Source organism: Savagea faecisuis (assembly GCF_042675605.1).
GTDB lineage: Bacteria > Bacillota > Bacilli > Bacillales_A > Planococcaceae > Savagea > Savagea faecisuis.
The window spans coordinates 57,672-115,342 of sequence record NZ_JBHTJF010000035.1 but is presented as its reverse complement, the minus strand read 5'-3'; the positions used below and the strand labels follow the sequence as shown (position 1 = coordinate 115,342).

Annotated in this window: 53 protein-coding genes (2 of these 53 cut by a window edge); 47 read left to right on the top strand and 6 right to left on the bottom strand. The window is 41.2% G+C overall.

Annotated elements, in window-relative coordinates; genetic code table 11:
* Both ACFQ0V_RS11220 and ACFQ0V_RS11215 read left to right on the top strand, forming a co-directional pair.
* Positions 1-212, top strand: partial view of an RDD family protein gene (locus tag ACFQ0V_RS11220; protein ID WP_381013498.1) — the end only. 322 nt of this gene lie to the left of the window's left edge; the window shows 212 of its 534 coding nt (coding positions 323-534); its start codon lies beyond the left edge, outside the window; it ends in the stop codon at positions 210-212.
* Between the two features lie 55 nt (positions 213-267).
* Positions 268-1,155 carry a class I SAM-dependent methyltransferase gene (locus ACFQ0V_RS11215; RefSeq protein WP_381013495.1) on the top strand — a complete coding sequence of 296 codons (888 nt, stop codon included), beginning with the start codon at positions 268-270 and terminating at the stop codon, positions 1,153-1,155.
* Between the two features lie 57 nt (positions 1,156-1,212).
* On the opposite strand, the gene ACFQ0V_RS11210 is transcribed toward ACFQ0V_RS11215, so the two are convergent.
* Entirely contained in the window at positions 1,213-1,656 is a 444-nt protein-coding gene (locus ACFQ0V_RS11210; RefSeq protein WP_381013492.1) for a universal stress protein, read from the bottom strand.
* Positions 1,657-1,876: 220 nt separating this feature from the next.
* Between ACFQ0V_RS11210 and ald the strand changes: the two genes are divergently transcribed.
* The 3 genes from ald (at position 1,877) to ACFQ0V_RS11195 (ending at position 5,262) form a co-directional block, all read left to right on the top strand.
* Positions 1,877-2,992, top strand: a complete 1,116-nt coding sequence (ald, locus tag ACFQ0V_RS11205) for an alanine dehydrogenase (protein WP_381013489.1) — start codon at positions 1,877-1,879, stop codon at positions 2,990-2,992.
* Between the two features lie 220 nt (positions 2,993-3,212).
* Complete coding sequence (locus ACFQ0V_RS11200; protein ID WP_381013488.1) at positions 3,213-3,893, top strand: metal-dependent hydrolase; 681 nt, start codon at positions 3,213-3,215, stop codon at positions 3,891-3,893.
* Between the two features lie 61 nt (positions 3,894-3,954).
* Positions 3,955-5,262 (top strand): DRTGG domain-containing protein, encoded by a 1,308-nt coding sequence (locus ACFQ0V_RS11195; protein ID WP_381013485.1) that lies wholly within the window; start codon positions 3,955-3,957, stop codon positions 5,260-5,262.
* A 53-nt stretch (positions 5,263-5,315) separates the two neighbouring features.
* On the opposite strand, the gene ACFQ0V_RS11190 is transcribed toward ACFQ0V_RS11195, so the two are convergent.
* Complete coding sequence (locus ACFQ0V_RS11190) at positions 5,316-5,636, bottom strand: YtpI family protein (RefSeq protein ID WP_381013482.1); 321 nt, start codon at positions 5,634-5,636, stop codon at positions 5,316-5,318.
* Between the two features lie 102 nt (positions 5,637-5,738).
* Here ACFQ0V_RS11190 and ACFQ0V_RS11185 point away from each other — a divergent pair, with 102 nt between their 5' ends.
* The 31 genes from ACFQ0V_RS11185 (at position 5,739) to ACFQ0V_RS11035 (ending at position 40,202) form a co-directional block, all read left to right on the top strand.
* A complete protein-coding gene (locus tag ACFQ0V_RS11185; RefSeq protein ID WP_381013480.1) occupies positions 5,739-6,677 on the top strand; it encodes a DHH family phosphoesterase in 939 nt (312 codons plus the stop codon).
* 18 nt (positions 6,678-6,695) lie between these two features.
* A complete protein-coding gene (locus ACFQ0V_RS11180; RefSeq protein ID WP_381013477.1) occupies positions 6,696-9,671 on the top strand; it encodes a DNA polymerase III subunit alpha in 2,976 nt (991 codons plus the stop codon).
* A gap of 129 nt (positions 9,672-9,800) precedes the next feature.
* Positions 9,801-10,451, top strand: coding sequence for a FadR/GntR family transcriptional regulator (locus tag ACFQ0V_RS11175; RefSeq protein ID WP_381013474.1), 651 nt, complete (start codon positions 9,801-9,803; stop codon positions 10,449-10,451).
* Entirely contained in the window at positions 10,451-11,311 is an 861-nt protein-coding gene (accD, locus tag ACFQ0V_RS11170; protein WP_381013686.1) for an acetyl-CoA carboxylase, carboxyltransferase subunit beta, read from the top strand. Before ACFQ0V_RS11175 ends, accD begins: the two co-directional genes overlap by 1 nt.
* A complete protein-coding gene (accA, locus tag ACFQ0V_RS11165; RefSeq protein ID WP_381013471.1) occupies positions 11,308-12,258 on the top strand; it encodes an acetyl-CoA carboxylase carboxyl transferase subunit alpha in 951 nt (316 codons plus the stop codon). Before accD ends, accA begins: the two co-directional genes overlap by 4 nt.
* 18 nt (positions 12,259-12,276) lie before the next feature.
* Entirely contained in the window at positions 12,277-13,236 is a 960-nt protein-coding gene (gene pfkA / locus ACFQ0V_RS11160; protein ID WP_381013469.1) for a 6-phosphofructokinase, read from the top strand.
* Between the two features lie 76 nt (positions 13,237-13,312).
* A complete protein-coding gene (pyk, locus tag ACFQ0V_RS11155) occupies positions 13,313-15,073 on the top strand; it encodes a pyruvate kinase (RefSeq protein ID WP_381013466.1) in 1,761 nt (586 codons plus the stop codon).
* Between the two features lie 67 nt (positions 15,074-15,140).
* Positions 15,141-15,545: an FxsA family protein gene (locus tag ACFQ0V_RS11150; protein ID WP_381013464.1), complete on the top strand. Its 405-nt coding sequence runs from the start codon at positions 15,141-15,143 to the stop codon at positions 15,543-15,545.
* 252 nt (positions 15,546-15,797) lie between these two features.
* A complete protein-coding gene (gene citZ, locus ACFQ0V_RS11145; RefSeq protein WP_381013461.1) occupies positions 15,798-16,913 on the top strand; it encodes a citrate synthase in 1,116 nt (371 codons plus the stop codon).
* Between the two features lie 66 nt (positions 16,914-16,979).
* Positions 16,980-18,248, top strand: a complete 1,269-nt coding sequence (icd, locus tag ACFQ0V_RS11140) for an NADP-dependent isocitrate dehydrogenase (protein ID WP_381013459.1) — start codon at positions 16,980-16,982, stop codon at positions 18,246-18,248.
* 165 nt (positions 18,249-18,413) lie between these two features.
* Positions 18,414-19,352 (top strand): malate dehydrogenase, encoded by a 939-nt coding sequence (gene mdh, locus ACFQ0V_RS11135; RefSeq protein ID WP_381013456.1) that lies wholly within the window; start codon positions 18,414-18,416, stop codon positions 19,350-19,352.
* Positions 19,353-19,552: 200 nt separating this feature from the next.
* Entirely contained in the window at positions 19,553-20,257 is a 705-nt protein-coding gene (locus tag ACFQ0V_RS11130; RefSeq protein ID WP_381013453.1) for a response regulator transcription factor, read from the top strand.
* Positions 20,257-21,693, top strand: coding sequence for a two-component system histidine kinase PnpS (gene pnpS, locus ACFQ0V_RS11125; RefSeq protein WP_381013450.1), 1,437 nt, complete (start codon positions 20,257-20,259; stop codon positions 21,691-21,693). The genes ACFQ0V_RS11130 and pnpS overlap by 1 nt, the downstream gene beginning before the upstream one ends.
* A 90-nt stretch (positions 21,694-21,783) precedes the next feature.
* The gene (polA, locus tag ACFQ0V_RS11120) at positions 21,784-24,420 is read left to right on the top strand and encodes a DNA polymerase I (protein WP_381013447.1); all 2,637 of its coding nucleotides are present in this window, start codon (positions 21,784-21,786) and stop codon (positions 24,418-24,420) included.
* 3 nt (positions 24,421-24,423) lie between these two features.
* Entirely contained in the window at positions 24,424-25,296 is an 873-nt protein-coding gene (mutM, locus tag ACFQ0V_RS11115) for a bifunctional DNA-formamidopyrimidine glycosylase/DNA-(apurinic or apyrimidinic site) lyase (RefSeq protein WP_381013445.1), read from the top strand.
* 8 nt (positions 25,297-25,304) lie between these two features.
* Positions 25,305-25,907: a dephospho-CoA kinase gene (gene coaE / locus ACFQ0V_RS11110; RefSeq protein ID WP_381013442.1), complete on the top strand. Its 603-nt coding sequence runs from the start codon at positions 25,305-25,307 to the stop codon at positions 25,905-25,907.
* A gap of 141 nt (positions 25,908-26,048) precedes the next feature.
* Positions 26,049-27,071 (top strand): glyceraldehyde-3-phosphate dehydrogenase, encoded by a 1,023-nt coding sequence (locus tag ACFQ0V_RS11105; protein ID WP_381013440.1) that lies wholly within the window; start codon positions 26,049-26,051, stop codon positions 27,069-27,071.
* 163 nt (positions 27,072-27,234) lie between these two features.
* On the top strand, positions 27,235-27,693 hold the full coding sequence (gene nrdR, locus ACFQ0V_RS11100; protein ID WP_381013437.1) for a transcriptional regulator NrdR: 459 nt from the start codon (positions 27,235-27,237) through the stop codon (positions 27,691-27,693).
* Positions 27,694-27,700: 7 nt separating this feature from the next.
* Positions 27,701-29,089, top strand: a complete 1,389-nt coding sequence (locus ACFQ0V_RS11095) for a replication initiation and membrane attachment family protein (RefSeq protein WP_381013434.1) — start codon at positions 27,701-27,703, stop codon at positions 29,087-29,089.
* On the top strand, positions 29,070-30,020 hold the full coding sequence (gene dnaI, locus ACFQ0V_RS11090; protein WP_381013432.1) for a primosomal protein DnaI: 951 nt from the start codon (positions 29,070-29,072) through the stop codon (positions 30,018-30,020). Before ACFQ0V_RS11095 ends, dnaI begins: the two co-directional genes overlap by 20 nt.
* Before the next feature lie 329 nt (positions 30,021-30,349).
* The gene (gene thrS / locus ACFQ0V_RS11085) at positions 30,350-32,314 is read left to right on the top strand and encodes a threonine--tRNA ligase (RefSeq protein WP_381013430.1); all 1,965 of its coding nucleotides are present in this window, start codon (positions 30,350-30,352) and stop codon (positions 32,312-32,314) included.
* Positions 32,315-32,633: 319 nt separating this feature from the next.
* A complete protein-coding gene (gene infC / locus ACFQ0V_RS11080) occupies positions 32,634-33,140 on the top strand; it encodes a translation initiation factor IF-3 (RefSeq protein WP_194563178.1) in 507 nt (168 codons plus the stop codon).
* A 33-nt stretch (positions 33,141-33,173) separates the two neighbouring features.
* Positions 33,174-33,371, top strand: a complete 198-nt coding sequence (rpmI, locus tag ACFQ0V_RS11075; protein WP_194563177.1) for a 50S ribosomal protein L35 — start codon at positions 33,174-33,176, stop codon at positions 33,369-33,371.
* A 59-nt stretch (positions 33,372-33,430) separates the two neighbouring features.
* Positions 33,431-33,790 carry a 50S ribosomal protein L20 gene (gene rplT / locus ACFQ0V_RS11070; protein ID WP_381013426.1) on the top strand — a complete coding sequence of 120 codons (360 nt, stop codon included), beginning with the start codon at positions 33,431-33,433 and terminating at the stop codon, positions 33,788-33,790.
* A 57-nt stretch (positions 33,791-33,847) separates the two neighbouring features.
* Positions 33,848-34,123 (top strand): DUF1294 domain-containing protein, encoded by a 276-nt coding sequence (locus ACFQ0V_RS11065; protein WP_381013423.1) that lies wholly within the window; start codon positions 33,848-33,850, stop codon positions 34,121-34,123.
* A gap of 1 nt (position 34,124) precedes the next feature.
* Complete coding sequence (locus tag ACFQ0V_RS11060; protein WP_381013420.1) at positions 34,125-34,619, top strand: dUTP diphosphatase; 495 nt, start codon at positions 34,125-34,127, stop codon at positions 34,617-34,619.
* Between the two features lie 16 nt (positions 34,620-34,635).
* Positions 34,636-35,118 (top strand): helix-turn-helix domain-containing protein, encoded by a 483-nt coding sequence (locus ACFQ0V_RS11055; protein WP_381013417.1) that lies wholly within the window; start codon positions 34,636-34,638, stop codon positions 35,116-35,118.
* A gap of 91 nt (positions 35,119-35,209) precedes the next feature.
* On the top strand, positions 35,210-36,190 hold the full coding sequence (locus ACFQ0V_RS11050; protein ID WP_381013414.1) for a zinc-binding dehydrogenase: 981 nt from the start codon (positions 35,210-35,212) through the stop codon (positions 36,188-36,190).
* Positions 36,191-36,274: 84 nt separating this feature from the next.
* On the top strand, positions 36,275-38,818 hold the full coding sequence (locus tag ACFQ0V_RS11045) for a cation-translocating P-type ATPase (protein ID WP_381013411.1): 2,544 nt from the start codon (positions 36,275-36,277) through the stop codon (positions 38,816-38,818).
* Positions 38,819-38,848: 30 nt separating this feature from the next.
* The gene (locus ACFQ0V_RS11040) at positions 38,849-39,124 is read left to right on the top strand and encodes a DUF6509 family protein (protein ID WP_381013409.1); all 276 of its coding nucleotides are present in this window, start codon (positions 38,849-38,851) and stop codon (positions 39,122-39,124) included.
* 82 nt (positions 39,125-39,206) lie between these two features.
* Positions 39,207-40,202 (top strand): NAD(P)/FAD-dependent oxidoreductase, encoded by a 996-nt coding sequence (locus tag ACFQ0V_RS11035; RefSeq protein ID WP_381013406.1) that lies wholly within the window; start codon positions 39,207-39,209, stop codon positions 40,200-40,202.
* Positions 40,203-40,252: 50 nt separating this feature from the next.
* Here the strand turns inward: ACFQ0V_RS11035 and ACFQ0V_RS11030 are convergent, their stop codons facing one another.
* Complete coding sequence (locus ACFQ0V_RS11030; protein WP_381013403.1) at positions 40,253-41,695, bottom strand: polysaccharide deacetylase family protein; 1,443 nt, start codon at positions 41,693-41,695, stop codon at positions 40,253-40,255.
* Positions 41,696-41,954: 259 nt separating this feature from the next.
* On the opposite strand from ACFQ0V_RS11030, the gene trhO reads away from it, so the two are divergent.
* The 3 genes from trhO to ACFQ0V_RS11015 all read left to right on the top strand — a co-directional run bounded on the left by trhO (position 41,955) and on the right by ACFQ0V_RS11015 (position 45,207).
* Positions 41,955-42,923 carry an oxygen-dependent tRNA uridine(34) hydroxylase TrhO gene (gene trhO / locus ACFQ0V_RS11025; protein WP_381013402.1) on the top strand — a complete coding sequence of 323 codons (969 nt, stop codon included), beginning with the start codon at positions 41,955-41,957 and terminating at the stop codon, positions 42,921-42,923.
* 144 nt (positions 42,924-43,067) lie between these two features.
* Positions 43,068-43,898, top strand: coding sequence for a DUF368 domain-containing protein (locus ACFQ0V_RS11020; RefSeq protein WP_381013399.1), 831 nt, complete (start codon positions 43,068-43,070; stop codon positions 43,896-43,898).
* A 10-nt stretch (positions 43,899-43,908) separates the two neighbouring features.
* Positions 43,909-45,207: a protoglobin domain-containing protein gene (locus ACFQ0V_RS11015; protein ID WP_381013683.1), complete on the top strand. Its 1,299-nt coding sequence runs from the start codon at positions 43,909-43,911 to the stop codon at positions 45,205-45,207.
* Positions 45,208-45,250: 43 nt separating this feature from the next.
* Here the strand turns inward: ACFQ0V_RS11015 and ACFQ0V_RS11010 are convergent, their stop codons facing one another.
* Positions 45,251-46,738, bottom strand: coding sequence for a catalase (locus ACFQ0V_RS11010; RefSeq protein WP_381013397.1), 1,488 nt, complete (start codon positions 46,736-46,738; stop codon positions 45,251-45,253).
* A gap of 403 nt (positions 46,739-47,141) precedes the next feature.
* On the opposite strand from ACFQ0V_RS11010, the gene ACFQ0V_RS11005 reads away from it, so the two are divergent.
* The 8 genes from ACFQ0V_RS11005 (at position 47,142) to ACFQ0V_RS10970 (ending at position 56,359) form a co-directional block, all read left to right on the top strand.
* Entirely contained in the window at positions 47,142-48,545 is a 1,404-nt protein-coding gene (locus tag ACFQ0V_RS11005; RefSeq protein ID WP_381013681.1) for a cytochrome ubiquinol oxidase subunit I, read from the top strand.
* Entirely contained in the window at positions 48,532-49,557 is a 1,026-nt protein-coding gene (cydB, locus tag ACFQ0V_RS11000) for a cytochrome d ubiquinol oxidase subunit II (protein ID WP_381013394.1), read from the top strand. The genes ACFQ0V_RS11005 and cydB overlap by 14 nt, the downstream gene beginning before the upstream one ends.
* Positions 49,557-51,272 carry a thiol reductant ABC exporter subunit CydD gene (gene cydD / locus ACFQ0V_RS10995; RefSeq protein ID WP_381013391.1) on the top strand — a complete coding sequence of 572 codons (1,716 nt, stop codon included), beginning with the start codon at positions 49,557-49,559 and terminating at the stop codon, positions 51,270-51,272. Before cydB ends, cydD begins: the two co-directional genes overlap by 1 nt.
* Positions 51,269-52,996, top strand: coding sequence for a thiol reductant ABC exporter subunit CydC (gene cydC, locus ACFQ0V_RS10990; RefSeq protein WP_381013388.1), 1,728 nt, complete (start codon positions 51,269-51,271; stop codon positions 52,994-52,996). The genes cydD and cydC overlap by 4 nt, the downstream gene beginning before the upstream one ends.
* 177 nt (positions 52,997-53,173) lie before the next feature.
* Positions 53,174-54,370, top strand: a complete 1,197-nt coding sequence (locus ACFQ0V_RS10985; RefSeq protein ID WP_381013385.1) for a right-handed parallel beta-helix repeat-containing protein — start codon at positions 53,174-53,176, stop codon at positions 54,368-54,370.
* The gene (locus ACFQ0V_RS10980) at positions 54,370-54,840 is read left to right on the top strand and encodes a nitrous oxide reductase accessory protein NosL (protein ID WP_381013382.1); all 471 of its coding nucleotides are present in this window, start codon (positions 54,370-54,372) and stop codon (positions 54,838-54,840) included. Before ACFQ0V_RS10985 ends, ACFQ0V_RS10980 begins: the two co-directional genes overlap by 1 nt.
* Positions 54,837-55,661 carry an ABC transporter permease gene (locus ACFQ0V_RS10975; protein WP_381013380.1) on the top strand — a complete coding sequence of 275 codons (825 nt, stop codon included), beginning with the start codon at positions 54,837-54,839 and terminating at the stop codon, positions 55,659-55,661. Before ACFQ0V_RS10980 ends, ACFQ0V_RS10975 begins: the two co-directional genes overlap by 4 nt.
* Positions 55,658-56,359 carry an ABC transporter ATP-binding protein gene (locus tag ACFQ0V_RS10970; RefSeq protein ID WP_381013377.1) on the top strand — a complete coding sequence of 234 codons (702 nt, stop codon included), beginning with the start codon at positions 55,658-55,660 and terminating at the stop codon, positions 56,357-56,359. The genes ACFQ0V_RS10975 and ACFQ0V_RS10970 overlap by 4 nt, the downstream gene beginning before the upstream one ends.
* A 33-nt stretch (positions 56,360-56,392) precedes the next feature.
* Here the strand turns inward: ACFQ0V_RS10970 and ACFQ0V_RS10965 are convergent, their stop codons facing one another.
* Both ACFQ0V_RS10965 and ACFQ0V_RS10960 read right to left on the bottom strand, forming a co-directional pair.
* The gene (locus ACFQ0V_RS10965; RefSeq protein WP_381013375.1) at positions 56,393-57,025 is read right to left on the bottom strand and encodes a membrane lipoprotein lipid attachment site-containing protein; all 633 of its coding nucleotides are present in this window, start codon (positions 57,023-57,025) and stop codon (positions 56,393-56,395) included.
* Between the two features lie 94 nt (positions 57,026-57,119).
* A protein-coding gene (locus ACFQ0V_RS10960; RefSeq protein ID WP_381013373.1) for a TatD family hydrolase crosses the window boundary here: on the bottom strand, positions 57,120-57,671 show its 3' portion. The gene runs 210 nt beyond the window's last position; the window shows 552 of its 762 coding nt (coding positions 211-762); its start codon lies off the right edge, out of view; it ends in the stop codon at positions 57,120-57,122.

Here is a 57,671-nt window from a genome sequence, read left to right as displayed (position 1 = left end):
TGTTTTTCCGTGAAGTGATCGGTCGTTTCATTTCGCGATTACTCATCCTTCCTTATTTATCGATTCCATTTTTACCGAAGAAGGAAGCGGTGCATGATTTAATTGCCGATACCGTCGTCGTCTATGAAGATACGTATGCGTTAAAGCATCAGCCGATCTTCCGCGAACCGACGATTCCGACAAAAATAGTCGAACAACCAGAAGTACAATAATGACAGATGACAAGGTGTCTCCATGCCTTGTCATTTTTCAACAGGAGGAATAACGATGTCAACAGTAGAAACACTATTTCATCAATTGGACGAGGAATCTAACGAAAAAGAAGGCGTCGCTTATTTAGAACATTTACTCACCCGTTTAGAACAGCTGAACGACGCAGAGAAAGTAGGAACGAAAGAAGAGCGTCGGAAAGCTGTACAACTTGCACTTATTAAAGGGATGAAACAATCAACACAATCGAATCATCAAATGACACCCGATGCGCTCGGAATGTTGATGAGTTACTTTATCGAAAAATGGACAGAACGTAAAAAAGAACTCGTCATCGCGGATTTAGCTGTAGGGACGAGCAATTTATTGTTAACTGTGATGAATCATTTAGATCATAAGACGATACAAGGGTATGGGGTGGAAATTGACGATTTACTTCTCCGTATCGGAGCGGCTGCTAGCGACTTTGTTGAACAGCCGATTACGTATTACTGTCAAGATAGTTTACGTCCGCTTTATATGGACCCGGTCGACGTCATCGTAAGTGATTTACCTGTCGGGTATTATCCCGATGATGAAAACGGATTGAACTATCGCTTAATGCCAACGGAAGGACATGCCTATGCACATCATCTATTTATCGAACAAACGCTAAACTATTTGAAAGAAGATGGAGTAGCTGTGTTACTTGTACCGAATCACTTATTTGATTCTGAACAGTCGGATTTACTTTATCCATTTTTCAAAAGTGAAGGGACGATTAGTGCGCTCTTCCAATTGCCACCCACTTTATTTAAAGATGCGAATCAAGGAAAAAGCATCCTCGTCATCGAAAAAGAAAAACGTAAAAAAGACGTCTTACTTGCAACAGTGCCGGATTTATCGGATGCGAATGCGATGGCTCGATTTTTTGCGAAAGTACATGAATCAACGAAAAATAAATAATAAAAAAACGTGCTGCTTTTCACTCAAAGTGAAGAACAGCACGTTTTTTATTTGAAATTAAGAGTCAGCACGAACAACTAAAACGTCACAATGTGCAGAACGAACGATATTTTCTGAAACGCTACCAATTAAGAAACGTTCTACTTTGTTAAGTCCTGTCGCACCACAGACGATTAAGTCCGCTTCCACTTTTTTCGATAAGTCGCGTGGAATTAATGTTTTTGGATTTCCATACTCGACGTGGATTTCGACCGCTTCCACACCTGATTCTTTCGCTTGTGTTGAGTAATCGCCGAGTAAATCTTCAGCGAACTCTTGCGCGCGCTCCGCGATTGTACGGTCATATGCTTCAACTGCAGCGTATGAACGAGTGTCGATTACGTTTGCAAGGTGTAAAGTTGAACCGTTACGCTTTGCGATTTCAATCGCTTTTTCAAATGCGTGCTTCGCTTCTGGTGAACCATCAACTGCTACGAGAATGTGTGAGTATTTCATTGTCATTTTCAATCAACTCCATTTTTTATTATTTAACCTAATGCTATTGTACTCCTTTTTTATTGGAAATACAAAAGTTGTTTAAATATATTTTACCGATTGTGAAGATTTAGATAACTTATTATAGAACAATGGTTGAAATAATGATTTCGATGCCATAAAATATGGTGAATAGTCGTCTTTTTTTAGAAAGGTGAACGGCTACGTTTAAGGAGGAAGGATAGAGATGAGAATAGGTGTGCCAAAAGAGTTACTGAATAGTGAAAACCGTGTGGCAATGACACCAGCAGGCACTCACAACCTCGTGACGAACGGTCATACAGTGATCGTCGAGACGAATGCAGGCGAAGGGTCAGGCTTCACAGATGAGGAGTACCATGAAGCGGGAGCGACAATCGCCACTCATGCGAAAGATGCATGGGACGTTGACATGGTATTGAAAGTAAAAGAACCGACTGAAGACGAATATCAATATTTCCGTGAAGGCTTAATTATTTTTGCTTACTTACATTTAGCTCCGGAATTAAAATTAACGAAAAAATTGCTAGAAACAGGCGTGACAGGTGTTGCGTATGAAACGGTCCAAATGCCGAACCGTTCACTTCCACTTCTCGCACCGATGAGTGAAGTAGCAGGACGTATGGCGACGCAAATTGGTTCACAATATTTAGAGAAAACAAAAGGTGGAAAAGGGATTTTACTCGCAGGTGTAACAGGTGTTGACCGTGGTCGAGTAACGATTATTGGAGGAGGACAAGCGGGTGCGAACGCAGCGCGTGTGGCGATTGGTCTCGGGGCGCATGTGAACGTGCTCGATTTATCTGTCGACCGCCTTCGTCAATTAGACGAAATTTTCGGAAACAGCATTCAAACACTCGTATCGAACCCGTACAATATCGAAGCTGCTGTAGCAGAATCAGACCTCGTCATCGGAGCTGTTTTAATTCCAGGGGCACGTGCACCGAAGTTAGTAACGGAAGAAATGGTTAAGAAAATGCAACCAGGTTCAGTGCTCGTCGATATCGCGATTGACCAAGGGGGAATTTTCGAAACGTCTGACCGCATTACGACACATGACAATCCAATTCATGTGAAGCATGACGTTATTCACTATGCTGTTGCGAATATGCCAGGAGCGGTGCCACGTACGTCGACGATGGCTTTGACGAACGTGACGATTCCTTATGCGCTTCAAATCGCGAATAAAGGGTTAGAACGAGCATGTTTAGAAGATGAATCTTTACGTCTCGGACTCAATACGTATAAAGGTGAAGTGACATATCGTGCGATTGCGGAAGCGCAAGATTTACAATATGTCGACCCGTTAACTTTGTTACAATAAATATAGATACAGACTGTGGAACGAATTTGTTTCACAGTTTTTTCTGTGCAATGATTTAAATATGACAGATTGAAAGACGATAAAAAAGAATGGAAGCATGAAAAAGGAAACGTCATACAAGGAGAAAGAAAAGGTGCAATTTTGTCCAATCTGTTATACAGTAGAAGTATGAGCTGTGTGAATATTTACAACGATTACGCATGAGGGAGGCAAATGGGAAATGAAACTATCTTATCATGGACATTCGATTGTCAAAATTGAAACGAACGGATTAACATTACTCATCGATCCATTCATTAATGGGAATGAGCTAACGGATTTGAAAGTGGAAGATCAAAAACCAGATTACATTTTGTTAACGCATGGGCATAACGATCATGTTGGAGATACCGTTGAAATTGCAAAAGCGAGTGGAGCGAAAGTGATCGCACCAAATGAACTTGCGATTTATCTCGGCCAACAAGGTCTCGATACACACGGGATGAATATCGGAGGCGCTTATGAATTCGAATTCGGAAAATTAAAATATACGCAAGCATTCCATAGTTCATCTTATACGACAGAAGATGGAGAGATTATTTATACCGGAATGCCTGCTGGTATTTTACTTTATGCTGAAGGAAAAACAGTGTATCACGCAGGAGACACTTCCGTATTTGGCGATATGGAAATTATCGGTCGAACGAATGATATCGATGTTGCTTTTTTACCGATCGGTGACAACTTCACGATGGGTCCTGAAGACGCGGCATTAGCAGTGAGCATGTTAAAGCCGAAAGTCGTCGTTCCTGTACATTACGATACATTCCCACCCATTCGTCAAAATCCAGAAGATTTCAAAGCGTTAGTAAAAGATGCAGAAGTAAATATTATGCAAGTGGGCGCAACGCTCGAAATATAAGAGTGAGAACACCTCGTCAAACGGGGTGTTCTTCTTCAGTCGAAAGAGGAAGGATGAAGCGATGGCTACGAAACATGAACAGATCCTCAGATATATCGAAGGGTTGGAAGTCGGAGAAAAAATATCCGTTCGACAAGTAGCTCGAGCACTTTCTGTCAGTGAAGGTACAGCTTACCGAGCCATTAAAGAGGCGGAAAATCAAAAGCTCGTTAACACGATTGAACGAGTCGGGACGATTCGAATCGAAAAAAAGAAAAAAGAAAATATTGAAAAATTAACATTTGCAGAAGTTGTGAATATTGTAGATGGTCAAGTGTTAGGGGGACGCAACGGTCTTCATAAAACGTTGACGAAATTCGTCATCGGAGCGATGCAATTGCCCGATATGGAGAAGTATATCGATGCGGGTAGTTTGCTCATCGTCGGTAACCGGGAGCGCGCTCATGAAAGTGCACTGAACGCAGGAGCAGCTATTTTAATTACAGGGGGATTCGACACGGCAGAAAGTGCGAAGCGAATCGCTGATGAATTAGATATGCCGATCATTTCAACGAGTTATGACACGTTTACTGTAGCGACTATGTTGAACCGTGCAATTTATGACCAATTGATTGAAAAAGAAATTTTGCTCGTAGAAGATATTATTACACCTTTAGAAAAAACGATTTATTTCGAGCCGTCCGATACGATTGAATATTTCAATCAAGTGAATCGTAAGTCTGCACACTCAGGTTATCCTGTCATCGATGAAAATAAAAAACTCGTCGGGATTGTGACGAGTCGTGATGCCGTTGGGAAAGAAGAGCATTTACTCATTCGAGATGTGATGTCTACTCATCCGGTCACGGTTAACGATAAAATGACCGTTGCAGCAGCAGGCCATAATATGATTTGGGAAGGTGTCGACTTAACACCTGTCGTCGACCGAGATGATTATTTAGAAGGAATCATCAGTCGTCGGGATGTGCTGAAGGCATTTCAAATGGCGCAACGACAACCACAACAAGGTGAAACGATCGATGACATCGTGCGCAATCAAATGACAGATGTCCCGGAAGATCCGACGTCACTCGCATTTACAGTAACACCACAATTGACCAATCATTTCGGTGCGTTATCTTACGGTGCGCTGACGACTATTTTAACAGAATTTGGTAGTCAACTGTTGAAGCAAAATAAGCGAAGTGAAGGAGTCCCCGAAAGTTTGACTGTTTACTTTGTTAAACAAGTTCCACTCGGAGGGAGAGTTTTAGTAAAGTCTCGAATTTTACATTTAAGTCGTCGCTCTGTTAAATTCAGCTTTGATTTTGTTCACAATCAAGAAGTGATTGCGAGTGCGATGGTAATGTATCAACTGTTTGAAAAATAAAAATGAGACGAGACCATTGTAGCAACTTTATTTGCTATCGGTCCCGTCTCGTTTTATTTTTGATTTAAGCGTGTTTCTTCCTCGATGAACTGCTCATAATGCTGATATTTTTTATAGTTCACGACAGCCATATAGAGTCCGTAAATGATGAAGACAATGCCGACGACGTATGTGATCCAGCCATCGAACAGTACGAACTGATTCAAAGCGAAAAAGATTAAAAGAAAACCGAGAGGAATTCCAGCGAGACTAGCATACATTTTTTTGCGAATCGGGTATACTTGAGGTGTGTGGAATTGTTTCGTTTTCAAATAGAAATAAAAAATGAAAGACGCCGAGAGTCCGAAAAGAAAAACTGAATTCAAAACTTTCATGCTAAAAAGAACCTCCGTTTATTCATACATATTTCTATTGTAACGATAAATCATTGAAATTGCGACTATTCTTTAAAAAAAGAACTTGAAGGAGTGACTGTATTGAAACAGCAAATTATTGAAAAAATTGAACAGTACGATCGAATTATTATTTTACGACATATGCGACCAGACCCAGATGCGTATGGTTCGCAAGTAGGTTTGAAAGAATTAATTCAAGCGAATTATCCGAATAAAGAAGTGTATGCGGCAGGGCAACACGATGAATTGCTTACATATTTGGCGACGCAAGATGAAGTGGAGGAAGAGCAATATAAAGGTGCTCTCGTCATCATTACTGATACTGGAAATACAGGGCGAATCGATAGTCCGTATTATAAACAAGGCGACTACATCATTAAAATTGACCACCATCCAGATGTCGATCACTACGGAGATATGCGTTGGGTAGATACGAAATCGAGTTCTTCGAGCGAGCTCATTTTCCGTCTTTTTAAATACGGTGAGAAAAATTATAACTGGACATTACCGAATGAAGCAGCTCGCTTAATTTTTGCTGGAATTGTTGGCGATACAGGTCGATTCGTCTTCCCGAGTGCGACGCAATTTACTTTCCAAGTAGCATCAGAGCTCGTATCTTATGATTTTGACCGTACGGCATTATTCGATGCGATGTATGAAGTGAATCGTGACGTATTACATTTACAAGGATATATTTTCCAAAACTTTACGATGTTTGAAAATGGAGCGGCATATATTAAAATTACGAAAGAGTTGTTACGTGAGTACGATGTGACGACGGAACAAACTTCTCAGCTCGTCGGTTCTTTAGGAAATGTAAAAGGGATTAAATCATGGGTGATTTTCGTAGAAGAGGATAAATTAATTCGCGTTCGTTTACGTTCAAAAGGGCCAGTCATTAATACCTTAGCAGCTGAATATCGTGGGGGTGGACATCCGTTAGCATCCGGTGCGTCTGTCTACTCATGGGAAGAAGCGGATGAAGTGATTGAACGATTAAAACAACTATGTGATGAATAATAAAAGGAGGGACTTTTCATGATTTACGGACAAATTGTGACGAGTGACGACGTATTGCGAAGTATTGTAACGACAGAACAAGTAGCTGAGCGTTTGGCGACGAGTCGCAAAGTAGCGATTGTCAATCACTATTTGTACGGGGTCCCCTCCTTTGTGCGCCATGCGAAAGAACGAGGCATCGAACCGATCATCGGTTTGACTGCCTCTATTCGTGTTGATGATGAAACGATTCCGCTCTACGTATATGCGAAAAATCGTCAAGGGTACCAAATGTTAATGAAATTATCGAGTGCGATTGCACAGACGGAAAATGCTGTCATTCCTTATCGGTGGTTGTCAGCTTACAGTGCAAATTGTTTAATCATTGCTCCAGTGAATGATCAACAAGGATATCGTTCACCAGAACGATATGATGCTTTTACAGAACATTTGGCACAAAGCACATCGTTCGCTTTCGCGATCAGTCGACAGTTCGGAAGTTCGTTGGCAGAAGAAATGGATTGGATAACATTTGCAGAGAAGCAAGGAATCCCTCTTACGTTCTATCATGAAGTGCGTTATTTAGATGAGCAAGATGCTGTAACGTATGCAGTAGCAACAGCTATTCGTGAAACGATGACATTGGAGGAAATAACATTTCCAAATGGCGGATATGCATTGCGTTCGGAACGCCAATTAAAAAAAATGTACGAAGACCGACCCGACTGGTTCACAGTTCAAGAACAACTTTTCGCTCAATGTGAATCGTATTCGTTACCGACAGAATTGCATATGCCTCGCTATTTACAAGCAGAAAATGCGATGCAGACATTGAAAGATCGCGCATATGCTCAACTTGTTGAAAAAGGACTAGACGACGAACGTTATCACAGTCGTTTACAATATGAATTAGATGTGATTGAACGTTTAAATTTCGCTGATTACTTTTTAGTCGTCGCCCATATTATCGAATTGGCTCGAGAACGAGACATCATTGTCGGTCCAGGTCGTGGTTCTTCTGCAAGTTCACTCGTCGCGTACTGTTTAAATATTACAGCGATAGACCCGCTTCGTTACGGTCTCGTATTTGAACGTTTTTTAAACGAAGAACGCGTGACAATCCCTGATATTGACGTCGATATTCAAGATACGGAGAGGCTTACGTTGTTGCAAGCTGTACAAGAGCAGTACGGTGAGCATCACGTCGCACAAATTGCGACATACGGAACGTTGTCGATGCGTGCCGTCGTACGAGCGGTCGGTCGTGTTCTCGGAATCTCACGCGAGCAACTCGACCAAATTGTTTCTATTTTGGGCGCAACGAAAGAAAGAGAGTTGCAACGAGCTTTACAAAAAGCGCCTGAACTGACTCGAAACCTTGCTTTTCAAGATTTATGGAAACATAGTTTGAAATTAGAACATTTACCTCGTTCGATTTCAACGCATGCGGCAGGGATTGTCATTTCCCCTAAACGACTCGTCGAAATCGTACCGTTGCAAAAAAGTAATGACGACTTATTTATGACGCAATGGACGATGCACGATATTGAACGGAGCGGATTAGTAAAAATTGACTTGTTAAGTTTGCGTAATTTAACGATTCTCCAACGCATTCTCGAAATGATTCGCTACAATACGAAAAAGCAATTTACATTGCAACAAATTCCTTTGCACGATGAGAAGACGTATAAGCTATTTCAAGCGGGGGAAACGGATGGGATATTCCAATTTGAATCGAGTGGGATGAAACAAGCGTTGCGCCAAATCCATCCTGAGCGATTTGAGCATATTGTTGTGACGAACGCGCTGTATCGACCAGGTCCGATGGCGCAAATTCCGTTGTTTGCCGAGCGGAAAAATAATCGTCGTCCGATTCCATCCATTCATCCAGCAGTCGATCAAATTTTACAAGAAACGTACGGGATTATCGTCTATCAAGAACAAATTATGCAAATTGTCGTTGCGGTCGCGGGATTTTCCTATGCGGAGGCTGATTTGTTACGCCGTGCCATTAGTAAAAAAGATGAACGTGCACTTCAACAAGCGGAGCGACAATTTATTTCAGGAGCGATGTCACATGGCATGTCCCAAGAAGAAGCTGTACGCATCTTTCAATTGATCGCTCAATTTGCGCAGTACGGGTTTCCGAAAAGTCACGCAGTAGCGTATGCACATATTTCGTATTGGCTCGCTTATTTTAAAGCGAATGCTCCTACGTATTATTTTGCAGCGATGCTTAGCTTTAGTGGTGCAAATGAAATAGAGCCACTCATAAGAGAGGCGAAGCGTTATAACGTACAGTTTTTGCCACCATCCCTTTTAAAAAGTCGATGGAATCATACAGTGGAAGGTCAAAACATTCGGTTAGGATTTAAACAAATTAAAGGTTTGGCTCGCACTTTTTACCCTGTATGGAAAGAAGTGAGACGAGATGAGACAATTCGAACGATTTATGATGTGGCTCGTCTATTGAAAAAAGAGTTTACAGAACCGTTAGCTCTCGATTTAATTTATTCGGGAGCTTGTGATGAATTGGAAGGCACTCGCTCTACTAACATCGATCGAATTCCTGCTGCATTAGGGATTGCTCAATTTGGAGATGCGGGAAGTATTAAAGAAATAGAAGGGAAAACAAAGGATTCCCTCACTTTGCTAGAAGAAGAATATGCGCGTTTGCAGTTGTATATTTCTGAACATCCACTTGAAAGGATGCGTCAAACTTATACGGAAACGATACCACTCGCTACAATAGAAGAACATATGAATTACGTGAAAGTGCTCGCTTTCGTTCGTGCGATTCGAACGACGCGTACGAAAAATGGAGAAGCGATGGCATTCGTGACAGTAGAAGACGAGACGGCGACGATGACAGCTATTTTCTTCCCGAAATCGTATAAGCGATTTGCTGAACAGTTGCAGGAGCGAACGGTTTTACAGTTGGAAGGTAAAATGCAATTCCGCCGAGGGGAAAAAGAATTAATCGTGAATGAATGTGAACAAATAAGTCGATTATAGCGATGAGCATAAGTGGCTCGTCGCTTTTTTTATGCTCTTTTTTGAAAAACCTTTACGAATAGTGTGAAATTATGTATGCTTATTTACAGAAGTGGTATGACCACTAAAAAAGAGAGAAGGAGAGCGTTCATGACGAAAGAACAACAAGCTCCGAAGCGATTTTTAGCAATTGTGGAAGAAATTCGCTCGATCATTGAAGAAGAGCAAATTAAAATTGGCGAAAAATTACCGTCGGAACGTTCGTTATCTGAAAGGTTGGAAGTGGGGCGTCCGACGATTCGTGAAGCGTTGCGCAGTATGGAATTACTCGGATTGATCGAGACGCGACGAGGGGAAGGTACATTTTTAGCAGATTTTAAACGCCATCAACTCGTCGAAGTATTGTCAACTTTCATTTTACAACGCCAGCAATCTGTTGACGATGTTCGCAAGACGAGACGAATGCATGAGCGGGCCGCCATCAGTGAAATTTGCCGTAACGAAGCAGCGGCTAAATTACCTGTTTGGGAAAGCTTATATGCGAAAGTTTTACATGAAGGGACTGTGTGGCGTGAAGATGTGATGCGAGAGATGCTCGTCGCTTCTGAAAATCGACTATCGTTAAAAATTTGGTTTTTAGTCAAGCAGTACGATCAAATTCATTACGAAGCATTGTCTACCGAACGTGAAGCGGAACCGCTCGCACAGCTTTTAGTTCATCTCGGTTTACAAAATGAACGACAAGCTTTAATACATTATGAACAATGGATTGAAATTATTGAACGAGAAAGTAGGGAATGATGATGATTCGCGACTTATTTAAAAAGAAAAAACAAGCAGTAACAATTCCTTCTAAACAAGCAAAAGAAGATGTGCCAGAAGGGATTATGACGAAATGTCCACAATGTAAAGCGATTGAAATGACGACTGAACTATTAAAAGCTGGAAAAGTATGTTCCAAATGTGATTATCACTACACGATGACAGCGCGTGAACGAATGGATTATTTATTTGATGAAGGTAGTTTTAATTCTATCGATGACCATTTGAAAACAGAGAACCCTCTCGGTTTTCCTGGCTATATGGAGAAAGTGAAAGTCGATCAAGAAAAAACGGAATTAAATGAAGCTGTATTAACGGGTATCGCTAAATTAGAAGGAAAGCGCATTGCAGTGGCGATTATGGATTCTAATTTCCGCATGGGTTCTATGGGATCTGTCGTAGGTGAAAAATTAACTCGACTCATTGAACTCGGTACAAAAGAAGAAATTCCAGTCTTTATTTTTGCAGCGAGTGGTGGAGCGCGTATGCAGGAAGGCATTTTATCTTTAATGCAAATGGCGAAGACGAGCGTAGCATTGGAACGTCATGCTGCAAAAGGATTGCTATACGTTTCAATTATGACGTATCCAACAACAGGTGGTGTCTCAGCTAGCTTCGCGTCAGTTGGAGATATTAATTTAGCGGAACCACAAGCGTTAATCGGGTTTGCGGGTCGTCGTGTCATTGAACAAACTGTTCGAGAAAAGCTTCCGGAAAATTTCCAAACGGCTGAATTTTTATTAGATTGCGGACAGTTAGATGCCGTGATCCATCGTCACGACTTGCGTGAAAAGCTCGCACTCATTGTCGAATTACATACTGGAGGTATAAATGTATGAAAACGTTAGAATTTGAAAAGCCAGTTATTAAGTTGCGTGAGAAAATAGAAGAGTTAGAGCAATTTACTGAAGCGAACGAAGTTGATTTATCAGAAGAGATTCAGCATTTAAAAGCTCGACTTGAAAAATTAGAAACAGATATTTACGGTGATATGGACTCATGGCAAAAAGTGCAAGTCGCTCGACATGCTGACCGCCCGACATCACTCGATTATATCGCTCATTTATTTGATTGTTTCATGGAATTACATGGAGACCGCTTGTACGGGGATGATGCAGCAATCGTTGGTGGAATCGCATCATTCGAAGGTTTACCAGTGACGGTAATCGGGCATCAAAGAGGTAAGGACACGAAAGAAAACGTCCGTCGTAACTTCGGTATGCCGCACCCAGAAGGGTATCGAAAGGCGCTTCGTTTAATGAAACAAGCAGAAAAGTTTAAGCGCCCAATCATTTGCTTTATCGATACGAAAGGGGCGTATCCAGGAAAAGCGGCAGAAGAACGTGGCCAAAGTGAAGCGATTGCGCGCAATTTAGTTGAAATGGCAGGTTTGAAAGTTCCTGTTATTTCAATTGTCATCGGAGAAGGTGGTAGTGGAGGGGCACTTGCACTCGGAGTAGCGAACCACTTACACATGTTGGAACACTCCACATATTCGGTCATTTCACCGGAAGGAGCCGCGTCGATTTTATGGAAAGATGCGAGTCTCGCCAAACAAGCAGCAGAAGCGATGAAAATAACAGCTCCTCATTTAAAAGAGCTCGGTGTCGTCGATGAAATCATTCCAGAAGCTTTAGGTGGCGCACATCGCAACGTTCAGCAACAGGCAGAAAATATGCGAAAAGTCATCAAAAATTCATTAAACATGTTAAACTCTTTAGATGAGGACGCATTGATTCAAAGTCGTTATGACAAGTTTCGTGCGATCGGTCAATTTACGGAGTAAAGTGAGGGGTCATGTGCAATGAAAAAGATTGGAGTATTGACGAGTGGTGGCGACGCACCAGGAATGAATGCTGCTTTACGTGCGGTCGTGCGTAAAGCGCTGTTTGAAGATATTGAAGTCGTCGGTATTTATCAAGGATATGACGGGTTGATCAAAGGTGAATTTGAACTGTTCGAACTTGGCTCAGTCGGTGATATCATTCAACGTGGTGGGACGATTTTACGTTCGGCACGCAGTCCGGAATTTATGACAGAAGCTGGGCGTCAAAAAGCAGCGGATAATTTAAAGGCGGAAGGGATTGAAGGGCTCGTCGTCATAGGGGGAGACGGCTCTTTCCGAGGAGCTCTAGAGTTATCTGTTTATGGAATTGCGGTAGCTTGTGTACCAGCGACGATCGACAATGATATTACAGGAACTGAATTCACAATTGGTTTCGACACAGCGTTAAATACAGTCGTCGAAGCAATCGATAAAATTCGAGATACCGCGAGTTCGCATGAACGCATCTTCATTGTCGAAGTGATGGGGCGTGACGCTGGAGATTTAGCGCTTTGGGCAGGTCTTGGTGGCGGTGCTGAATCGATCATCATCCCAGAAGAACCTTTAGCAGTGAATGAAGTTGTCGAACGTTTAAAACAAAGTTCAGAGCGTGGCAAACAACATAGTGTGATCGTCGTAGCAGAAGGTGTCATGTCAGGCGACAAACTTTCCCAACTTTTAAAAGAAGAAGCAGACGTAGAAACACGTGTTTCTGTTCTCGGACATATGCAAAGAGGGGGATCACCTTCTGCGCGTGATCGAGTCATTGCGAGTCGCTACGGAGCCCGTGCGGTAGAAGAGCTACAAGCTGGTCAACAAACAGTTGCGATCGGGATGCGGAATCATCAAATCGTCGCTTACCCGCTTCAGGACGTTTTCGAGACGAAAGACTGTTTAGATATGGAAATGTTAAAATTGTCTAAAGAGCTGTCTATTTAAAAGACAAAGTGTCTAACTTCATATATACTAGAGAAGCGAAATATGAATTGAATAACGAATAAGAGGCGGTTAAATCATGAGAAAAACGAAAATTGTATGTACGATCGGTCCAGCGAGTGAAGCACCGGAAATTTTAGACCAATTATTACTGTCAGGAATGAACGTCGCGCGTTTAAACTTTTCGCACGGAACGCAAGACGAACATCGCGCACGCATTAAAGCAATTCGCGAAGCGTCGAAACGTACAGGTAAAGTTGTCGGTATTTTACTCGATACGAAAGGTCCAGAAATTCGTACGCACAAAATGGAAAATGGATCAGTCGAATTAAAATCAGGAGCAGAAGTATCTATTTCTATGTCAGAAGTGCTCGGCACACCGAATCTATTTTCGGTGACGTACGATAAATTAATCGATGATCTCGAAGTAGGTTCACTCGTCTTACTCGACGACGGACTTATTCAATTAGAAGTGACAGGGAAAGATTACGATAAACGACTCATTCGCACGGTCGTCGTAAACTCAGGTCACTTAAAAGACAATAAAGGGGTTAACGTTCCAGGAGTTGCGGTTCGACTTCCAGGAATTACAGATAAAGATCGTGAAGATATTTTATTCGGAATTGAACAAGAGGTCGATTTCATCGCAGCGTCATTCGTTCGTCGCCCAGCGGATGTCATGATTATTCGTGAATTACTAGAAGCGAATGGTGGAAGTTCACTTCATATCATTCCAAAAATTGAAAACGCAGAAGGGGTCGAAAACATCGATGAAATTTTAAGTATTTCAGACGGTGTCATGGTCGCACGTGGAGACCTCGGTGTTGAAATTTTATCGGAAGAAGTACCACTCGTTCAAAAAGAACTCATTCGCAAATGTAACCAAGCAGGAAAGCCGGTTATTACAGCGACTCAAATGCTTGATTCTATGCAATGGAACCCACGTCCAACACGTGCGGAGGCGAGTGACGTAGCGAACGCGATTTTCGACGGAAGCGATGCGATTATGCTTTCTGGTGAAACAGCAGCAGGAGCGTATCCAGTAGAATCTGTTAAAACGATGCATAGCATCGCAGTTACAACTGAAAACGCGATCGATTACAAAACAGTCGTTTCGGCACGTCGTCGTGAACAACATGGCAACATGACGGAATCGATCGGTCAAGCAGCGGCTTATACAGCGCTCAACTTAAAAGTGCGCGCGGTCCTCGCACCGACTGAAAGTGGTCAAACAGCACGCATGATTGCGAAGTATCGTCCAGGTTGTCCAATTGTCGCTGTCACATCATCAGAACGCAATGCGACAAAACTAACATTAGCTTGGGGAGTTTATCCTTTAACAGGAAAACGAGCGACATCGATCGATGATATTTTACAAGAAGCGGTTGATGCAAGTTTAGAAAATAACTATATCGACCACGGAGATGTCGTCGTCATTACTGCAGGAGTACCAGTCGGTCAAGCAGGTACGACAAACTTAATGAAAATTCACATTATCGGAGACCTCGTCGCAAGCGGACAAGGAATTGGTAAAGCGAATGTGTACGGTCGCGCAGTTGTCGCTGAAACAGCAGAAGACTTGAAAGGTGTCGACGTGAAAGATGCGATCATCGTCACGAAATCTTCCGATAAAGACATGATTCACGTCATTGAACAATGTGCGGGTCTTGTTACAGAAGAAGGTGGCTTAACGAGTCACGGTGCAGTTGTCGGATTATCACTCGGCATTCCGGTCATCGTCGGCGTCGAAAATGCAACGGAAAAAATATTAGATGGCAGTCCGATTACGATGCATGCTGAAACAGGATGTATTTACAGCGGTCACGCTCGCGTCTTATAATGTATTAATGAAGAGAAGGTCAGTCTGAAGACGACCTTCTTTTTCAATGAATAGGAGGAATGAGAACATGTTGAAATATTTAATCCTATTATTTGTCGGGATCCCTTTCATTGAAATCGTCGCTTTGCTTTATTCAGGAAAATGGTTCGGTTTGTGGCCTACATTATTGTTAATTGTGACGACCGGTGTTCTCGGTGCTTATTTAGCGAAGCGTGAAGGAATGAAAGCGTGGCAACAATTTCAATATCGCATGCAAACGATGGATGCCCCTGGACTTGCATTAATTGACAGTGTTTTAATAGGTTTGGCAGGAATTTTGCTCGTTTTACCAGGATTTATTACAGATATATTTGGTTTTTTACTGCTTTTGCCGTTTATTCGCAAGCGAATTCAGCCATTTTTTGTTCGTAAATTAGCGAAAAAGATGCAAAATGATGAAATTATTATTATTAATGGAAAACGTATAAAGTAAAAAAAAAGTGTCTAGACGTCTTGAAAACATAGCTTTAGTTACAAAGATGAGAAAAATGAAAACGAGTTAAAAATCAGTTTATAAAAAAAGGTAAAGCGTTTCCATTCACAAAAGGCGAAAAGTTGATTATAATGAGATATGGAACTGTTTAAAAACGTAGAAAATTAAACATAATCTAATCTAACAAAATTCGAACACTCCACATCCCATCATTCGAGATGTTAGTTAGAGGTACAGAAGGAGCGAATATTTATGACAGCAACAAAAGGGTTAGAAGGTATCGTTGCAGCACAATCTCAAGTGAGTTCAATCATCGACTCGACACTTACGTATGTAGGATATGACATCGATGAGCTTGCTGAGAAAGCTAGCTTTGAAGAAGTAGTATATTTACTTTGGCACAAACGTTTACCAAATGCGGAAGAATTAGCAGAGATTAAAGAACAGCTCGCTGAAAACATGACTCTTCCACAAGGTATTATCGATCATTTCAAACTTTACCCAATCGATCAAGTACACCCGATGTCAGCACTCCGCACAGCGGTGTCAATGCTCGGGCTTTTCGATGAAGAAGCTGAAGTGATGGAAGTAGAAGCGAACTACCGTAAAGCACTTCGATTACAAGCGAAAGTAGCAGCAGTAGTGACAGCATTCTCACGCATCCGTAATGGTTTAGAGCCAGTTGCACCGAAAAAAGAACTCAGCTATGCAGAGAACTTCCTTTACATGTTAGATGGCGAAGAGCCAGAAGCAATCGCAATCGAAGCGATGGATAAAGCGCTCGTTTTACACGCTGACCATGAATTAAACGCATCTACATTTACAGCGCGTGTATGTGTTGCGACACTTTCTGATATTTATTCAGGTGTGACAGCAGCAATCGGCGCATTAAAAGGACCACTTCACGGTGGAGCGAACGAACAAGTCATGATCATGCTTGAAGAAATCGGTTCAGTAGACAATGTTGAGCCTTACATCCAAGCGAAGATTGACAATAAAGAAAAAATTATGGGCTTCGGACACCGCGTTTATCGCAACGGTGACCCACGTGCGAAGCACTTAAAAGAAATGTCACGTCAATTGACGGAATTAAAAGGTATGCCTGAGTATTATGAGATGTCAGTGAAAATCGATGACTACTTCACAAAGGCGAAAGGTATTTTACCGAACGTTGACTTCTACTCAGCAACTGTATATCATTCATTAGGAATCGACCATGACTTATTCACACCGATTTTCGCGGTGTCACGTATGGCTGGTTGGACAGCTCACATTTTAGAGCAGTATGAAAACAACCGTTTGATTCGTCCACGTGCTGAATATGTCGGACCGGACTTACGCAAGTATGTTCCAGTTGAAGAACGATAATATTCAAAACGTGTTAACGATAGAGACAATTGTCTCTGTAAATATATATTGAGGAGGACTTTATCAATGTCAAACGCACAAAAAGTAACTATGGAAAACGGTGTACTTAACGTACCAAACAATCCAGTAATCCCATTCATCATCGGTGACGGTACAGGTCCAGATATTTGGAACGCATCTGTACGTGTAATCGATGCAGCTGTTGAGAAAGCTTACAACGGCGAAAAGAAAATCGAATGGAAAGAAGTTCTTGCGGGAGAGAAAGCATTCAACGAAACTGGTGAATGGTTACCACAAGAAACACTCGATACAATCGAAGAATACTTAATCGCAATTAAAGGACCACTTACAACGCCAATCGGTGGTGGATTCCGTTCATTGAACGTTGCATTACGTCAAGAATTAGATCTCTTCGCATGTTTACGTCCAGTACGTTGGTTCGAAGGTGTTCCTTCACCAGTTAAACGTCCAGAAGACTGTGACATGGTCATCTTCCGTGAGAACACTGAAGATATCTACGCAGGTATCGAGTACGAAGAAGGTACAGACGAAGTTAAAAAAGTAGTTGAGTTTTTACAAAACGAAATGGGCGTTAAAAACATCCGCTTCCCAGAAACTTCAGGTATCGGTATTAAACCAATCTCTGAAGACGGAACGAAACGTTTAGTACGTTCAGCGATTCAATTCGCACTCGACAACAACCGTAAAAACGTTACAATCGTGCACAAAGGTAACATTATGAAGTTCACTGAAGGTGCATTCAAGAAGTGGGGCTACGAAGTTGCAGAGCAAGAGTTCGGCGACAAAGTATTCACATGGAATCAGTACGACGAAATTAAAGAAAAAGAAGGCGTTGACGCTGCAAACAAAGCACAAGCAGACGCTGAAGCAGCAGGCAAAATGATCGTTAAAGATTCAATTGCTGACATCTTCTTACAACAAATCTTAACACGTCCACGTGAGTTCGACGTAGTTGCTACAATGAACTTAAACGGAGACTACATCTCAGATGCTCTCGCAGCACAAGTAGGTGGAATCGGTATCGCACCAGGTGCGAACATTAACTACGTTACAGGACACGCTATTTTCGAAGCGACACACGGTACTGCTCCAAAATACGCTGGCCTTGACAAAGTTAACCCATCATCAGTTATCCTTTCAGCAGTTATGATGCTCGACCACTTAGGTTGGACAGAAGCTGGTGAAATGATCACGAACTCAATCGAGAAAACAATCTCATCTAAAGTTGTTACTTACGACTTCGCACGTCTCATGGACGGCGCAACAGAAGTAAAAACTTCAGAGTTCGCTGATGAGCTCATCAAAAACTTATAATTTTTAAGAAAGAGGAGTCTCTGTACTCCTCTTTCCTATACATAAAATGATTTATTCTTTATACTTGATATGAGAACAGATTAGCTACAATCGATTCGTGTATAAAAGTGGTGAAGATCATCGCTTTTTTATAAAAAATGACTACACATAAAGGAGCGTTTTGTTATGACAATGCAACGTAAAAAAGTATCCGTGATCGGTTCAGGTTTCACAGGGGCAACGACAGCGTTTTTACTCGCGCAAAAAGAACTCGCTGATGTCGTCATCGTCGACATTCCAGAAATGGAAAACCCAACGAAAGGGAAAGCACTCGACATGTTAGAGGCAAGTCCCGTTCAAGGATTCGATGCGAACATTATCGGAACGAGCAATTATGAAGATACGAAAGATTCAGATATCGTCATCATTACAGCAGGAATTGCACGTAAACCAGGTATGAGCCGAGACGATCTCGTTCAAACGAACCAAAAAGTGATGGAATCTGTTACAGAGCAAATCGTCAAATACGCACCAAATGCAATCATCCTCGTATTGACAAACCCAGTAGATGCGATGACATATACAGCATTTAAAAAATCAGGATTCCCGAAGGAGCGTGTCATTGGACAGTCTGGAGTGCTCGACACAGCGCGTTTCCGCACATTTGTCGCACAAGAGTTGAACTTATCAGTGAAAGATGTGCAAGGATTCGTACTCGGTGGACACGGTGATGAAATGGTTCCACTCATCCGCTACTCTTCAGCAGGAGGCGTACCGCTCGCTGACTTAATTCCAGCAGATCGCATGGAAGAGATTATCGAACGTACACGTAAAGGTGGCGCTGAAATCGTCAATTTACTCGGTAACGGTTCAGCTTATTACGCACCATCAGCAGCACTCGTTGAAATGGCAGAAGCGATTTTAAAAGATCAGAAGCGTGTACTTCCATCTATCGCTTATTTAGAAGGGGAATATGGCTTAAACGATCTTTACCTCGGCGTACCAACCGTACTTGGCGCAAGTGGAATTGAAAAAGTGATTGAACTCGACTTAACAGAAGAAGAACAAGCAGCTTTAAATAAATCAGCAGATGCTGTTCGTTCAGTAATGAATATTCTTTCTTAATAAATGATGATCTACCGCATGAAAGTGCGGTAGATTTTTTAATTTGAGAAAGGGAAATAACGGAATTTACACAATCTTAACGTTTGAAAGCTCGGTCTGTTGTCGATTTTCATTCATATTATTGATACAATTTAAATGAAATATTCACAAAACTTCAAGGCAAACTTAAAAATACGAAAGAGAAAGTAGCGAAGCATTCCATGAGAAATGAAGATAAAAAGATTTTAATTGTCGATGACGAACAGCCGATTCGTACATTGCTCGAATACAATTTAAAACAGTCGAACTACGAAACGTTAACGGCAGCAGACGGCGAAGAGGCGCTTGAAAAAATTCGCTCGGAACGCCCCGATCTCGTATTGCTTGATTTAATGTTACCGAAACTAGACGGTATCGACGTTTGCCGTCAATTGCGTCACGAAGAAAATAATGTGCCGATTATTATGTTAACGGCACGTGGAGAAGAACCAGATAAAGTGCTCGGCCTAGAAATTGGGGCGGATGACTACATGACGAAACCTTTCAGCCCACGAGAAGTGTTAGCGCGTGTCAAAGCCGTACTACGCCGCTCGAAACAGTCAGGGCAAGAAGAGCAACAAGAACAATTAAAAGAAGGTTCTCTCCTCGTCTATCCAGAACGTTATGAAGTGTTAAAAGATGGAGAAGAACTTGAATTTACACCGAAAGAATTCGAATTACTCGTTTACTTTATGCAAAATAAAAATCGTGTCCTCACTCGAGACCAGTTACTGAGCGCTGTATGGAATTATGATTTCGCAGGTGATACACGCATTGTCGATGTACATGTCAGTCATTTGCGTGAAAAAATTGAAGAAAATACGAAAAAGCCGAAATATATCAAAACTGTGAGAGGGATTGGATATAAATTCGAGGAGCAAAAATAATGAGACAGACGATTTACTCAAAACTTGTCGTTGCGGTCATGACGGTACTATTCGTTATGATGACACTCGCTGCTATCGTGTTTAGCCAGTTTTTTTATTTGTTTGAACAACAAGTAGACGCGACGATTCAACAGAAGTATTGGAGTTTTATCGTCATCGTTATTACTTTGTTGTTTTTTGCGACAGGACTTATTTTAGTGCGTGTCATTTATGCTTATACGAAGTCAGTAGAGACGGTAACACTTACAGCTGAGCAATTGACGTCGGGCAATTATTTAGCACGTGTGCCAATGACAGATGTGACGGACGACCGATTAAGTATTGCGATGAACCAAATTGCAAGCAATCTTCAAGAGCTCAAAATTTTACGTGAGATGGATCAAGAACGAACGAAAACACTCGTCGAAAGTATCGGAAGCGGGCTCCTTATGTTCGGCCGAGAAGGAAATTTAAATATGGTGAACGGTGTTTTTGAAAAGCAATTTGGTTACAAACGTCGAGACATAATCGGTAAACAATTTTACAGCATTGAATTTCCTGAAGAAGTGGAAGAAGTGATAGAAGAGGTCTTTTTAACGGAAGCTATTTATGAAAAACAAATGACTTTGCGAAGAGAAGAGGAACGTTTACATTTGAGCGTTTACGGTGCTCCTGTTATTGGGATGCATGGCAATTGGCTCGGCATTATTATCGTCTTTCATAATATTACAGAACTCGTTCGTTTAGAAGAAATACGAAAAGATTTTGTGGCGAACGTTTCTCATGAACTGCGTACACCTGTCACGTCGATTAAAGGATTTACTGAAACGATATTAGATGGTGCTATCGATAATCAAGAAGTGACGATTCAATTTTTAGAAATCATTCAAAAAGAAAGCGATCGACTTCAATTGTTGATTGATGACTTATTAGAGCTATCTCGTATTGAACGAGCTGAATTTCAGTTGCAAATGAAATATGTTAAAGTATCAGAAGTCGTTCAAGATGCGATTGCGATTACAGAAAATCAACGACTTGAAAAACAAATTGATTTACGTATAGAAGGAAATGAAGCTGTTGTAGTGGAAGCGGATGATCGCCGCCTCATTCAAATATTCGTCAACTTATTAACGAATGCGATTTCTTATTCCAAGCCGAACACGTGCATTCACGTCACTTATGGAACGACAGAAGAGGAAGTGTTTGTTGCGATTCGAGATGAAGGAATTGGAATTGCCCCTGAAGAAAAAAATCGTTTATTTGAGCGATTTTATCGTGTTGATAAAGCGAGAGCACGTGATTCGGGTGGAACAGGGCTCGGTCTAGCGATTGTGAAACATTTAGTGGAAGCACATAAAGGACGAATTGAAGTGGAAAGTGAAGTTGATGAAGGTACGACATTTACGATTTACCTGCCACCTAGACAATCGAATCGGTCTGGAACGAAAACAGTTTAGCAAATCGCTAAACTGTTTTTGTTATGCGTGAATCCGAATTGATGTTCGTGGTACACTAGAGGTACGATGATTAAAAAAGGAGACGAATCAATGACGAAACCAAAATTACTACTATTAGACGGGAATAGTTTATCATATCGCGCATTTTTTGCTTTACCGTTATTAACGAATAGTCAGGGGATTCATACGAATGCAGCATACGGTTTTACGATGATGTTGCAAAATATTTTAGAAGAACATCAACCGGAACAAATTCTCGTCGCTTGGGATAAAGGGAAAGTGACATTCCGTCATGAAACTTTCAAAGAGTATAAGGGAGGCCGTCAAAAAACACCGAATGAATTGCGTGAACAGTTTCCGATCATTCGAGATATTTTAACGGCCCACGGCATTGCGCAATATGAATTAGAAGCGTATGAAGCGGATGACATTATCGGGACGCTTGCGAATCGTTACAATGATTCGCATGAAGTAATCATCATTTCAGGTGATAAAGATTTAACGCAGCTCGTCACAGATAAAACGACTGTTTTCATCACCCGTAAAGGGATTACCGATATGGAAAAATATACCCCGGAACATGTGATGGAGAAGTACGGGATTACACCACCACAAATTATCGATATGAAAGGGTTAATGGGCGACAGTTCAGACAATATTCCAGGCGTCCCAGGAGTTGGAGAAAAGACAGCGTTAAAACTGTTAAAGCAGTATGAAACGGTTGAAGGTGTATACGAACATCTCGATAATATTACGGCAAAAAAACTCAATGAAAATCTGACGACGTATCGCGACCAAGCGTTCATGAGTAAACAACTTGCGACAATTGAAGTGAATGCTCCAATCGATGTACCTGCCGATATGATGAACTACGCAGGACCGGATCTTGAGAAATTACGCGAGCAATATGAAATGTTAGAATCGAAACGTTTACTCGATCAATTAAAAGGAGATGCCCCTTCTGAAATGCAAGTCGAAATTTCTTATGTCACTTTCGACCGCGAAGAAGGAATCGTTTGGCCGGAAAAAGCGAGCCTTCATATTGAATTGGACGGAGATAATTATTTAACCGACCCCGTACTCGTCATGACGATAGCAATGGCAGAAAAAGAATGTAGCGAAGGTGTGTACACATTCGATGAACGACAAATTGCTGAATATGAGTCGTTAAAAGTATGGTTAGAAGACGAAACGATCATTAAATATGCATCGGATACGAAAGCGATTCAGAGTGTCCTTCATCGTTATGGCATTACATTACGCGGTGTACAATACGATTTATTGCTCGCTTCTTACATCGCGGATGCCTCCAATGCTCAAAAGGAAATTGCGCAATTAGCAGAAGATTTAGCTTTACCGTATGAAGTTCGTCGAGACGAAGACGTCTATGGTAAAGGGGCGAAACGCCAAGTACCTGAATTTGACGTTTATACGTATCACGCTGCAACGAAAGCGAAGGCGGTTTGGGATAGTGTGCCAATCGTAGAAGAGCAGTTAAAAGAAAGCGAGCAGTATGAGCTATTCCACGATTTAGAACTCCCGTTAGCTTCCATTTTAAGCGAAATGGAAACAGAAGGTATTGCGGTGGACGAAACGGTTTTACAAACGTTAGGAAAAGATCTAAGTGAGCGACTTGCGATGTTAGAGTCTGATATTTACACGTTAGCAGGAGAAACGTTCAATATTAATTCTCCAAAACAACTCGGTGTCATTTTATTTGAGAAAATTGGTCTCACTCCGATTAAAAAGACGAAAACAGGATATTCCACAGCGGCGGATGTTTTAGAAAAGCTTGAACATGAGCATGAAATTATTGCACTCATTTTACTTTACCGTCAGCTCGGCAAATTGAATTCAACTTACGTAGAAGGTTTGCAAAAAGAAATTCATACAGATGGTAAAATTCATACGCGCTTCCAACAAGCATTGACGACGACGGGACGTTTAAGTTCAATCAACCCAAACTTACAAAACATTCCAATTCGTCTAGAAGAAGGGCGCAAAATTCGTGAAGCGTTCGTTCCTTCTCATGAAGGATGGAAATTGTTCGCGGCCGACTACTCACAAATTGAATTACGTGTACTTGCGCATATTTCAGAAGACGAAAAGTTAATAGACGCTTTCCAAAGAGGAGCGGACATCCATACGGAAACAGCGATGAATGTGTTCCACGTGTCACGCGAAGAAGTAGATTCGAATATGCGCCGCGCAGCGAAAGCCGTCAACTTCGGAATTATTTACGGCATTAGCGATTACGGTTTATCCCAAAACTTAAATATTTCACGCCCAGAAGCGAAAAAATTCATCGATACGTATTTGCATACGTTTGAAGGAGTTAAACGCTATATGGATAAAAGTATCGAAATTGCTAGAAAACGTGGATATGCGGAAACATTGATGAACAGACGTCGTTACTTACCGGATTTGAATAGTTCGAGCTTTAACATTCGAAGCTTTGCTGAACGGACAGCGATGAATACGCCGATTCAAGGAAGTGCAGCTGACATTATTAAACGTGCGATGATCGATATGAATGCGCGTTTAAAAGAAGAAGGACTGCAAGCGAAAATGTTATTGCAAGTGCATGACGAATTAATTTTTGAAGCGCCAGAAGAAGAAATTGCGATCCTTGAAAAAATTGTTCCGGAAGTGATGGAACAAACGATTCAATTGCGCGTACCGTTAAAAGTAGATAGCGCGAGTGGCGCGTCATGGTATGAGGTGTAATCGATGCCAGAACTGCCAGAAGTAGAACTCGTCGTTCGTGATTTAGTGAAAGAGCTGAACCATGAACGAATCGAACGGGTTGAAATATCAGATGTCGTCATCGACTCGAAGTTAGAAGGAAAAGAAGCAATTGTGAAAACATTAGATGTGCCGACATTCATTTCCGAAATGGAAGGGATGCGCATCGAATCGATCACACGTCGCAGCAAATATATTTACATGACATTAAGTAAAAATGGTGAAACGTATTTATTAGCGAGTCATCTCGGGATGACAGGTGCTTGGTTCGTCGGTAATTCATTAGATGATGTGACAGAAGAGAAGTTTCGTCGTCACATTCATGCGGTTTTCACGCTCGATGATGGAAGGCTTCTTATATATAGTGATATACGTCGTTTCGGAGAGCTTCGCTTATTAAAAGAAGAAGCGGACTATCCACCCCTCCTTCAAATGGCGCCAGAACCGTTTGACGAAGGAGCGGAAGATTATTTTATCGCGCGTGTTTCAGAACCGAAATGGCTAGAGAAGCCGATTAAACAAGCGATTATGAACGGGACTGTCATTTCAGGGTGCGGTAACATTTATGCGACGGAAGCATTGTTTAAACAAAAAATTCATCCGAAACGCGCATGTCGTCGCATTTCAGAACAGCGTAAGCGCGCATTGTTTCAAGAAATTGTAGCGATTTTGAACGAAAGTATCGAAAGAGGGGGCAGTTCGATTTCGGATTACCGCAATGTGAACGGCGAATCGGGAACGATGCAAAACGTCCATCAAATGTACAACAAAAAAGTGTGCCCTACATGTGGGAGCGCAACGAAGCAAATACAAATTCAAAATCGGACATCGACATATTGTCCACAATGTCAAAAGTAGGTGAGCAAATGATTATCGGATTAACAGGAAGCATCGCAACGGGAAAAAGTACCGTTGCGAACATGTTGAAAGAACGCGGGATCCCGGTCGTAGATGCAGACGAAGTCGCGCGAATCGTCGTGGAAAAAGGCCGTCCCGCTTTACAAAAAATTGTCGAAGCGTTTGGAGAAGAAGTTTTGTTAGAAGATGGCACATTAAATCGTCCCGCGCTAGGAAATATTATTTTTAATGATACCGAAGCGCGTAATACGTTGAATGCGATCATGCATCCAGCGATTCGCGAGGAGATGGAAAGTCAAAAAGCGTATCACATTCAAAATGAAGAACCGATCATTATAATGGACATTCCATTATTGTTTGAAAATCGTTTAACAGAAACGGTGGATCGTGTCGTCGTCGTAACAGTTGATGAAGGCACGCAATTACACCGTTTAATGAAACGGAATGATTTAACAGAAGAAGAAGCGAAGGCACGTATTCAATCTCAAATCCCTATTCAAGAGAAAGTACAACGTGCAGATGACTTAATTGATAATAGTAGCACATTAGAAAAGACAGAAGAGCAAGTAGAAGCGATGATTATGAAATGGACCGAAACGTTGAATCGATGAGGTTTCATATCGATTGTTACACAATTGTGAAGAAGAAATAAAACAATTTTAATGAAAAACTAACTTTTTATATGTGAATGTGTTATACTAATCTACAGAAAAACAGAAACAGTATAACATACATGCAGGAGGATTTCATACATGACAACTTCGGTAGCAATTAATGGATTCGGACGTATCGGACGAATGGCTTTTCGCCAAATGATGAAAAATGACAACTTGAAAGTCGTAGCAATTAACGCACTTTACCCAGCGGAAACGTTAGCGCACTTAATCAAATACGATACAGTGCACGGAACGTATGACGGAGAAGTACAAGCAGCAGATAATGCGATCATCATTGATGGACATCGCGTCGAACTCGTCGCAGACCGAAACCCTGAAAATTTACCGTGGAAAGATCTCGGTGTTGATATCGTAATCGAAGCAACAGGCGTATTTAATGACTATGAAGGTTCAGCGAAACATTTAAAAGCAGGTGCGAAAAAAGTAATCATTTCAGCGCCAGCTAAAAATGAAGATATTACAATCGTACTCGGCGTTAACGATGAGAAATTAGATGTTGAAAAACATGACATCATTTCAAACGCAAGCTGTACGACGAACTGTCTCGCACCAGTAGCGAAAGTATTAAATGATGCATTCGGAATCGAGAACGGTTTAATGACAACAGTTCACGCATATACGAATGACCAGAAAAACTTAGACAACCCACATAAAGATTTACGTCGTGCGCGTGCATGTGCACAATCGATCATTCCGACTTCAACAGGTGCAGCGAAAGCTTTATCACTCGTATTACCTGAATTAGAAGGACGCATTCATGGAATGGCTTTACGTGTACCGACACCAAATGTGTCACTCGTTGACTTAGTTGTCGATGTGAAACGTGACGTAACAGTGGAAGAAGTGAATAAAGCATTCGAAGACGCGGCAAACGGTCCGATGAATGGTATTTTATACTTCACAGAAGAACCACTCGTATCGGTTGACTTCAATACTTCAACAGCATCAGCAACAGTTGACGCATTATCAACGATGGTTATGCAAGATCGCAAAGTAAAAGTTCTCGCATGGTACGATAACGAATGGGGCTACTCAGCACGTGTTGTACAACTCGCTGAAAAAGTTGGTCAACAATTAAAAGCGACAGCAAACGTATAATATAAAGGCGTATAGTACGGCTAGACACTACTCTATATTGCTTTTTACAAGAGGATGAAAGAAAATTCTTTCATCCTTTTTTGAATTGTCTTACATATGCACCGACAAGATGTATGAACATCTGTTATAATAAAGATAATTATACTGGAGTGGAGGAACAATTATGGAATGCCCAGCGTGTCATCATTATGGAACGAAAGTAGTCGACTCTCGCCCAGCGGAAGAAAATCGAGCGATCCGCCGTCGTCGCCAATGTGAAGCGTGTCATTTTCGTTTTACGACATTTGAAAAAATCGAACAAATTCCGCTCATCGTGCGTAAAAAAAATGGCTCAGCGGAAGAGTTTAACGAAGATAAAATTTTACGAGGCCTCATTCGCGCATGCGAGAAGCGTTCAGTTCCCATCGATGAGCTGAAAAACATCGTTTATACAATTGAAAAAGAATTGCGCAATGGAGGAATTGTAGAGATTCCTTCGAGTGAATTAGGTGAAATGGTGATGGAGCGTTTAGCAGACCTTGATGAAGTTGCCTACGTTCGCTTTGCATCGGTGTATCGCCACTATAAAGATACGAACGTGTTCATTGAAGAATTGTTAAAATTGCGAAATAAAGAAGATTGAAATGTAGGTGAAAAAAGTGACTCTTGTTGATTTAGAGCCAATCGATCATTACACGATTAAGCGGTCTCATCCGATTACGGAAGAAGACCGTCACGTCGTTTATTCGCTCTATCAGCCGCTCGTCGGCATCGAGTCCATCTCGCTGTACATGATGATGTTAACAGAACAGGAGCGGAAATCCGATCAAATTCAAAACCATTACTTTTATATGAATGTTTTTGGAGAGTCGATTACGACGATTCAAGAATGGCGAATGCGACTAGAAGCGATTGGTCTGATGAATTCATATATTGAGCAAAAAGAAATTCCACTTTATCATTATGAATTAATGCCTCCTGTTTCAGCGAAATCATTTTTCGAAGACCCGCTCCTATCGACTTTTTTATTTAGTAAAGTAGGAGAGGCAACATATATTCGGTTAAGGGATTTATTCGTCATCCCGAAATGGAAGACGGAAGCTTTACGCAATGTCACTCGTTCTTTTACGGATTTATTTGAACCGACCTCGATGAGAACATTGCCACCGATAGAGGAGAATCATCAATTCGAAACATCGCGAGAACGTGGACCGTCCTATCGCTTACCTGCTTTTGATTTTCAAGCATTACGAAATCATCTATCGGAACAATTGATGGATGATGCGCAGTTCGAACGACTGCCAAAAGCACTCATACAAAATTTAGCGCATCTATATCAATATACACCGTTCGATATGTATGAAATATTATTAATTGCGATGAATCAATCAGGTGGTCAATTGACGGAACAGACGATTCGAAAAACAGCGATTGATTTTTATAAATTAAATCGTTCAACAGAACCTCCTGCGTTGCGAAAAAAAGCATACGATTCTCCATCTTCTCAAGAAGTAGGAGAAGTTCGTGATGAAAAGAACGATATGATCCGTTATTTCAATACCGTTTCACCCGCTCAAATGCTTTGTGATATTTCACAAAAACAACCGTATCCGACAACGTTGAAGCTGGTCGAACGTTTAATGAATGAACATAGCATGCCAACTCCAGTAATCAATGTACTTCTTCATTATATTTATTTAAACTACAATGGAAAAATTACAGCGAGTTTAACGGAGACGATTGCACAACAGTGGGCGATGAAAGGTATTCAAACAGCCGAAGAAGCGATTGCGATATCGAAATTGGAACATACGAAGTATCAAAAATATAAAGAAGATAAAGAACGAAAACCGGAACGTCAAAACACGTATACGAAACGCACAACGCGTGAAGAACCTGTGCCGGAATGGTTTGGCAAAGAACAAGAAGTGGAACAAGAAGAAACGTCAGAAGAAGTAGAGCGACTTCGTCAAGCACTGATTGAAGAGCTCGGCATTCCACAGAAAGAGGGTGACGACGATGGAACCGATCAAACGTAGTTTACAAGATGTTTTAGCACGCTCACCACGTTTGCGTGCACAAATGAATGAATTAAAAGAAGAAATTAAGCATGATGAGAAAATTGTTCAATTTTTACAAGAGCATCAGTTGACGATAGAAGATCCCGTCGTCGACCGCAATATTGCGAAGCTTTACGAATTTACGCAAGCGTCCCACCAGTGTGATCGTTGTCCTTCACTTGAAGGATGCATTAATGTCGTTGCTGGATTACAACCAGAGCTCACATTAAAAAATGGTGCCGTTGAATTGAAATATTCGAAATGTCCATCACGCATTAAAAATGAACAAGAGCGTGAATTGCAGCGAATGATTTCGAGCATGTACATGCCGAAAGATGTATTGAAAGCACAACTGTCTCATATTGATATGTTTTTCGACGACAGTCGTGTCTTCGTCGTACAACGTGCGAAACAATTTTTAAATGAATACGACAAGACAGGGAAGCTACCTAAAAAAGGGTTGTACATTCACGGGCCATTCGGTGTCGGGAAGTCCTTCATTATCGGCGCTTTAGCAAATGAATTGGCAAATCGTCACATTCAAACCGTCATCGTTTATTTGCCTGAATTTTTCCGTGAGATGAAGCAATCGATTCAAAATCAGTCGTTGGAACCGAAGCTCGATTTCGTAAAAAAAGCACCGGTTTTAATGCTGGATGATATTGGAGCGGAATCGATGAGTGCTTGGGTGAGAGACGACATACTCGGGACGATTTTGCAGTATCGTATGTCCGAGCAATTGCCGACATTTTTCACTTCAAACTTCAATATGAATGAGCTCGCGTATCATTTAACGTATACGCAAAGAGGCGAAAAAGAAGAAGTGAAAGCGGGACGCATTATGGAACGCATTCGCGAAGTGAGTGAACCGATCGAATTAAAAGGAAAAAATATGCGAAATCAAAGTTGACAAAAAAACAAAAGATTTGTATAATATGATCATTCAAAATATAAATGCATTGACGAGGACACCTTTGATTTGACCTCACTATTCAGAGACTGAAGCATTCGGTGAGAGCTTCGGATTGAACAAATCATCGACCACCTCCAAGCAGCATCGAGTTTAATCGATTGCCGGTTACAAGCCGTTATTTGTCTCAAGCTTCGTCTTTTTGAAGTGCTTTTTTAGCATTGTCAAAAGGAAGGAAGAAGGGTGGAACCACGAATACAACCTCGTCCCTTTCATAGGGCGGGGTTTTTTTGTGTTCAAAAATAGAAAAAAGAGTAGGAGTGCGAACAATGGCAGACATGATTCAATTAACATTTCCAGATGGAGCAGTAAAGGAATTTGAACGCGGTACGACGACAGCCGACGTAGCCGGTTCAATTAGCCCAGGATTAAAGAAAAATGCATTAGCAGGTAAATTAAATGGTGAATTAATCGATTTCACACGTCCAATTGAAGAAGATGGAATGATTGAAATTATTACACCGAACTCAGACGAAGCGTTAGAAATTTTGCGCCATAGTACAGCGCACCTTTTAGCGCATGCGGTACATCGTCTATTCCCAGAAACAAAATTCGGTGTCGGCCCAGTTATTGAAAATGGATTTTACTATGACATGGATCCGGTAGAACCATTAACAGCGGACGACCTTCCAGAAATCGAGAAAGAAATGCGTCGCATCATTTCAGAAAATATTGAAGTCATTCGTCATGAAGTGACACGTGACGAAGCGCGTAAAATGTTTGAAGAAATTAATGACCCATATAAAATTGAATTGTTAGAGGCGATCCCTGAAGATGAAACGGTAACAGTTTACGTGCAAGGTGACTTCTTCGACTTATGTCGTGGTGTCCACGTTCCATCAACAGGTAAATTGAAAGAATTCAAATTGTTGAGCTTAGCTGGGGCATACTGGCGTGGCGATTCAAATAATAAAATGTTACAACGTGTTTACGGTACAGCGTTCTTCAAAAAAGATGAATTGAAAAAACATCTTAAAATGTTGGAAGAAGCGCGTGAACGTGACCATCGTAAAATCGGTCGTGAACTTAATTTATTTATGAACTCACAAAAAGTAGGACAAGGTTTACCGTTATGGTTACCGAAAGGTGCGACAATCCGTCGCACGATCGAACGTTACATCGTCGATATCGAAGAAAAACTCGGCTACCAACACGTTTACACACCAGTGCTCGGTTCAAAAGATTTATATGAAACGTCAGGTCACTGGGGTCATTATCAAGACGGAATGTTCCCACCGATGGAAATGGATAACGAAACACTCGTTCTTCGTCCGATGAACTGTCCACACCATATGATGGTTTATAAAAATGGTATTCACTCATACCGTAACTTACCAGTGCGTATCGCAGAACTCGGTACGATGCACCGTTACGAAATGTCTGGAGCATTATCAGGACTTCAACGTGTTCGTGGTATGACTTTAAATGACGCGCACATTTTCGTCCGTCCAGACCAAATTAAAGCAGAATTCAAACGTGTCGTTGAATTAATTTTAGCAGTATACGAAGACTTCAACATTACAGACTATTCATTCCGATTATCATACCGTGACCCAGCAGATACAGAAAAATATTTCGATGACGATGCGATGTGGGAACGCGCACAAAAATTATTGAAAGAAGCGATGGATGAATTAGAACTCGATTATGTAGAAGCAGAAGGAGAAGCGGCGTTTTACGGACCGAAATTAGACGTACAAGTACGTACGGCAATCGGTATGGAAGAGACACTCTCAACAGTTCAACTCGACTTCTTACAACCGGAACGCTTCGATTTAACATATGTCGGAGAAGACGGAAAACAACACCGTCCAGTCGTTATTCACCGTGGGGTTGTCTCAACGATGGAACGTTTCGTCGCTTATTTAATTGAAGAATATAAAGGAGCATTCCCAACGTGGCTCGCTCCAGTACAAGTTGAAATCATTCCAGTTTCAAACGATGTTCACTACAAATACGCTGAATTCGTTCGCGATGAACTCGTCAAACGCGGAATTCGTGTTGAAATTGATGATCGCGAAGAAAAAATGGGATATAAAATCCGTGAAGCGCAAGTGCAAAAAATTCCGTACACACTCGTTCTCGGAGATCGTGAAATGCAAACAGGTGACGTCAACGTACGTAAATACGGAGAGAAACAATCTGAAACGATGTCTGTCTCTCAATTCGTCGCAAACATCATTCGCGAAGTGATGCACGCATCAGAGCGTCACGACTTAGAATTAGATAAATAATAGAAAGAATGCTTCCATTTCGAAAGAGTGGAAGCATTTTTTAAATAATGTTTGACAGTGTGAAAGAACGGTGGTATAGTTATAAAGGTTAAGAAATTAACTGAATACAGTTTGTGGTACAAGTAGGAGCTACCCGCTTCTCACCTGTCTGACGTCTATTCTGTCGGCTGGTTTGACACATAAATGTTCGCATAGTTCACTATGCATGCATATACGCGGGTAGACAAATAAAGTTTGTCTACTTTTTTTATTTGCTTTAACGACCCAAACCATGTATTCGCGAGACAATATTCGGAGGTGGATTACGATTAGCAAAGACATGTATGTCAATGAAGGCATTCGCGCAAGAGAAGTTCGTTTAATCGATCACAACGGGGAACAGCTCGGGATTAAATCGAAAAACGAAGCACTCGACATTGCAGCAAATGCAAACTTAGATCTCGTTCTCGTCGCTCCTCAAGCGAAACCCCCAGTAGCTCGTGTCATGGACTATGGAAAGTTCAAGTTCGAACAACAAAAGAAAGAACGAGAATTACGTCGAAATCAAAAAGTCATTAACGTGAAAGAGGTACGCCTCAGCCCGTCAATCGATGAACACGATTTCCAGACGAAACTTCGCAACGGACGTAAGTTTTTAGAAGCTGGCGACAAAGTGAAAGCTTCAATTCGATTCCGTGGTCGTGCTATTACGCATAAAGAACTCGGTCAAGAAGTGTTAGAACGCTTCGCTGAGGAATGTAAAGATATCTCGACAGTAGAAGTAAAACCTAAGATGGAAGGTCGCAGCATGTTCCTCATGCTTGGCCCAGTCAACGAAAAGAAATAAGAAACAAAAGAAATTTTAGTAGGAGGAATCACCATGCCTAAAATGAAAACACACCGCGGATCAGCGAAACGCTTCAAGAAGACAGCTTCAGGAAAAGTAAAACGTGGCCGCGCATACACAAGTCACTTATTCGCTAACAAATCAACGAAACAAAAACGCCACTTACGTAAGGCGTCACTCGTTTCTTCTGGTGACTACAAACGCATTCGCGAAATGATCACTTACATGTAATCATCGTTCGCATCAAACATTTACAAACACTTTATAGGAAATAGTAGGAGGTCATTATTATGCCACGCGTAAAAGCTGGAACAGTTTCACGTCAACGTCGAAACCGAGTTTTAAAATTAGCAAAAGGATACTACGGTTCAAAACATACATTATACCGCACTGCCAATGAACAGGTCATGCGTTCATTCAACTATGCTTACCGTGATCGCCGTCAGAAAAAACGTAACTTCCGTAAATTATGGATCACACGTATTAACGCGGCAGCACGTATGAACGATATTTCATACTCAAGCTTAATGCACGGTTTAAAAGTAGCGGGTGTTGAAGTTAACCGCAAAATGCTTGCTGACTTAGCAGTAAACGATGCACAAGCATTCGCACAACTTGCTGACACAGCGAAAAAAGCAATCGCAAAATAATTGATGAGAACTGTCATTATACTTATATAATGACAGTTTTTTTATGCGGAGGAACAGATGATTATTTGGATAATCTATTATATATTACTCACAATTATAGGGACGATTGCAATGCGTGTCGATAAAAGACGAGCGATTTTAGGGCAATATCGTGTATCGGAAAAGCGTCTTTTAACGATCGGTTTATTAGGCGGAGGATTTGGTATCGCTTATGGAGCTCGCCGCTATCGTCATAAAACGACACGCTTCTCTTTCATGTACGGTGCGCCGCTCATGACGTTCATACATGTGATTGTATGGAGTGTCATACTTTTTCAAGGAGGAATGATGTAAAATGGAACTGACAAAATTATTTCAAATGCAAAAAGAGTTAGATGCCTATATTCAAGAAAATCGTAAAGAACAAACAGATGTTTTTCGAGAAAAAGGTTTAGCGCTACTCGTTGAATTGGGGGAGCTTGCAAATGAAACACGTTGTTTTAAATTTTGGAGTACGAAAGGTCCGTCAGAACGAAATGTAATTTTAGAGGAATACGTCGATTCGATTCATTTTATTTTATCATTAGGAATCGAGCGTGGCTTTGCAAATGTTAAGACATGGCCTCAAAGTGATGATACAATGAGAGAGAAGAATATGACGGAAGTGTTTATTATGGCATACGAAGCGATCGTCACATTTTTAAACAATCCGACAGAAGAGAACTATCACATTATTTGGCAATGGTATGATGCACTCGCTTTCCATTTGCAATTTTCGAACGATTCAATCATTGAAGCGTACATTGCAAAAAATGAAGAAAATTATGAACGTCAAAAGCGAGGCTATTAAAGAGGAGGCTTTTTAGATGCAAGAATGGAGTCGTGAAGAATTCGGAAAACGGCTAAATGCGTTACGAGAACAACGCAATTTATCGATGTCTGCCTTTGGAGAAGCAATCGGAACTTCTGCGAGTCGAATTAAAGACTGGGAACAAGGGAAAAATGCGCCAAGCGCTGCGTGGATTGCTAAAATCTCTGATCGTTTTAACGTTTCAACGGATGAATTAATTATTGGGAAAGAAGAGAGGCGAGAAGAGTCGAGTGATGAATTTCGCATGCTAGTCCGTTTTGAACAGATGCGTGAAATGATGAACGATGGGGCTTCATCTTTACCATTTGAATATGCTGAACAAATTGCTCACTTTAATGAAAACAAAGATGTCTACCGCGGTACGAAAGGGCGTAAGCTAATGGAATTTGAGTTAATGAAACTCGTCCTTCAATTACCGAAAAAAGACGTTCACGAGTTGTATGAGCTCGCTAAAATTAAATATTCTTATGTGAAATAAAGAGCCAGACTACTCGCGCTAAGCAAGTAGTCTGTTTTTAGTTACAAACAAACGAAATATTCTGTATGATAAGAGAAAGGAGGAATGCAATATGCAAGCTTATGTACATGAAGGGGATCAATACGTATTGAAAGAAATACCGGTTGCGCAATGTGGGGATGATGAAGTGCGAGTTAGTTTACGCGCGGCTTCATTAAATCGCCGTGATTTATATATTAAAAATCGTCGCCAAGGAGAACAAACACCACTCGTCTTAGGTTCAGACGGGGCGGGAGTCATCGAAGAAGTTGGAGCGAACGTGACGAATTGGAAAGTGGGCGATGAAGTGCTCATTAATCCGTCACTTCGTTGGGATACACAAAGTGAAGCAACACCGGAAGATTATGATATTTTAGGAATGCCAGATCACGGTACATTTGCGGAACAAATCATTATTTCTGCAGAACAAATTGAACCGACATTAGCTCATTTAACGTGGGAAGAAAATGCATCCCTCGCACTCGCAGGAATGACGGGATATCGAGCGCTCGTCACGAAAGGAGAAGTGACGAAAGAAGATACCGTTTTTATTCCTGGAGGAAGTAGCGGAGTTGCGACGTATATAATTCAAATTGCAAAAGCGCTCGGAGCACGTGTTATCACATCGTCACGAGATGAAAAAAAGCGCCAGCAGCTCGAAGATTTAGGAGCAGATCTCGTATTGCAGACGAACGAAGATTGGGTGGCAGCATTACAAGATGAAACGATTACGCTCGTCATCGATAGTGTAGGGCGTGCGACATTTAATCGTTCGCTCGAAGTGTTACAACGTGGAGGATGTCTCGTCGTTTTCGGTGCGACGACAGAAGACACCGTAGAATTAGATCTTCGTACATTTTTCTACAATCAACAACGCATCATCGGGTCGACGATGGCTTGCCGAGAAGAATTGCGACAATTTTTAAGTTTAATGGCGCAACATAAATTAAAACCTGTGATCGACCGAGCTTATCCGTTAGCAGAAGCAGCTTCTGCGATGAAACGACTGGAGCAAAGTGAGCAATTTGGAAAAGTTGTGCTCGAAATGAATTAAATAATGTTAAGTGAAACATTTCATTTAGAGATGTTTCACTTTTTTACATAACAAAATAATAAATATCGATATGGAATAAAAGGAGTGAGCACAATAGATAATCGAGGACTGACAACAGAAGAAGCGTTACGAAGGTTAGCACGTCATGGAGAAAATAAATTAGTCGAAGCTAAAAAAGATTCTTTGTTTAAAAAAATAGTAGCGCAATTGTTGGATGTGTTAATGGTTATTTTATTAATCGGGGCTACTGTATCTTATCTCATTGGAGAAACGACAGATGCGATTATTATTGTCATCGTCATCGTTTTAAACGTTACGATCAGTTTAGTACAAGAATATAAAGCGGACGATGCATTAGCTGCTTTGAAAAATATGACCGTACCGAAAGCGTATGTTCGTCGAAATGGTGTTGTACAAGAAGTGGAAGCGACGACGATTGTCGTAGGAGATGTTGTTTTGTTAGAAGCGGGTCGTCTCGTACCAGCTGATTTAGAAATCATTCAGGCGAGAGATTTGATGATCGATGAATCAACACTTACGGGGGAATCCGTTCCACAGCTAAAAGAGGTAGGTCAACTTGCCGCAATGTCGACTGTTGTAACGAACGGAACAGCAGTGGGAATTGTAAAAGCAAAAGGTATGGAAACAGAAATTGGAAAGATTGCGTCCATATTGAATGAAACGGCTGATGACTTCACACCGTTGCAAAAAAGCTTAAATACGTTAGGAAAATATCTCGGTGTAGCGACGGTTGTCATTAGTCTTGTTATTTTTTCTATCGGTTTTCTTCAAGGGCGAGATGTGCGTGAGATGTTTATGCTCGCGATTAGTTTAGCCGTCGCTGCGATTCCAGAAGGTCTACCAGCTGTCGTGACGATCGTGCTCGCTTTAGGGATGCGAAAAATGGTGAAGCGGCATGTCATCATCCGCAAGCTACCAGCGGTAGAAGCGCTCGGGAGCGTCGATATCATCTGTTCGGATAAGACAGGGACATTAACGCAAAACAAAATGACCGTTCTTCGTGTGATGGCAGGAGGCGACATCTTAAGTCCAAGTGAACATGCTCCGTCATTTGATGCTTTAGCGGAAGTGTATGGGCACTGCCATCACGTCGAGCGCTCTGAAGACGAATGGATAGGCGAACCGACAGAAGTAGGACTCGTCACTTATGCGTATAAGTATGATGCAAGTTTATACAATCGTTATCCATTAATTGATGAAATTCCATTTGATTCTACACGTAAAATGATGACGACGATTCACGAGAAAAATGGTCGCTCCATCGCTTACACGAAAGGTGCGTTAGACCGTGTATTAGCGAAATGCTCGTTCATCTTAGAAGAAGGACAAGTAATTTCTTTAACGTCTGAAAAAAGAGACCGTATTCAAAGTCAGGCGAATGAAATGGCGAGTGATGCTTTACGAGTGTTAGGTGCAGCGATGAAACAAGAAGGAGATCTGCATAAAGAAGATGAGCTCATCTTTGTCGGTTTTGCCGCGATGATGGATCCTCCACGTGAAGAAGTAAAAGCTGCTCTAGAAGAAACGAAACGAGCAGGTATTCAAACAGTGATGATCACGGGAGATGATCCACATACTGCTTTTGCTATCGGACGCCAGCTCGGTTTAGTCAACTCAATGGAAGAAGTGTGGACAGGTCAAAAAATTGATGAAACCGACGTCGATACATTTGCGAAGCAAGTTCGCCACGTGCGTATATTTGCGCGAGTATCCCCGACCCATAAAGTGAAAATTGTCCAAGCGTTGCAAGCGCACGACCTCGTCGTATCGATGACAGGTGATGGTGTGAACGATGCACCGAGTTTAAAAGCAGCAGATGTTGGTGTCGCGATGGGCATTACAGGGACCGATGTTGCGAAAGGTGCATCAGATATCGTGTTGACGGATGACAATTTTTCATCAATTGTTCAAGCGGTAAAAGAAGGACGTACTATTTTTAATAACATTAAAAAAACGGTGCTCTTTTTACTTTCCTGTAATTTAGGTGAAATTATCGCACTCTTTTTCGGAATTTTACTCGGTTGGCCAACTTTACTACGTCCCGTGCATATTTTATGGGTAAATCTCGTGACGGATACATTTCCTGCTCTCGCTCTCGGCGTCGACAACGATAACCGCCACGTCATGGAGCAAAAACCACGCCGTACAGAAGAACATATTTTGCATGGGTCGCTTCATCATTTGATTTGGAATGGTTTGTTGATCGGAGGATTAACATTATTGGCATTTATACTCGGTGCTTATTATGTCGATGGAGAGTGGCTGCACGGCCAACAACTATCAGCACATGGATTAATGGTCGCACAAACGATGGCCTTTTTAACATTGAGTTTTGCGCAGCTGTTTCATGCGTTTAACGTTCGTTCCATGACGGATACGATTTTTTCAAAACAACTATGGAGCAATCGTTATTTACTTTATGCTTTTGGCTTCGGGCTCGCTTTACAAGTACTACTTGTTACAATTGGACCACTCGCTACAGTATTTCATCTTCATGCATTAACACTCGTCGAATGGTTGACTGTTTTCGGACTGAGTATTGTGCCGATAATCTTCAATGAAATGCTAAAAATGAAACGACGTCATGCACAAAATCGTGTACAATGAATGATGGAGAATGAATGAGGAGGAACGATTGTGGAAATCCAATTAAAAGAAATTGAGCGCATTGAAGATCCGACTGGGATTTTATTAGGAGCACGAGATGAAGTGCATTTCGTCGTGCGTTTTGAAGATGAGGAAGATGAGTTATATCGCGCTGATGGAATCGGTGTTCGTTTACTCATTCATGTGGAAGAGCAAACGATTTTAGCTCATTTCATTTACGAAACAGCAGATGGTGCTATTTTGGAGTATGAGCTCGACGAAGAAGAGTTGAACGCTTTATATGAGCATTATATTCAAAACAAATAAAGTGCGAAATGACTAAAAATGCTTCATAATGGAAGTGTTAAGAACGTTTCTCAATGATAATAGACATAGGAGTGTAGATATAATGAGTAAGGAAATTGTAGACGTCACGATTATCGGGGCAGGTCCAACAGGACTATTCGCGACATTTTATGCAGGAATGCGTGAAATGAGTGTCAATTTAATTGATAGTTTGCCACAGCTCGGAGGGCAATTGATTGAATTGTATCCAGATAAATATATTTATGATGTTGGAGGGTTCCCGAAAGTTTTAGCGAAAGATTTAGTTGCGAACTTAGTGGAACAAGCGCAATTTGCGAAGCCTAACATTTATTTAGAAGAAGCGGTTGAGTCTTATGAGAAAAAAGACGACCATTTCGTATTAAAAACAAATCGCGGCGAGTATTTAACACGTACAATTTTAATTACGGCTGGAATCGGAGCGTTCCAACCACGTAAGATCGGAATCGAAGAAGAAGTTCACTTCGAAGGCGAAACATTACATTATGGTATTAAAGATTTACAAGTATTCGCTGGTAAAAATGTGCTCGTTTGTGGCGGAGGAGACTCAGCAGTAGACTGGGCACTCATGTTAGAGGAAGTAGCAGAGAAAGTGACACTCGTTCACCGTCGTGAGCGCTTCACAGCACACGAGACGAGTGTAAATCAGCTAATGGAGTCTACAGTCGAAGTGAAGACATCTCGTCAAGTGAAAGCGATTAAAGGACTTGAAGGTAAAGTGGATACCGTTGTTCTCGCGAATAAAGAGGGCGAAGAAGAGCATATCGACCTCGATCACGTCGTCGTGAACTACGGAAATATTTCTTCATTAGGACCTTTAAAAGAATGGGGTCTTGAAATGGATCGTAACAGCATTCTCGTTGACCGTCACATGTCAACGAACGTAGAAGGGATTTTCGCAGCGGGCGATGTCGCTTCTTACGACGGCAAAGTGAAGCTAATCGCGGTAGGATTTGGAGAAGCACCGATTGCGATCAGCCACATTAAAACGATGGTCGATCCGAAAGCGCGTGTTCAACCGAAACATAGTACAAGTGTCTTTAAACAAGACGATGAATAAATAGCAAAAAGACGCATGGAATCAAATTTCGATTCCATGCGTCTTTTACGTTAAGCTGCTTGTTCTGCTTTTAATTGTTCGTCTAATTGTTTTAATTCGAGCATTTGTGTCACTGTAATGAATTCGTACCCTTCATCTTGTAAGTACTTCATGACAGCATCTAAACCGTCTGCAGTCGGTTGATGAATATCGTGCATTAAAATGACGGCACGATCATGAACTTGTGCTTTCGTAATCGCTAATAGTTTATCAGGATTACGGTGTTGCCAGTCTAACGTATCAACTTCCCATAAGATGACTGGTAAATCACCGAGTTGAGCTCGTACCATATCGTTTACGCCACCATATGGAGGACGGAATGTTTTTGGACCTTCACCTGTCGCTTGTTGGATTAATTCGTTCGTATGTTGTACTTCGTATTTTACTTTGTCTGCTGGTAAATTCGGTAATAATGGATGACTGTACGAATGGTTCCCGAGTTCGTGTCCACGTTCGAGCACTTCTTTCGCAAGGTCAGGTGCCATTTCTACACGGTTACCGAGCATATAAAATGTTGCAGGTGCTTTATATTTATCTAAAATGTCGAGTACCATCGGTGTCACTTTTTTATCTGGACCGTCATCAAACGTCATCGCAACATATTTTTTAGATGGGTCAAGTTGTGTTGATTGATAGTCCTCTGTCAAAATATCATTTAAATCACGGAGACGAATTGAAACAGCGTTTGCGCCTGCTTCACTCGATTTTGTGAAATGATCTTCATCGAAGTAGAAAATGATATTCTCTCCTGTGAATGCAAAGTTATCGAAATCTTTCCATGTCATAGTTTTCATTTTTTCTTCAAAATCATCGCGTAAATGTTCTTGGTACGTTTCGTCATTTTGTAAAGCGTTCGCTATCGTTTCTTGCAACGTCGCTAAATTTTCATCGTTTTGAACGAAAAGAGCTTCCATTGGGAATAACCCTTCATGTTCGTCATTTTGAAGTGCACGGAAAGCTTTTAACTGTTGGAGTTGATAAGGAGTTTTCGTGCTATTCACTTGTGTGTTTTCCAATAAGACAAATGCAGTATGGCCATCCGTACCAGGTACGACTTCTACATCAATCGTGAATTGTCCATTTGCTTCCTTGTCTTGTAATCGTGTTTCGACGACACGATCGACATATGCTTGTTTTTGTTGGTCGACAAATTGTTTCGTCGTTTTGTTTACATCATCAAAAGGTGTTTTGATATAAGTGACTGTGAATGGATAGCGGTCACTTTTGAATGTTTCTGTTGTTTTTTCAACCGTTACGCCGTCTACGTCTTCCATCGTTTCGGTCGTTGTTTCTGTCTCTAATTGCGTCACATCCACGTTTTTTTCTGCGAAAGGACCCATTTCATTCGCGTACGCATAATACGTACCAAATCCTCCACCGGCTACTAAAATGAGGATGAGAGCGAATATACCGAATACTTTACCTTTGGATTTCTTTCTTTGTGATCGATACATGTTGAACGTCTCCTTACTTCTAAAGTTTATAGTTTATATGATTTACAGTTATTTAGACGTCGAACCGTCTGAAATAGTTTGCAAAAAAGAAAAACTTTCCCTCGCGCAATCTTTACCCGACTATGGAAAAATAAAACAAACTAGTGTTTCAACCTTTTTTCATAATTCGAATTATGGTACAATGTCCTTCATTAGTATAATCGAAAAGAGATAACTAATTAAATGAAAGCTATTATAAAAGAGAAAGTAGGTTGTATCGATGGATAAGCAATATCGCGTTTTGCTTTTTTATAAATACACAAAAGTAGAAGACCCAGTAGAGTTTGCAGACAAACATTTGGCATTTTGTAAAGAAATCGGTTTAAAAGGCCGTATTTTAGTCGGAAAAGAAGGAATTAACGGAACGTGTTCAGGAACGATTGAACAGACGGATGCTTATATGGAAGAACTCCGAAAAGATCCACGTTTCGCAGACACTGTTTTCAAAATGGATTATGAGGATGGTCACGCATTTAAAAAAATGCACGTACGTCCACGTGAACAAATCGTTAACTTAAGTTTAGAAGACGATATTAACCCGAATGAATTAACAGGTCGTTACCTCGAGCCGACTGAATTTTATGCGAAAATGCAAGAAGAAAATACAGTCATTATCGATGCTCGTAACGATTATGAATATGACGTCGGCCATTTCCGTGGAGCGGTTCGTCCAGACATTCGCACATTCCGCGAATTGCCACAGTGGATTAAAGAAAACCGTGAAATTTTTGAAGGGAAGCAAGTTCTTGCTTACTGTACAGGTGGTATTCGTTGTGAGAAGTTCACAGGATGGATGCTTCGTGAAGGATTTGACAATGTGAACCACTTACACGGCGGAATCGTCACTTACGGAAAAGACCCAGAAGTTCAAGGGCAACTATGGGACGGGCAATGTTACGTATTCGATGAGCGTCTCGTCGTTCCAGTAAACCGTGTGAACCCGACAATCGTCGGAAAAGATCATTACGACGGTACACCGTGTGAGCGTTACGTAAACTGTGCGAACCCAGAATGTAACGAACAAATTTTATGTTCAGAAGAAAACGAACATCTCCACATGCGCGGTTGTACAGACGAATGTATGACACACCCACGCAACCGTTACGTTGAAGAGCATGAAATGACAGAGGAACAAATTGCAGAGCGTTTGAAGCAGTTAGAGGAACACCGTGCAGTCGTTGCAAGTTAATGTTAAAACTGTTTGAGGAATGGAACTCAAACAGTTTTTTTACGTCCAATTTGTGATAGAACGAGTACTAAATTGTGAAAACGTCATAAAAATATTGAAATCAATGTTATAATAAATGAGATTGATCATTTGGAGGATTGCATGATGGAATGGAAAAACATATACCGTGGATTGCTTATGGGAATAAGTGATTTAATCCCAGGAGTAAGTGGTGGAACGATCGCTTTTATTTTAGGAATATATGATCGTTTTTTAGAATCATTGAGTAAGTTTTTTAGTAAAGAGTGGAAGCAACAGTTACCATTTCTCGTACCTTTAGGAATCGGGATCGGGATTGCGCTTTTAGGATTTAGTCGCGTGATTGATTTTTTATTGACGAAATATGAGGCGCCGACGATGTATTTCTTCCTCGGGCTCATTATTGGTGTCATCCCATTTATCGCTAAACAAGCGAAAGTGAAAACAGACTTTACATTTGGCCATTTTATCGTGTTAATAATTGTAGCGATATTGCTCGCTTTTACAGCATTTATCGTTCCAGATACGTCTGTTATTACAAAATTAACAGTTGGAAAAGCGATCTTTTTATTTTTTGCTGGCTGGTTAGCGAGTATGGCGATGTTACTTCCAGGAATAAGTGGTTCTTTTATTTTATTATTACTTGGAGCTTATCATACGGCAACGAATGCTCTGTCGACATTAAACATTCCGATTATTATCGTTGTCGGATTAGGAGTCGTTTTAGGTTTCGTTGTGAGTAGTAAAGCGATTACTTATATTTTACACCACCACCGTGTCATGACGTTTGCTGTCATATTAGGTTTAATTATCGGCTCTGTTTTCGTCATTTATCCAGGACTTCCTGAAAGTGGAACTCCTCTCGTAATGAGTGTCGTCGCATTTGTGACAGGTTTAATTGTAGCGAACATATTTAATGAAGTAGGCGAAATGGAAGAGCAAAAGGAGGCGCTATAACTTGAGTTTTATGTTTAGAAAAAAACAAGTGAACGACGAAAGAACGACAGATGAATTAATTCAAAATGAGCTTCAAAATGTTTGGATTCGTCTCCCTGACCCAACACTGCAAAAGCAACTGCAACTCGTTCATTTAACCGAACGAGATTTAGCTATTTTACAACTATTGAAACCTTACTCAGACGAATTATTAAAAGTGACAGCAGAAGCTTTTTATAGTGGTCTAGAAACAATTCCTGAGTTGATCACGCTCATTCGGGAACATAGTACAGTAGAACGTTTAAAAGGAACATTGCATGCTCATTTAAGTGAAATTTTCAAAGGGAAAATTGATGACGCTTATTTTCAACAAAGAATTCGTATTGCAAAAACGCATGTGCGTATCCAGCTAGAGACGAAATGGTATATCGGTTCGTTTGCCAGCTTATTTGAAGAGTTCGTCAACTTCGTACATCAATTAGAAATGCCAGAACGAGTGAAAACAGATGTCATTATCGCATTCAATAAAGTGTTGAACTTCGAACAGCAGCTCGTAACGGAAGCATATGATGAAGAAATTTTAAAATTACGAGAAAAAGATTTAGAAGAAAAAGAAATGATCAAACAGACGATTCTTGGTACGGTGGAAGAATTAGCTGCGATCAGTCAAGAAACGAGTTCTGCGATCGAACAACTCGCTCATCAAGCAGCGACGATTAAAAGCTTTACAGAGAAGAACTTTGAACTCGTCGTCGACACGGAGGAAAGTTCAGTGAGCGGTAATCAGTTAATGACGAAGCAAACAGAAGAGATGAGTGTGACGACAAATCAAATGGATGAGCTAACGAAGAAGATGGAAGAGTTGAGAGAGTCTTCGGATCAAATTCGTTCAATCGTCAGTCTTGTCACATCGATTGCGGACCAAACGAACTTACTTGCATTGAACGCAGCGATCGAAGCGGCACGCGCAGGAGATCATGGTGCAGGTTTCGCAGTCGTTGCAAGTGAAGTCCAAAAGTTATCGGAAGAAACGAAAAAAGCGATCGGTAATGTGACAGGTCTCATTCAAGATATGGACAGTCGTACAGAAGAGATGAAGCGTTCGATTGATGCGATGTATAAATTAATTCACACGAGCGCAAATAATTCTAAACAAGTGTCAGGTGTCTTTAGTGAGATTGTTCATTCTATGACAGGTATTAAAGAACAGAGCGAACAGTCGAATGAAGAAATTGCGACAATCTCGAACATTTTAAATGAATTGACGAGCGCTGTCGACATGTTAGCGAAATCATCAGATGGTCTCATTCAGTCAGTGGAATATATGTAAAGAAAAACGCAAAACGATGGCGGTCGTTTTGCGTTTTTTTGTCTTATTTACGTTCTTCTTTGAATGCATCTTCTACTGTTAAATTCATCGCTTTCGCAACACCTTCACCGTAAGCAGGATCTGCATGGTGACAGTTGCGGATGTGACGATACTTAATGAAATCTGGTGCATCGCCCATATTGCGAGCCGTATTGCCGAAGAGTGCTTCTTTTTGCTCATCGTTCATTAAGTTGAACAATTTACCTGGTTGTGTGTAGTAATCATCGTCATCTTCACGGAAATCGTAAATGTCCGCATCGCCATCTAAGCGAAGTGCTGGATCTTTGTAAGACGGTTGATCTTGCCATTCACCGTAACTATTCGGTTGATATGTTTTCGTTGCACCTAAATTGCCATCTGTTCGCATCGCACCGTCGCGGTGGTAGCTATGGAATGGACATTGTGGCGCGTTGACAGGAATTTGGTGATGGTTCACACCGAGACGGTAACGTTGTGCATCGCCGTAAGAGAAGAGGCGTGCTTGTAACATTTTGTCAGGTGAGAAGCTAATTCCTGGTACAACAGCCGCTGGTGTAAAGGCTGCTTGTTCTACTTCAGCGAAGTTATTGTCCGGGTTACGGTTTAATTCAAATTCTCCCACTTCAATTAAAGGGAAGTCTCCTTTATACCATACTTTTGTTAAATCGAATGGATTGTAAGGATGGTTGCGTGCTTGCTCTTCCGTCATCACTTGAATGTACATTTTCCATTTCGGGAAATTGCCTTCTTCAATTGAATCATATAAGTCACGAATATGAGTTTCGCGGTCATGACCTACTTTTTCAGCTGCTTCAGCATCTGATAAGTTTTCAATCCCTTGTTGTGTATGGAAGTGGAATTTCACCCAGTGACGTACACCTTCTGCATTGATAAAGCTATATGTGTGGCTACCGAAACCGTGCATATGACGGAATGATTTCGGAATACCGCGATCGCTCATCGTAATCGTAATTTGGTGGAGTGCTTCAGGTAAGCTCGTCCAAAAATCCCAGTTGTTCGTCGCGCTACGTAAACCTGTACGTGGATCACGTTTAATCGCGTGGTTTAAGTCAGGGAAATGCATCGCATCGCGGAAGAAGAATACAGGTGTGTTGTTACCGACTAAATCCCAGTTTCCTTCTTCCGTATAAAACTTCATCGCAAATCCGCGAATGTCACGTTCAGCATCTGCTGCACCACGTTCACCTGCAACCGTTGAGAAACGAGCGAACATCGGTGTTTCTTTTCCGACTTCAGAGAAGATTGCCGCTTTCGTATATTGTGTAATATCGTTTGTGACGCGGAACGTACCGTATGCACCGCCACCTTTTGCGTGCATACGACGCTCAGGAATAACTTCACGATGGAAGTGAGCTAATTTTTCAATGAGCCAAACATCTTGTAAAAGTACCGGTCCACGTGGGCCTGCTGTCATTGAGTTTTCATTGTCTACTACTGGAGCACCTGCTGCTGTCGTTAATTGTTGTTGAGAATCTTTTTCTTTATTTCTCATTTAAAATCCCTCCCGAATATGATTTGGTTCGCACCATTCGATTACATCATAGCAATTTCTTTTTCATTTCACAAGTATTTTGTTTAGAATAATTATAAAAAGATATAAATTCTAATGTAAGGAAAATAGATGGAAAATATATTTTCTATAATCTCTACTTTTTATTACCTTCTACACCAAAGATTAAACTTCATCGAGTAGGGTAAAGTATGGCAGACTGTTGAACTGTGTCTGATTTATTACAAGAATAGGTGTGAAAGGGCTTTCGTTCGTCAGTTTGTAACAGTATGGAAACAGTTTGTTCACGAAAGAAAAACAATAATCTTATACAATAGAAGTATGGTGAACAGCAACATCGAAATCGGAAAAAATTTAAAATCACCGAGAGGAGTGTTTTACAATGATGGAAGAAGTGATGTTAGCAAGGATTCAATTTGCTTCGACGACACTATTCCACTTCATCTTCGTTCCGCTATCAATCGGACTCGCATTCATTATTGCGATCATGCAAACGATGTATGTTGTGAAAAAGAAAGACATTTATTTAAAGATGACGAAGTTCTGGATGATATTCTTCCTTATTAACTTCGCAGTCGGAGTTGTTACAGGGATTATTCAGGAATTCCAATTTGGGATGAACTGGTCCGAATATTCACGTTTCGTAGGGGACATCTTTGGAGCGCCTTTAGCAATTGAAGCGTTACTTGCGTTCTTCTTAGAGTCAACATTTATCGGAATTTGGATTTTCGGTTGGAACAAAGTATCAAAACGCGTCCATTTATTTTCTATATGGATGGTATCGTTCGGTACAGCCCTTTCAGCATTTTGGATTTTAGCAGCGAACTCATTTATGCAAAACCCAGTCGGTTACGTTTTACAAAATGGTCGAGCAGAGATGAATGACATCGCAGCCATATTATTGAACGAAAAATTATGGGTCGCATTCCCGCATACGATTTTTGCGAGTTTTGCGACAGGAGCATTCTTTATCGCAGGTGTTAGTGCGTGGTATATGATGAAAGGTCGTCATCAAGAGCTCGCGCGTCACTCGATGAACATTTCATTAGTGATTGGGATGATTGCAGCACTGGCGATCGCTTTAACAGGTCACTCACAAGCCCAGTATTTAATGCACGCACAGCCGATGAAAATGGCAGCGGCAGAAGGACTTTGGGAAGATAGTGGAGACCCAGCAGCGTGGACATTGTATGCAAGCATCGACACGGAAAATAAAGAAAGTACGAATCGTATTGACATTCCTTATTTACTCAGTTATTTAGCGTATAATAAATTTACGGGTAAAGTAGAAGGGATGAACACATTACAAGATAAAATGGTTCAACAGCACGGGGAAGGCAATTACATCCCACCTGTTAAAACTGTTTTCTGGAGTTTCCGTATTATGGCGGGAACAGGCGGTGTGTTAATTTTAGTGGCAGCATTAGGGTTATGGTATAACTTCCGTGAAACATTAGCACAGAAAACATGGTTCTTAAAATTGCTCGTCATTTCAATCTTTATCCCTTACATTTCAAACTCATTCGGTTGGATCATGTCTGAAATCGGACGTCAACCATGGGTCGTAAATGGTTTAATGGAAACAGCAACAGCCGTATCACCGAACGTTTCGGCAGGGCAAATTTTATTCTCCCTCATTGCGTTCTCAACAATTTACACAATTTTAGGAATTGTGATGGTCGTATTATTCGTGAAAGTAATTAAGCGTGGACCAGAGAAGCCGAAAGAAGTAGACGTTTCAGCGACAGATCCATTTGAGACAGGAGGCGCGGAACATGGCATTAAGTGAGTTATGGTTCATTTTAGTTGGTGTGTTGTTTATCGGGTTCTTCTTTTTAGAAGGATTTGACTTTGGTGTTGGTATGAGTACTCAGTTTTTAGCGAAAGATGAAACGGAACGACGAGTATTAATTCGTACGATCGGTCCTGTATGGGATGCGAACGAAGTATGGTTAATTACAGCAGGGGGAGCAATGTTTGCGGCATTTCCTCACTGGTATGCATCGGTCTTTAGTGGGTACTATATGGCATTCGTCCTTTTATTACTCGCGCTCATCGTCCGTGGTGTATCGTTTGAGTTCCGTGAAAAAGGGGACACACAAAAATGGCGTTACACATGGGACTGGGCTCTATTTACAGGCAGTATTTTACCACCGTTTCTATTTGGGGTATTCTTTACAAGTTTAGTTCAAGGATTACCACTCGGTGAAGGGATGCATGTCAATGCGAACTTCTTCGGGGATATCGTGAATGTGACGTCTGTCATCGGCGGAATTTTATTCGTCTTGCTTTCGTACTTGCATGGGCTATTCTTTATCGGCTTGAAAACAGAAGACGATATTCGTGCACGTGCATTCGGACAAGCGAAAAAAACCTTCATCGCCACACTCGTCGTTTTAATTGCCTATGCAGCGATGTTCTTAACATCAGACAGTGGGATTATGGCGGGTGGTAACGCACCATTCACGTACGTTATCATTGCAGCGATTGTCACATTATTGCTTGCCTTCCCATTCATGATGAAACAACGTGAAGGCTGGGCGTTCATTATGACAGGTTTAACATTTATTTTAATAACAGCGAGTTATTTTGTCGGATTATTCCCGAACGTGCTCGTCAGCTCGATTGATCCAATCTACAATTTAAGCATTCATGATGCAGCTTCAGGAGATTACTCATTAAAGTTAATGACATATGTTGCAGCGACGATGGTTCCGATCGTGCTTGCTTACACAGCGTGGACGTACTACATTTTTCGTCAACGCATCACTCGTAAAAAAGTGGAACAGGCGGAACATTAATGGACAAACACTTACTTCAATATGAAGGAAGTAAAAAAATAATGGCGATCGTCGGGTTACTTACTGTAGCCCAGGCGGTCGCAATTATTACCCAAGCAATATATTTGGCAAAAGCGATTACACAAATGTTCCACGGTGAACCATTCAGAGTTTACATGGAGTCATTTGTGCTATTTTTCGTTGCGCATCTTTTTCGCCAAGCATTGCAGTGGGCAAAAGAGCGGATTTCGTATCGCTTCGCCATTCGCGTAAGTGAATATGAGCGTGGACGACTAATTGAAAAAACATTTGAAATTGGTCCGGATATAATCGGAACGCACGGCTCAGGAAATCTCATTACGCTCGCATTGGAAGGAGTTCCGAAATATCGGAAATATGTGGAGCTCTTCATTCCACGTTTTTTATCAATGGCACTTATTCCGATGATTTTAGTTATTTTCATTTTGACGACAGATCTTTTAAGCGGTGTTACATTAATTATCGTCATGCCGATTTTAATCGTCTTTTTAATTTTAATTGGTCTCGTATCACAGAAGAAAGTCGATGAACAAATGGAATCGTACCGTCTGCTCTCTCGTCATTTCGTCGATTCGTTGCGCGGACTCGTCACATTGAAGTTTCTCGGGCGCAGTCGTGCGCATGAAGGGGCGATCGCGACAGTGAGCAATAAATATCGAATTGCGACGAATCGAGCGTTAAAGTATGCGTTCGTGTCGTCATTCGCACTCGATTTCTTTTCAAGCTTATCGGTCGCATTAATTGCGGTAGAACTCGGAATGAAATTAATTAACGGAACGATTTTATTAGAACCTGCTTTGCTCGTGCTCATTTTAGCGCCAGATTATTTCCTACCTGTCCGTGAACTCGGAAACGATTTCCATGCGACGACAGACGGGAAAGATGCAGGGGAAGAAATACGAAAAGTACTCGCGATGAAAGCGCCAGAAAAAAGTACGGAGCCGATGCGCATTGAGGAAGAAGGCACATTTGCATTTCAAGGGGTGTCGAAATATGGAGACGAAGGACAATTGTTATTGAATGACCTTCACTTTACAGTCGGACATCAAGATAAAATAGGCATTGTCGGTTTATCGGGTTCTGGAAAGTCGACATTGATTCGATTACTTGCAGGATTTACGACGTTTGAAGAAGGGCACGTTCAAATTAATGAACAATCTTTCTCCACATTAAATAATGCGAATTGGCATGAACGACTCGCTTACATTCCGCAACATCCGACAATTTTTAGCGCTTCTGTTTTAGATAATTTACGATTTTATGAACCAGATGCACCGTTTGAACAAGTCGTTAAAGCGGCAAAGACGGTCGGCTTATACGAATTGATTCAAAGTTTCCCGAATCAGTTTGAAGAGAAAATCGGACAAGGGGGACGTGCGTTAAGTGGTGGAGAAGAGCAAAGAATTGCGTTAGCACGTACACTTTTACGTCAAAGTGACATCATGTTGTTTGACGAACCGACTGCGCATTTAGATATTGAAACAGAACATGATATTAAAGAGATTATCGTGCCATTACTTGAAAATCATCTCGTCTTTTTTGCGACACATCGCATGCATTGGATGAAAAATATGGATCGTATTCTCGTGTTAGACCACGGAGAACTCGTTCAATTTGGCACGTATGAACAATTGTCACAAGTAGAAGGTAAGTTTCGCGAGATGCTCGTAGCGTCTCAGAAAGGAGGAGCGGCATGAATTATACGAAACGCTACATTTTACCGTACGTTCGAAAGTATAAAGCAGCGATGGGCTGGACGATCTTTTTCGGTTTCCTCGCTTTATTGTCTGCCGCTCTTTTAACTTTTACTTCAGGATATTTAATATCGCGAACGAGCGAGCGTCCGGAAACAATTTTACTCGTTTATATTCCGATTGTCATGGTGCGAACATTCGGGATTTCACGTTCTGTCTTTCGCTACGTTGAACGACTACTCGGACATAATGCTGTTTTGAAAATACTCGCCGATATGCGTGTGAAATTGTATCGCGCGTTAGAACCACAAGCGTTGTTTATTCGAGAGCGCTTTAAAACAGGGGACCTTCTCGGCACGCTAGCCGATGATATTGAACATTTACAAGATGTGTACATTCGAACAATTTTCCCGACATTGATCGGGCTCATGATGTTCGTCTTTGCGGTCGGATCTTTATTAACGATTGATCCGTTATTTGCATTATTTATGTTTATTGCTATGGGGGTTGTCGCATTCGGTTATCCGCTCATTTCGCTTTACTTATTTAAAAAGCATCAAACACGTGCGAAAACATTGCACGGGCAATTGTATGACACATTGACAGACGCTTTATTTGGAATTTCTGATTGGATCATTAGCGGTCGTAAAAAGCAATTTGTCGATGGATTTTTAACAGATGCAGCAAATAGTGTCAATGCGGAGCGGAAATTGGATGAATGGAATCAGACGCGTACGATGCAATTGCAAATTTTTACAGGAGTACTCGTCATCATCGTCGGTTTTTGGGCAGGAAATGCTGCAGCTGATGGGTTAATCGCACCGACGTATATCGCGGCATTTACATTAGCGATCATGCCGATTATGGAAGCGATTATCCCAATCTCTCACGCTGTTGAACGTATTCCTGTGTACGAACAGTCTTTACAACGAATTGAAAAAATTGAAGAGACGATGGTTGAACCTGTACCGTCACAAATCGATGTTTCCTCGATTGAACGACCTGTCATTTCCTTTGAAGACGTCACTTTTCTTTATCCGGGAAGTGAACGTCCAGCTGTCGAACAGATTGATTTAACGATTCAACACGGTGAAAAAGTAGCAATATTAGGAAAGAGTGGAGCGGGAAAATCTACATTACTACAACTATTACTCGGTCAACTTGTCCCGACATCAGGTGCTGTTCGAATCGATCAATACGAAGCGCATCAGTTCGGAGATGACATTTTTGAAGTTGCAAGCGTCTTAAATCAAAAACCGTATTTGTTTGCGACGTCGGTGTTAAATAATATTCGTCTCGGGCGAGCAGATGCGACCGAAGAAGAAATTGAACACGTCGTCGAACATGTCGGATTGCGAACGTATTTAGCAACATTAGAAAATGGCTTGCATACGCAAATGGAAGAAAGTGGCCAACGTTTTTCAGGAGGAGAGCGTCAACGTATCGCGTTATCGCGAATTTTGTTGAAAAATGACCCGATCGTCGTACTCGATGAACCGACTGTCGGACTCGACCCTGAAACGGAACGCGACCTCGTGCATACGATGTTGGAAAACTTACAGCAACAAACGGTCATTTACATTACCCATCATTTAACTGCAATCGAACAGATGGATACGATTATTTTTATGGACGAAGGAAAAATCGATATGATTGGTAGTCATGAGCAATTGTATGAAACGAACGCTCGCTACCGTCGTCTTTACGAATTGGATCGTGCTTTATAAATAATGAGGAAGACTTACTCTTAATCCGTAGAGTGAGTCTTTTTTATTTATGCAAAACACTTTGATTTCTCGCGCATTGTATAGTAACGTACCATTGATAACTGTTTTCTATATCCACAAAATATTCACAAAAACTTCATCGACGAGTGATAAAAAGGTGTGAAGGGGAAGTGAGTTATGAAGAAAATTTTAGTCTATATGACGTTTTTTATCGTCTTATTTTATGAAGAATCCGCTTCAGCAGCGGAAACATTACTTCAGCCGATGATTGATGCGACAGCACCTTATGATACGATTACGTTACAAGAAGGGACGTATTACGGGCCTGCTGTAATCCCTCATCCTTTAACGATTGAAGGAGAAGGCGACGTCATCATTCAAGGAAATTTTGAAGGCGATGTGCTGACGATTGAATCGGATCGTGTCCATATTAAAAATGTGACAATTCGGCAATCCGGTCAACAGTTAGAAGATGCCGGTATTCTCGTGCAACATGCGAATGAAGTATCGGTTGATCACGTTCAATTAGAAGATGTACAGCGTGGCATTTTTATTCGTGGTGGTTTCGGCCATACGTTAAGTAACAATAAGATTACAAGTTTCCCCGTCCATTATTCCAAACGTGGAAATGGGATTCATTTATTGAATACGAAGCGAGCGCTCGTTACGCACAATACAATAGACGCTGTACAAGATGGTGTCTATGTCGATGAAGCGTTCGATACGGCGATTGAACATAATCGAGTCGAACATTCTCGCTACGGCATTCATTTCATGTTTTCATCAAATGCAGACGCACATCACAATACGCTCACTGAAAATGTGAATGGTGTCATGGCGATGAATTCAAACGATATTCAATTAATCAATAATGCGCTGACGCATCAATTAACGTACCGTGGTTATGGTATTTTAATTTACGATATGGAATCGATGCGGATTGAACACAATACGATTTCAAACAATCATAACGGAATCGACATTCAAAGCTCGCGTGGCATTGAAGTCGTCGACAATACGATTGCGGGAAATTACGTCGGTCTCAGTTCAAAAGGAAAAAATGAATCGATTCAAATTACTGAAAATGACTGGCTTGCGAATATCGTACAGACGAAATTGAGTGGAGAAGCGGTTCAATTAGAACGCAATTATTGGGATGATTATAAAGGATTTGACCTAACTGGAAATGGTATCGGACAATTGCCGTACGAAACGAATTCGACAACGACCGATTGGATGGTGAAACATCCACATTTGCAGTTTTACTTTGAAAGTCCAGCATTTAATTTATGGAATACTGTCGAGCGCATGTTTAATCGCGGGCAAGTTGTGACGGATGAACAACCGCTCGTTAGAAGAAAGGGAGAGCAATGATGAAAAAATATGTAGGCTTACTTTTTTTAAGTTTGTTATTCGTATTAGGAGCGTGTTCTGGAGAAGTGTCGACGGAACCTGTCGATATTAATCCCGATATTGATGTATGCGATATTTGTAATATGAGCATTACCGTAATCCCGTTTGCGACAGAAGCGATCATGCCAGATGGTACGGTTGAAAAATTTGACGATGTCGGTTGCATGGTAGACTTCTTAAATGAAACGGAAGAAGAGCCGCTTCAAATGTATGTGAAAGATAATGAAAAAGATGAATGGATTGCGGCGGAAGATGCTTTATACATTTTAAATGAAGATTACTGGACACCGATGATGTACGGAGTCGTTTCTTTCCAAGAAGAAGCACAATTGCTCGCTTACATGGAAGAGAACGGTGAAGGAGAACGACTGACATTCGATGAAGTAGTTGCACATTTCACAGAAGCGCATAGCGGAGGACATGCTCATTGAGCGCAAGTTGGATGATCGCACGTTATGAAATGAAACGTGCGTTTCGCAGTCGTTGGCTCCTCCTCTTATCTTTATTATTCGTTTCTCTCGCATTCATTTCAATTTTTATGACGAATGCGACGAGTACATCACAATATGATGGATTTACAAGACAGATGGCTTCTTTATTAAACGTCTCTTTATTTATTTTGCCACTTATGACGATTTTAATCGGAAGTATGCTCGTAGCGGGAGAGAAGGAAGATGGACAGTTACTTCTTTATCGCACGTATCCGATTTCGCCGACAGCGCTCGTCATTGGCAAATGGCTCGGACTATTTTTACCACTGGCGGTCATGCTGACGCTCGGGTACGGAATCGCTTTGCTCGTTTTATCATTTTTAATGCCCGTACGGTTAGGGTTAGCCGTCGCCTTTTATTTGATCGCTCTATTGCTAATCACTTTATTTTTATCGTTTAGTTTATGGGTCGGTTATCGAGTGAAAAGTCGACTGCATGCGATCGGGGTTAGTTTATTCAGTTGGGCATTTTTCGTTTTATTTTATGAGTTTCTCATTATCGCCCTTACATTTGTACTGCCAGCGACTCAAATTGTGACAGTATTAACGGTCTCGGTCTTTTTCAATCCTGTTGAAATTGTAAGAGTTGGCGCTATTTTAGCGTTAGAAAGCGGCACATTTTTCGGGCCTTCGATGTACGACTTTACGATTTGGGCGACATCTTTATTCGGTATTGTCGCTTTCATCATCGCAAGTCTTGCTTGGATCATCATTCCGTTAATCGGCTCGATTCGTCTCGTGAAGAAAGGAAATCATTTATGATTACGATTGAACAAGTTTCCAAAACGTATGGAAAAAAAGAAGCGTTATCTCCATTATCGCTAACTATTCCAGCCGGAGAGTGTGTAGCATTATGTGGAGGTAATGGCGCAGGGAAAAGTACGTTATTAAAAGCATTGACGACGATTCATGCGCCGACAACAGGAACGATTCATTTAAATGGTTATGCAGTAGAAGAAGCGACGTACAAACGGCAGTTTACGTACATGCCAGACGATTTAATCTTTCCATCAGAACTGACGGCAGAAGAAAATATAACGATGATGGCGAATATGCAAGGGGCTTCTGTATCGCGTGTAGAGGAAGTGCTCGATATCGTCGGTTTACAAGAAGTGAAAGCTCAAAAAGTGAAAACCTTTTCGAAAGGGATGCATCAACGACTCGCATTTGCTCAAAGTTTATTAAGTGACGCTCCTATTTTAATTTTAGACGAGCCGACGAACGGATTAGATCCGTATTGGGTAGCTGAAATGCAAAAGGTGATTATGGAAGAGCATGCGAAAGGCCGAACGATTTTATTTACGACGCATTTACTTCCAATCGTTGAAAAAATAGCCGACCGCCTCGTCTTTTTACGAGAAGGACAACTATTTATCGATGAGCCGGTCGCTCCTTTACTTGAGCAGTACTCTTCATTAGACGATTATTTATTCGAACAATATAAAAAAGAGAGAAGCTGACGACATTTGTCAACTTCTCTCTTTTCGTATCGATTAATGGTTTTTATGTTCGTCTTCATCTTCCATGTCATGATCACCGTGGTCCATATCGTGGTCTCCGTGATCGCCATGGTCATGTCCGCCGCCCATTTCTTTTTTCTTAGCAGCACGAGCGAAAGCAACTTCTTTAATTTCATCGACTGATGATTTTTTAGCGTCTGTTGCTGATTCTAAAAACTTATTGAAACCTTCTTCGTTATTGAAAAATGCGTTACCGTATTTCATCGGTGTTGCGATATCCGCATGTGCGATGTGCGCATCTTCTAAAGCAACCCATTCTTTCGTATCGAAATCACGTACGAGACGTTCTGTTAATTTCACATCTTCGTTATCATTTTCGAAATTCACGAGGCAACCTGCGTCGTCAAAGAATAAAACTTCTCCGTCAGCAGTTGTTGCTTGAGCTGAGAATTGTCCCATCTCTTCATTTTCCATATATACTTTCATATTACAATATGCACATTCTGTATGCTCATCTGGTTCAGCGTGAACGTGATCAGCATGCTCGTCTGTTGCATCTACATCTTCAACCTCAGCTTGTGCATTTTCTTTCGGTTTTTCTTCCCCTTCATTTGAACACGCTGCTAAAGCGAACATTGCAACGAGTAAAAATAACCATTTTTTCATTGTATATTGCCTCCCTTTTATTTTCGAAACTATCGCTAAGTATAGAGAGAGGTTGTGAACAATATGTGATGCTTTTCAAGAAAGTGAAAAAAGATTAAAAAGTGAGTGAGTATAGTTTTTTTGTCGTTTGTGTCAACTTTTCCTTTAATACACCCTCGGGTATATGAAGTAATTCGCTCATTTTCTTCACAGTTAAGTTTAAAAAAGTACCATCATTATCCCGTTCTGTGAATGGTCCTTCTAAAGGGTAAGGAGCATCTGATTCAATCATCATTTGATCAAGGGGCACTTTCTTTACTAAATGTTGTGTCCGCTCTTTATACATAATGTCAGGTGTGATGGAAATGTAATACCCATTTTGCAAAAGTCGTTCTGTTGCGTTAGTTGGTCCTTTAAACCAATGGAAATGGGCTTTTACGATGGAATGTTTTTCGAGTAGATCGAGAGCGTGCGGCACATCATCGTGTACGATGTGTAAGTTAAGTGGTAAATCGTAGCGTTTTGCAAGGATGATCCATTGTTCAAGCCATTCCATGTAAGGTTCGATTGGAAGAAGGGGGTTTTCGAGACGTGTGTAATAAGGTAAGCCGACTTCTCCAATCGCTTGAAAGTGTGCGATGTTTTGTTCGCTCCATTGCAAAAAGTC

Coding starts and splice junctions, on each gene's coding strand:
- icd (WP_381013459.1), top strand. CDS start 16,980: ATGTCAAACGCACAAAAAGTAACTATGGAAAACGGTGTACTTAACGTA.
- ACFQ0V_RS11130 (WP_381013453.1), top strand. CDS start 19,553: ATGAGAAATGAAGATAAAAAGATTTTAATTGTCGATGACGAACAGCCG.
- nrdR (WP_381013437.1), top strand. CDS start 27,235: ATGGAATGCCCAGCGTGTCATCATTATGGAACGAAAGTAGTCGACTCT.
- ACFQ0V_RS11105 (WP_381013440.1), top strand. CDS start 26,049: ATGACAACTTCGGTAGCAATTAATGGATTCGGACGTATCGGACGAATG.
- polA (WP_381013447.1), top strand. CDS start 21,784: ATGACGAAACCAAAATTACTACTATTAGACGGGAATAGTTTATCATAT.
- ACFQ0V_RS11175 (WP_381013474.1), top strand. CDS start 9,801: ATGACGAAAGAACAACAAGCTCCGAAGCGATTTTTAGCAATTGTGGAA.
- pyk (WP_381013466.1), top strand. CDS start 13,313: ATGAGAAAAACGAAAATTGTATGTACGATCGGTCCAGCGAGTGAAGCA.
- ACFQ0V_RS10965 (WP_381013375.1), bottom strand. CDS start 57,025: ATGAAAAAATGGTTATTTTTACTCGTTGCAATGTTCGCTTTAGCAGCG.
- ACFQ0V_RS11190 (WP_381013482.1), bottom strand. CDS start 5,636: ATGAAAGTTTTGAATTCAGTTTTTCTTTTCGGACTCTCGGCGTCTTTC.
- mdh (WP_381013456.1), top strand. CDS start 18,414: ATGACAATGCAACGTAAAAAAGTATCCGTGATCGGTTCAGGTTTCACA.
- dnaI (WP_381013432.1), top strand. CDS start 29,070: ATGGAACCGATCAAACGTAGTTTACAAGATGTTTTAGCACGCTCACCA.
- pnpS (WP_381013450.1), top strand. CDS start 20,257: ATGAGACAGACGATTTACTCAAAACTTGTCGTTGCGGTCATGACGGTA.
- ACFQ0V_RS10970 (WP_381013377.1), top strand. CDS start 55,658: ATGATTACGATTGAACAAGTTTCCAAAACGTATGGAAAAAAAGAAGCG.
- citZ (WP_381013461.1), top strand. CDS start 15,798: ATGACAGCAACAAAAGGGTTAGAAGGTATCGTTGCAGCACAATCTCAA.
- coaE (WP_381013442.1), top strand. CDS start 25,305: ATGATTATCGGATTAACAGGAAGCATCGCAACGGGAAAAAGTACCGTT.
- ACFQ0V_RS11060 (WP_381013420.1), top strand. CDS start 34,125: ATGGAACTGACAAAATTATTTCAAATGCAAAAAGAGTTAGATGCCTAT.
- ACFQ0V_RS10985 (WP_381013385.1), top strand. CDS start 53,174: ATGAAGAAAATTTTAGTCTATATGACGTTTTTTATCGTCTTATTTTAT.
- accD (WP_381013686.1), top strand. CDS start 10,451: ATGATGATTCGCGACTTATTTAAAAAGAAAAAACAAGCAGTAACAATT.
- rpmI (WP_194563177.1), top strand. CDS start 33,174: ATGCCTAAAATGAAAACACACCGCGGATCAGCGAAACGCTTCAAGAAG.
- ACFQ0V_RS11065 (WP_381013423.1), top strand. CDS start 33,848: ATGATTATTTGGATAATCTATTATATATTACTCACAATTATAGGGACG.
- trhO (WP_381013402.1), top strand. CDS start 41,955: ATGGATAAGCAATATCGCGTTTTGCTTTTTTATAAATACACAAAAGTA.
- ACFQ0V_RS10980 (WP_381013382.1), top strand. CDS start 54,370: ATGAAAAAATATGTAGGCTTACTTTTTTTAAGTTTGTTATTCGTATTA.
- cydD (WP_381013391.1), top strand. CDS start 49,557: ATGGACAAACACTTACTTCAATATGAAGGAAGTAAAAAAATAATGGCG.
- cydB (WP_381013394.1), top strand. CDS start 48,532: ATGGCATTAAGTGAGTTATGGTTCATTTTAGTTGGTGTGTTGTTTATC.
- thrS (WP_381013430.1), top strand. CDS start 30,350: ATGGCAGACATGATTCAATTAACATTTCCAGATGGAGCAGTAAAGGAA.
- ACFQ0V_RS11015 (WP_381013683.1), top strand. CDS start 43,909: ATGTTTAGAAAAAAACAAGTGAACGACGAAAGAACGACAGATGAATTA.
- ACFQ0V_RS11210 (WP_381013492.1), bottom strand. CDS start 1,656: ATGACAATGAAATACTCACACATTCTCGTAGCAGTTGATGGTTCACCA.
- ACFQ0V_RS11010 (WP_381013397.1), bottom strand. CDS start 46,738: ATGAGAAATAAAGAAAAAGATTCTCAACAACAATTAACGACAGCAGCA.
- ACFQ0V_RS11050 (WP_381013414.1), top strand. CDS start 35,210: ATGCAAGCTTATGTACATGAAGGGGATCAATACGTATTGAAAGAAATA.
- ACFQ0V_RS11215 (WP_381013495.1), top strand. CDS start 268: ATGTCAACAGTAGAAACACTATTTCATCAATTGGACGAGGAATCTAAC.
- cydC (WP_381013388.1), top strand. CDS start 51,269: ATGAATTATACGAAACGCTACATTTTACCGTACGTTCGAAAGTATAAA.
- ald (WP_381013489.1), top strand. CDS start 1,877: ATGAGAATAGGTGTGCCAAAAGAGTTACTGAATAGTGAAAACCGTGTG.
- ACFQ0V_RS11200 (WP_381013488.1), top strand. CDS start 3,213: ATGAAACTATCTTATCATGGACATTCGATTGTCAAAATTGAAACGAAC.
- ACFQ0V_RS11005 (WP_381013681.1), top strand. CDS start 47,142: ATGGAAGAAGTGATGTTAGCAAGGATTCAATTTGCTTCGACGACACTA.
- rplT (WP_381013426.1), top strand. CDS start 33,431: ATGCCACGCGTAAAAGCTGGAACAGTTTCACGTCAACGTCGAAACCGA.
- ACFQ0V_RS11150 (WP_381013464.1), top strand. CDS start 15,141: ATGTTGAAATATTTAATCCTATTATTTGTCGGGATCCCTTTCATTGAA.
- pfkA (WP_381013469.1), top strand. CDS start 12,277: ATGAAAAAGATTGGAGTATTGACGAGTGGTGGCGACGCACCAGGAATG.
- ACFQ0V_RS11180 (WP_381013477.1), top strand. CDS start 6,696: ATGATTTACGGACAAATTGTGACGAGTGACGACGTATTGCGAAGTATT.
- infC (WP_194563178.1), top strand. CDS start 32,634: ATGTATGTCAATGAAGGCATTCGCGCAAGAGAAGTTCGTTTAATCGAT.
- ACFQ0V_RS11195 (WP_381013485.1), top strand. CDS start 3,955: ATGGCTACGAAACATGAACAGATCCTCAGATATATCGAAGGGTTGGAA.
- mutM (WP_381013445.1), top strand. CDS start 24,424: ATGCCAGAACTGCCAGAAGTAGAACTCGTCGTTCGTGATTTAGTGAAA.
- ACFQ0V_RS11055 (WP_381013417.1), top strand. CDS start 34,636: ATGCAAGAATGGAGTCGTGAAGAATTCGGAAAACGGCTAAATGCGTTA.
- ACFQ0V_RS11035 (WP_381013406.1), top strand. CDS start 39,207: ATGAGTAAGGAAATTGTAGACGTCACGATTATCGGGGCAGGTCCAACA.
- accA (WP_381013471.1), top strand. CDS start 11,308: ATGAAAACGTTAGAATTTGAAAAGCCAGTTATTAAGTTGCGTGAGAAA.
- ACFQ0V_RS11020 (WP_381013399.1), top strand. CDS start 43,068: ATGGAATGGAAAAACATATACCGTGGATTGCTTATGGGAATAAGTGAT.
- ACFQ0V_RS11030 (WP_381013403.1), bottom strand. CDS start 41,695: ATGTATCGATCACAAAGAAAGAAATCCAAAGGTAAAGTATTCGGTATA.